Source organism: Pseudomonas sp. GW822-FHT01E03 (genome assembly GCF_058802985.1).
On sequence record NZ_JBXAOQ010000021.1, the window covers coordinates 1 to 44,361 of the forward strand.

General features: G+C 62.0%; 39 protein-coding genes. 30 read left to right on the forward strand and 9 right to left on the reverse strand.

All coding sequences use genetic code 11. The annotated features are described in order from the left end of the window. Nucleotides 1-126 precede the first annotated feature (126 nt). Nucleotides 127-966 carry an AraC family transcriptional regulator gene (locus AC1RP7_RS26800; RefSeq protein WP_090456379.1) on the reverse strand — a complete coding sequence of 280 codons (840 nt, stop codon included), beginning with the start codon at nucleotides 964-966 and terminating at the stop codon, nucleotides 127-129. Between the two features lie 97 nt (nucleotides 967-1,063). Between AC1RP7_RS26800 and AC1RP7_RS26805 the strand changes: the two genes are divergently transcribed. Then, nucleotides 1,064-1,981, forward strand: a complete 918-nt coding sequence (locus AC1RP7_RS26805; protein ID WP_218496523.1) for a LysR family transcriptional regulator — start codon at nucleotides 1,064-1,066, stop codon at nucleotides 1,979-1,981. Nucleotides 1,982-2,098: 117 nt separating this feature from the next. Here AC1RP7_RS26805 and AC1RP7_RS26810 read toward each other — a convergent pair whose 3' ends face one another. Continuing rightward, the gene (locus tag AC1RP7_RS26810; RefSeq protein ID WP_159389695.1) at nucleotides 2,099-3,013 is read right to left on the reverse strand and encodes a LysR family transcriptional regulator; all 915 of its coding nucleotides are present in this window, start codon (nucleotides 3,011-3,013) and stop codon (nucleotides 2,099-2,101) included. 71 nt (nucleotides 3,014-3,084) lie between these two features. On the opposite strand from AC1RP7_RS26810, the gene AC1RP7_RS26815 reads away from it, so the two are divergent. The 19 genes from AC1RP7_RS26815 (at nucleotide 3,085) to AC1RP7_RS26905 (ending at nucleotide 23,305) form a co-directional block, all read left to right on the forward strand. Further along, nucleotides 3,085-4,125 carry an AraC family transcriptional regulator gene (locus AC1RP7_RS26815; protein ID WP_218496411.1) on the forward strand — a complete coding sequence of 347 codons (1,041 nt, stop codon included), beginning with the start codon at nucleotides 3,085-3,087 and terminating at the stop codon, nucleotides 4,123-4,125. Nucleotides 4,126-4,594: 469 nt separating this feature from the next. Continuing rightward, nucleotides 4,595-5,947: a UDP-glucose dehydrogenase family protein gene (locus tag AC1RP7_RS26820; protein ID WP_218496409.1), complete on the forward strand. Its 1,353-nt coding sequence runs from the start codon at nucleotides 4,595-4,597 to the stop codon at nucleotides 5,945-5,947. After that, complete coding sequence (locus tag AC1RP7_RS26825) at nucleotides 5,944-6,948, forward strand: NAD-dependent epimerase (RefSeq protein ID WP_349736948.1); 1,005 nt, start codon at nucleotides 5,944-5,946, stop codon at nucleotides 6,946-6,948. Before AC1RP7_RS26820 ends, AC1RP7_RS26825 begins: the two co-directional genes overlap by 4 nt. A 44-nt stretch (nucleotides 6,949-6,992) precedes the next feature. Next, nucleotides 6,993-7,739, forward strand: a complete 747-nt coding sequence (locus AC1RP7_RS26830; protein ID WP_340313806.1) for a sugar transferase — start codon at nucleotides 6,993-6,995, stop codon at nucleotides 7,737-7,739. Then, nucleotides 7,740-8,387 (forward strand): CpsD/CapB family tyrosine-protein kinase, encoded by a 648-nt coding sequence (locus AC1RP7_RS26835; protein ID WP_090456392.1) that lies wholly within the window; start codon nucleotides 7,740-7,742, stop codon nucleotides 8,385-8,387. 31 nt (nucleotides 8,388-8,418) lie between these two features. After that, nucleotides 8,419-9,450 carry a polysaccharide biosynthesis/export family protein gene (locus AC1RP7_RS26840; protein ID WP_090456394.1) on the forward strand — a complete coding sequence of 344 codons (1,032 nt, stop codon included), beginning with the start codon at nucleotides 8,419-8,421 and terminating at the stop codon, nucleotides 9,448-9,450. 14 nt (nucleotides 9,451-9,464) lie between these two features. Then, nucleotides 9,465-11,057, forward strand: coding sequence for a GumC family protein (locus AC1RP7_RS26845; protein WP_349736949.1), 1,593 nt, complete (start codon nucleotides 9,465-9,467; stop codon nucleotides 11,055-11,057). Continuing rightward, nucleotides 11,054-12,148, forward strand: coding sequence for a glycosyltransferase family 4 protein (locus tag AC1RP7_RS26850; protein WP_493183265.1), 1,095 nt, complete (start codon nucleotides 11,054-11,056; stop codon nucleotides 12,146-12,148). Before AC1RP7_RS26845 ends, AC1RP7_RS26850 begins: the two co-directional genes overlap by 4 nt. Continuing rightward, nucleotides 12,145-13,512, forward strand: a complete 1,368-nt coding sequence (locus AC1RP7_RS26855) for an O-antigen ligase family protein (protein ID WP_493183264.1) — start codon at nucleotides 12,145-12,147, stop codon at nucleotides 13,510-13,512. The genes AC1RP7_RS26850 and AC1RP7_RS26855 overlap by 4 nt, the downstream gene beginning before the upstream one ends. After that, complete coding sequence (locus AC1RP7_RS26860) at nucleotides 13,509-14,477, forward strand: glycosyltransferase (protein ID WP_218496397.1); 969 nt, start codon at nucleotides 13,509-13,511, stop codon at nucleotides 14,475-14,477. Before AC1RP7_RS26855 ends, AC1RP7_RS26860 begins: the two co-directional genes overlap by 4 nt. Beyond that, nucleotides 14,470-15,606 carry a glycosyltransferase gene (locus AC1RP7_RS26865; protein WP_493183263.1) on the forward strand — a complete coding sequence of 379 codons (1,137 nt, stop codon included), beginning with the start codon at nucleotides 14,470-14,472 and terminating at the stop codon, nucleotides 15,604-15,606. The genes AC1RP7_RS26860 and AC1RP7_RS26865 overlap by 8 nt, the downstream gene beginning before the upstream one ends. Before the next feature lie 12 nt (nucleotides 15,607-15,618). Next, nucleotides 15,619-16,617 (forward strand): polysaccharide deacetylase family protein, encoded by a 999-nt coding sequence (locus AC1RP7_RS26870; RefSeq protein WP_493183262.1) that lies wholly within the window; start codon nucleotides 15,619-15,621, stop codon nucleotides 16,615-16,617. Continuing rightward, the gene (locus AC1RP7_RS26875) at nucleotides 16,614-17,918 is read left to right on the forward strand and encodes a lipopolysaccharide biosynthesis protein (RefSeq protein WP_090456403.1); all 1,305 of its coding nucleotides are present in this window, start codon (nucleotides 16,614-16,616) and stop codon (nucleotides 17,916-17,918) included. The genes AC1RP7_RS26870 and AC1RP7_RS26875 overlap by 4 nt, the downstream gene beginning before the upstream one ends. Further along, a complete protein-coding gene (locus tag AC1RP7_RS26880; RefSeq protein ID WP_493183259.1) occupies nucleotides 17,915-19,834 on the forward strand; it encodes a hypothetical protein in 1,920 nt (639 codons plus the stop codon). Before AC1RP7_RS26875 ends, AC1RP7_RS26880 begins: the two co-directional genes overlap by 4 nt. An 84-nt stretch (nucleotides 19,835-19,918) precedes the next feature. Next, nucleotides 19,919-20,605 (forward strand): N-acetyltransferase, encoded by a 687-nt coding sequence (locus AC1RP7_RS26885; protein ID WP_218496393.1) that lies wholly within the window; start codon nucleotides 19,919-19,921, stop codon nucleotides 20,603-20,605. Nucleotides 20,606-20,609: 4 nt separating this feature from the next. Beyond that, the gene (locus tag AC1RP7_RS26890) at nucleotides 20,610-21,809 is read left to right on the forward strand and encodes a GNAT family N-acetyltransferase (protein WP_340313827.1); all 1,200 of its coding nucleotides are present in this window, start codon (nucleotides 20,610-20,612) and stop codon (nucleotides 21,807-21,809) included. Then, a complete protein-coding gene (locus AC1RP7_RS26895; RefSeq protein WP_218496388.1) occupies nucleotides 21,781-22,575 on the forward strand; it encodes a ChbG/HpnK family deacetylase in 795 nt (264 codons plus the stop codon). Before AC1RP7_RS26890 ends, AC1RP7_RS26895 begins: the two co-directional genes overlap by 29 nt. A gap of 125 nt (nucleotides 22,576-22,700) precedes the next feature. Next, complete coding sequence (locus tag AC1RP7_RS26900; RefSeq protein WP_493183255.1) at nucleotides 22,701-22,994, forward strand: type II toxin-antitoxin system RelE/ParE family toxin; 294 nt, start codon at nucleotides 22,701-22,703, stop codon at nucleotides 22,992-22,994. Nucleotides 22,995-22,996: 2 nt separating this feature from the next. Next, nucleotides 22,997-23,305 (forward strand): addiction module antidote protein, encoded by a 309-nt coding sequence (locus AC1RP7_RS26905; protein WP_057397260.1) that lies wholly within the window; start codon nucleotides 22,997-22,999, stop codon nucleotides 23,303-23,305. Between the two features lie 13 nt (nucleotides 23,306-23,318). On the opposite strand, the gene AC1RP7_RS26910 is transcribed toward AC1RP7_RS26905, so the two are convergent. Further along, nucleotides 23,319-24,131: a class I SAM-dependent methyltransferase gene (locus AC1RP7_RS26910; protein ID WP_349736960.1), complete on the reverse strand. Its 813-nt coding sequence runs from the start codon at nucleotides 24,129-24,131 to the stop codon at nucleotides 23,319-23,321. A 171-nt stretch (nucleotides 24,132-24,302) separates the two neighbouring features. Between AC1RP7_RS26910 and AC1RP7_RS26915 the strand changes: the two genes are divergently transcribed. Beyond that, nucleotides 24,303-24,680, forward strand: coding sequence for a hypothetical protein (locus AC1RP7_RS26915; protein WP_150815249.1), 378 nt, complete (start codon nucleotides 24,303-24,305; stop codon nucleotides 24,678-24,680). A 3-nt stretch (nucleotides 24,681-24,683) separates the two neighbouring features. Here the strand turns inward: AC1RP7_RS26915 and AC1RP7_RS26920 are convergent, their stop codons facing one another. From AC1RP7_RS26920 to AC1RP7_RS26935, 4 genes are all read right to left on the reverse strand, one after another. Continuing rightward, nucleotides 24,684-26,117 carry a sigma-54-dependent transcriptional regulator gene (locus AC1RP7_RS26920; protein WP_154862332.1) on the reverse strand — a complete coding sequence of 478 codons (1,434 nt, stop codon included), beginning with the start codon at nucleotides 26,115-26,117 and terminating at the stop codon, nucleotides 24,684-24,686. Next, complete coding sequence (locus AC1RP7_RS26925) at nucleotides 26,086-27,579, reverse strand: sensor histidine kinase (protein WP_090456415.1); 1,494 nt, start codon at nucleotides 27,577-27,579, stop codon at nucleotides 26,086-26,088. The genes AC1RP7_RS26920 and AC1RP7_RS26925 overlap by 32 nt, the downstream gene beginning before the upstream one ends. Before the next feature lie 102 nt (nucleotides 27,580-27,681). Then, nucleotides 27,682-28,782 (reverse strand): SCO family protein, encoded by a 1,101-nt coding sequence (locus AC1RP7_RS26930; protein ID WP_371318472.1) that lies wholly within the window; start codon nucleotides 28,780-28,782, stop codon nucleotides 27,682-27,684. Nucleotides 28,783-28,982: 200 nt separating this feature from the next. Then, nucleotides 28,983-30,428 carry a sensor histidine kinase gene (locus tag AC1RP7_RS26935; protein WP_493183250.1) on the reverse strand — a complete coding sequence of 482 codons (1,446 nt, stop codon included), beginning with the start codon at nucleotides 30,426-30,428 and terminating at the stop codon, nucleotides 28,983-28,985. A gap of 280 nt (nucleotides 30,429-30,708) precedes the next feature. Here AC1RP7_RS26935 and AC1RP7_RS26940 point away from each other — a divergent pair, with 280 nt between their 5' ends. Further along, nucleotides 30,709-32,055 carry a hypothetical protein gene (locus AC1RP7_RS26940; RefSeq protein ID WP_489338765.1) on the forward strand — a complete coding sequence of 449 codons (1,347 nt, stop codon included), beginning with the start codon at nucleotides 30,709-30,711 and terminating at the stop codon, nucleotides 32,053-32,055. 35 nt (nucleotides 32,056-32,090) lie between these two features. Further along, nucleotides 32,091-34,340 carry an Ig-like domain-containing protein gene (locus AC1RP7_RS26945; protein WP_493183248.1) on the forward strand — a complete coding sequence of 750 codons (2,250 nt, stop codon included), beginning with the start codon at nucleotides 32,091-32,093 and terminating at the stop codon, nucleotides 34,338-34,340. A gap of 676 nt (nucleotides 34,341-35,016) precedes the next feature. Here the strand turns inward: AC1RP7_RS26945 and AC1RP7_RS26950 are convergent. After that, nucleotides 35,017-36,435, reverse strand: a complete 1,419-nt coding sequence (locus tag AC1RP7_RS26950) for an FAD/NAD(P)-binding protein (protein ID WP_493183246.1) — start codon at nucleotides 36,433-36,435, stop codon at nucleotides 35,017-35,019. Between the two features lie 15 nt (nucleotides 36,436-36,450). Continuing rightward, nucleotides 36,451-37,014, reverse strand: coding sequence for a helix-turn-helix domain-containing protein (locus tag AC1RP7_RS26955; protein WP_090456428.1), 564 nt, complete (start codon nucleotides 37,012-37,014; stop codon nucleotides 36,451-36,453). Nucleotides 37,015-37,098: 84 nt separating this feature from the next. Here AC1RP7_RS26955 and AC1RP7_RS26960 point away from each other — a divergent pair, with 84 nt between their 5' ends. From AC1RP7_RS26960 to AC1RP7_RS26990, 7 genes are all read left to right on the forward strand, one after another. Beyond that, nucleotides 37,099-38,031 (forward strand): DMT family transporter, encoded by a 933-nt coding sequence (locus AC1RP7_RS26960; protein WP_493183244.1) that lies wholly within the window; start codon nucleotides 37,099-37,101, stop codon nucleotides 38,029-38,031. Nucleotides 38,032-38,307: 276 nt separating this feature from the next. Further along, nucleotides 38,308-41,226, forward strand: a complete 2,919-nt coding sequence (locus AC1RP7_RS26965; RefSeq protein WP_349736967.1) for a monovalent cation/H+ antiporter subunit A — start codon at nucleotides 38,308-38,310, stop codon at nucleotides 41,224-41,226. After that, the gene (locus AC1RP7_RS26970) at nucleotides 41,226-41,570 is read left to right on the forward strand and encodes a Na+/H+ antiporter subunit C (RefSeq protein WP_007986256.1); all 345 of its coding nucleotides are present in this window, start codon (nucleotides 41,226-41,228) and stop codon (nucleotides 41,568-41,570) included. Before AC1RP7_RS26965 ends, AC1RP7_RS26970 begins: the two co-directional genes overlap by 1 nt. After that, nucleotides 41,567-43,252 carry a monovalent cation/H+ antiporter subunit D gene (locus AC1RP7_RS26975; protein ID WP_493183243.1) on the forward strand — a complete coding sequence of 562 codons (1,686 nt, stop codon included), beginning with the start codon at nucleotides 41,567-41,569 and terminating at the stop codon, nucleotides 43,250-43,252. The genes AC1RP7_RS26970 and AC1RP7_RS26975 overlap by 4 nt, the downstream gene beginning before the upstream one ends. Beyond that, the gene (locus AC1RP7_RS26980) at nucleotides 43,249-43,737 is read left to right on the forward strand and encodes a Na+/H+ antiporter subunit E (protein WP_150815145.1); all 489 of its coding nucleotides are present in this window, start codon (nucleotides 43,249-43,251) and stop codon (nucleotides 43,735-43,737) included. Before AC1RP7_RS26975 ends, AC1RP7_RS26980 begins: the two co-directional genes overlap by 4 nt. Continuing rightward, nucleotides 43,734-44,012, forward strand: coding sequence for a K+/H+ antiporter subunit F (locus AC1RP7_RS26985; protein WP_007986253.1), 279 nt, complete (start codon nucleotides 43,734-43,736; stop codon nucleotides 44,010-44,012). Before AC1RP7_RS26980 ends, AC1RP7_RS26985 begins: the two co-directional genes overlap by 4 nt. Further along, the coding region (locus AC1RP7_RS26990; RefSeq protein WP_493184007.1) for a Na+/H+ antiporter subunit G at nucleotides 44,009-44,361 on the forward strand (353 nt) is incomplete at its 3' end. The genes AC1RP7_RS26985 and AC1RP7_RS26990, both read left to right, overlap by 4 nt.

Sequence of the window (44,361 nt, forward strand, 5' to 3'; positions counted from 1 at the left end):
GGCCGTACGTAAGGGGCGAGACTTTTTGGTTCCTTTTGTGTCGTTTGACAAAAGGGACTCGCCGTAAGGGCGAAACCATAAGCCGCCGTTACCGCAGCAACGGATATGTACACCGACCCCATCAACCTACAAACCAAGACGAAACTGCTTAGGCGTAATCCCGAACTGCTTACGAAACGCCCGAATGAAATTGCTCGGCTGCCGATACCCCAACCGCTCGGCAATCCGCTCAATCGGCTGATCCCCCGCCGTCAACCAGTGCCGCGCCAACTCCAGGCTATCGCTACGGGTGTGTTGCGCCGCAGCGGTCTGCCAGTGCCGCAACATACTCTGATGCAAAAACCCATTGGCCCCCAGCAAAGGCTCATCGAGACTGGCCGCTGGCAGGCTCAGACACGGATGTGAACCCTCCAGCACCTCGACACCCATGCTACGCAACCACTGCCCGGCAGCCTGTTGCGGCGTCAAGTGGACCGCGACGAACACCTCGGCCGGCGCGCGCCCCAAACGTCGGGCGATGTTGCGCACCAACGTCAGGGTCGCCGCATCGAGACCAAAAAAATGCGGCGGCTGGTCAACACTGCGCAAATGCAAGCGAGCCTGCCCGTCACCCTCCTCCAGTTCCGCCACTACGTAGTTGGTCACCCGCGGCAGGAAATCAGTGAAACACGCCAGGCTCGCGCGAAGGGTCGCGGCGGAGTCCAGCAGAATGTTCAAACCCCGTAACGTGGTAGTCGCCATGCCATTGACCAGTTCGCAGCCAAACGACACCCCGGCGCCCGCACGTTCGCATTCATTCCACAGGCGTTCGACCAGGTGCGCGGGCACGTGCAGGTCCTGCCCTTCGAGCAACGACTGGCAGATGCCGGCTCGTTGCAGCAGTTGGTCCTGGCACAGTCCGGACTGCCGGGCATGGCTGAGAATGGTACGGGTGAAGGCGCTGGAAATGAACGGTTGGCTGGTCATGGCAGGTTACGGCGAGAAGACAGGCGTGTACTTATGCCAGCCCCTGTGATATCGATCCAATGCATTAAAAGTATCCGACAAATGCAGGAGACGCATGATGGACCTACGACAACTCCGCCACCTTGTCGCCCTGGCCGATTACCGCAACTTCGGCCGTGCCGCCGAGGCGATCAACCTCAGCCAACCCGCCTTCAGTCGCAGCATCCAGACCCTGGAGCGCGACCTCGACTGCGCGCTGGTAGAACGCAGCAGCCGCGAATTCCGTCTGACTGGCCAGGGTGAACTGGTACTGCAACATGCCCGGCGCCTGCTCGCCGGCAGCCAGGCCCTGCAAAACGAACTGACGCAATACAACGGCCTGACCGGTGGCGAGTTGCACTTCGGCTGCGGCCCGTACCCGGCCCAGGTACTGGTGCCCGAGGCGCTGGCGGAATTCATCCAGGCTCACCCGGCGATCCGCATCAGCTTCCACCAGGGCGACTGGGAGCAACTGGCGGTCTGGCTTCGCGAACAGCAGATCGAATTCCTCGTGGCCGACGCGCGGTACTTCACTGGCGACCCGCAATACCAGGTTCAGCTGTTGCGCCCTCGACGTGGGCGGTTCTTTTGCCGTGTCGGACATCCCTTGGTGCAGCAGCAGAACCTGTCCCTGCGCGCCCTGCTCGACTACGCGGTGGTCGGCACGCGAATACCGCCGATGATCCGCAAGATCCTCGCCGACGTGCAGGGCGAGGCGGACTTCAACCCGAGCGTGGAGTGCGCGCAATTCGATGCGATCCGCCGCGTGGTGATGCGCTCCGATGCGGTGGGTATAGCCACCATGGAGGCCTTGGCCGAACTGGTGGACCAGGGCCTGATCCGGCTGCTGGAGTTTACCGACGTGCCCAAGGAGGATCCCGGCCTGCAATTGCATTACGGCATCGTCAGCCGTGCCGGGCATTCCCTGACACCGGCCGCGCTGGCGATGGTCGATGCTGTGCTGACGGTCGACCAACGTTTGCTGGCGTCGAACTAGGCGCATCTGAAACACACACAAATCCCTGTAGGAGCGAGCTTGCTTGCGATGGTGTATCAGTCGACACAGCGGTGAATGACACTCCATCGCGAGCAAGCTCGCTCCTACAGGGGTAGATCACGCACGCCGCGCCAGCGACTGCAAGGCCCGGGGCTCACCGAGGGCGCGCAGCAGGCAGTGCATCGCCTCCTCGCGGCTGCGCTCGAAGCGATAGCGCGACTCGATGTACAGCGCCAGTTTCAATTCCACGGGTTCGTCCAGGGGCAGCGGCACGTGTTGCAGGCCCAGCACGTTGGCGACCCGGCTTGGCAGGCTGATGCCGAACGGCTGGCGATCGGCGATCAGCTTCGCGGCCAGGGTGCTTTGGGTGCTCATCGCCACATTCCGGCGCAGGCCTTTCAAGCCAAGCTGCAAGTCCACCGGGCTGAGCCCGTCGCGGCGGCTCGACACCTGGATCTGCGGCTGCTCCAGATACTCCTGCAGGGTGCGCGGCGGCTCCTTGAGCGCGGCGCCATAGGCGAACACGTAATGGTCAGCGGGCAGTGCCTGTTTGTGCAGGCCGGCAAGCCCGGCCAGAGGCTGGTCGAGGTCGATCAGGATATCCAGCTTGCCGCTGGCCAGGTCCTGCAAGGCGTCGCGGCGCCGGGGCTGGAAATAACGCACCTGCCAATCGGCGTGGGGCGACTCGAGCAAGGCATCGAGCAACACCGGTTGCAGGCAATCCAGACAACTGACGCGCAGCAGTGGATTGTTCTGCCGCGCGGCGGGAATCATGCGCAAGCCATCGCGCAATGACTCCAGCGCTGCACGCACGTAGTCGGCCAGACGATGGGCGACCAGTGTCGGCGTCACCCCCAGGCGACTCTTGATGAACAGCGGGTCGCCGCACAACTCGCGCAGGCGACGCAACGCATTGCTCATGGCCGGTTGCGACAGGCACATCACCTCGGCCGCACGGGTGACGCTGCGCTGCTGATAAATCGCATCGAAGGCAAGCAACAGGTTCAAATCGAGCTGGCGTAAATCAAGCATGGTCTTGCTCCGGCAAATCGCTTAACGTCGGGCAGCCTAACCAGTGTTGCGGAACAAGCTGTGAGCCCTACATGACAAAAAGCGATCAGCCACTGCGCGATCAATCGATACCCAATGCGTTCTATGCGCCGACTCTGCTGCCGGCCATCGAAGAGTTGCTGGCCCGTGGCGTGGACCGGGACAGTATCGAAGGCCTGTTTCGTCGCAGCCTGTTCGAGTTGCGCACGCCGTTCATGCGCATTCCGCTGTTCATGTCGCGGCGCTTCTGGGCGTTTGCCCTGGAGCAGACCGGCGACCCGCTGATCGGCCTGGCGGCTGGCCGGCGTTTCGTTTCCACCGCTACCAATGGCCTGACGTACCTGTTCGACGTGGCTGACTCACTGGACAGCGCCTGCCAGTATTTCGTGCGTTTCTTTCCGTTTTTCAACGGGCACTTCCAGGCGCGGATCGTGCGCGGCGACGACAGCGTCCAATTGCACCTGCTCGATTGCGGCAGTGTGAAAACCAGCGCGGCCACCGCCGATTACATTCTCATCAGCCTGTGCAGCATGTTGCGGCGCAAATTCCTCGCCAGCGGCCTGGAGCGTGATCCGGTTCTGGGCGTCGGGCTGGTCGGCGCTTGCACGACCAATGCGCAGGAACATCAACAAGCCTTTCGCGCACCGGTGCAATGGGGGCAGGCGCAGCACTCGATCCGCCTCGATCCACAGCTGTTCGTCATCCCGTTGACGCCGGGCAATCATGAACTGGAACACACGCTGATCGAGCTGTTGGAGCAGACCCGACGCAACAGCGAACCGACCTTGCTGGAGCAAGTCTGCGACCATTTGATCGGCAACCTCGCCGAAGCCAACTGGCAGCAATTCTGTACCACCCAGCACGTGCTCGAGCGCACCGCCGCCCGACGCTTGAAGGCGTTGGGCTGGAGTTTTTCAGAGTTGCTCGACGAATACCGTCGCTACCGGGCCGAAGACTTTTTGCAGGGAACGGACCTGGAGCTGGTGGAGATTTCCGACCGCCTGGGCTACAGCGATGTGCAAAGCTTCAATCGTGCCTGCCTGCGGTGGCTGGGGTGCGCGCCGGGTGCCTGGCGAACCCGGCAAGGTCGATAAAAAACCACACGCGTGCGAACCCTAGGCGGCCCATTGAATGAACGCCCGTAGCCGCTCACAGGCGGCTGGCTGACAAAGACAGCATCATTGAATTTGCTATGACTCGACAGGCACTTGATCAATAGATTGTTGGACATTTTTTAACATTCGCATTGCGCCATCTGTGCGTAAGAACTGTCAGACGCTGTGAACAGTCGTCATTAAACCGGCGGCTCAAACCTGACACCCACAAGCAGCTACAACCCTTGTATTTCAAGGCTTGCGGCAGGTTGTTGCTTTCTTGGGATTTTCGCCAAACAGTCAAAATCGGGAGTGGTGAAACCCAATAGTGATGGCAATAGCCCCACATTTGGGGGCGTCTTGCCCCTTTAACCTACCGGTTTGCCGACACGGTTTGCCGAGGCTGGTCTATACCCCCTTTTGACAGTTTTGTTTTGCAACTCTCCACCGTTTTACGAGGCACGCTGATATGGACGTGAGCGTATTTGGTACGGGCTATGTTGGCCTGATACAAGCAGCTGCATTGGCCGATGTCGGACATCGCGTCCTGTGTGTCGACATCGATCCGAACAAGATCCGACAACTGCAACAGGCCGTGCCACCGATCAGTGAGCCGGGGCTTTGCGGCACCCTTGAAGAAAACATCAAGGCCGGTCGCCTGCTCTTCACCACCCAGGCCAGCGATGCGGTAGAGCACGCCGAGCTGATCTTCATCGCCGTTGGTACGCCCGCCGACGAAGACGGTTCGGCCGACCTCAGCCATGTGCTGAACGTGGCCCGGCAGATTGCCAGTTTCATGAAGGCCGACCGCACCCTGATCATCAAATCCACGGTGCCGGTAGGCACGGCGGACCAGGTCAGTGCCACTGCCATTGAAGAGTTGCAGCGCAGCGGCAAAGGCTCGCTGAAGATACGGGTGGTGTCCAACCCGGAGTTTCTCAAGGAAGGCAGTGCCCTGGCCGATTGCATGCGCCCGGACCGGATCATCGTCGGCACCGCTGACGATGAAGCCCGCAGCCAGATGAGCGAGCTCTACGCGCCGTTCTGCCGCAACCACGACAAATTGATGTTCATGGACAACCGCAGCGCCGAGTTGACCAAGTACGCAGCGAACGCGATGCTGGCCACGCGCATCAGTTTCATGAACGAACTGGCCAACCTCACCGAGTTACTGGGAGCAGATATCGAAGCCGTGCGCAAAGGCATCGGTTCGGACCCGCGCATCGGTTACCACTTCATCTACCCCGGTTGCGGCTTCGGCGGTTCCTGCTTCCCCAAGGACCTGCGCGCTCTGCTGCACACCGCCGAACGCGCCGGAATGTCCCTGAAGTTGCTGCGTAGCGTGACCGACGTCAACGACCACCAGCGGCATATCCTGTTCAGCAAACTCAAGGCGCAATTTCCCGGTGGACTGGCCGGCAAGTCCATCGCCGTGTGGGGCCTGGCGTTCAAACCCAACACCGATGACATGCGCGAAGCACCGAGCCGCAATCTGATGGAGGCGCTCTGGGCCGAAGGTGCGAGCGTGCAAGCCTACGACCCGGAAGCCATGTCCGAATGCCGGCGTATTTACGGCTACCGCGACGACCTGCATCTGTGCGCCACCCGCGATGACACACTCGAAGACGCCGATGCCCTGGTGATCTGCACCGAGTGGAAGAACTTCCGCGTGGTCGACTTCGACAGGCTGGCGAGCAAACTGCGAAAACGGGTGATCGTGGACGGACGCAACCTGTACAGCCCGGAACAGGTGGCGGCCGCCGGCCTGCATTACAGTGGCATCGGCTTGCGCCGCATCACGCCCGAGGCCGTCCGTCCATGAAGATTCTCGTCACCGGAGCAGCCGGCTTCATTGGTGCCCATTGCGTGCTGCGACTGTTGCGCGATGGACACCAGGTATTCGGCCTCGACAACTTCAACAGCTACTACGATCCGCAACTCAAGCACGATCGCGTGCGTTGGGTGCAGGAGCAGGCACGCCCTTTCCCGCTCTCAATGGTTGACCTGGCCGATACACCGGCCATCGAGGCACTGTTTGCCAGGGAAAAACCGGAGATCGTGATCCACCTCGCGGCCCAGGCCGGGGTGCGTTATTCCCTGGAAAATCCCCGGGCCTACCTGGACAGCAACTTGAGCGGGTTCCTGAACATCCTCGAAAGCTGCCGCAACCACCCGGTCAAACACTTGATCTACGCTTCGTCCAGTTCGGTGTATGGCGCCAACCAGCACACACCGTACTCGGTGCACGATGGTGTGGATCATCCGCTGTCGCTGTACGCCGCGACCAAGAAGTCCAACGAATTGATGGCCCACAGCTACAGCCACCTGTTCGGTATTCCCTGCACCGGGCTGCGCTTCTTCACGGTGTACGGCCCCTGGGGACGGCCTGACATGTCGCCGATCCAGTTCGCCCGGGCCATCGCCGAAGAACGGCCACTGAAGCTGTTCAACTACGGCAAGCACCAGCGGGACTTCACCTACATCGACGACATTATCGAGAGCATCACACGCCTGATCGACCGCCCACCGCAAGCCAACGCTCAATGGGACCGCGAACAGCCAGACCCGGCCACGAGCATGGCACCCTGGCGGATTTTCAACATCGGCGGCCAGCACCCGGTAGAGCTCAAGGACTATCTGGCATTGCTGGAAAAACACATGGGGCAAAAAGTCCGGATCGAACTGCTGCCCCTGCAACCCGGCGATGTCCTCAACACCTGCGCCGATGCCAGTGAGCTGGCCCGCGCTACCGATTTCCAACCGCGTATCGAACTGGACGAGGGACTGAGGCGCTTCGTTGCCTGGTTCCGCTCTTACTACTGACTGCGTCCCCCATACCGCACACGGCTGAACTCTGCGGAGAATTTATGTCTGAACACGAAAAAAGTGTGCCACTTGGCAATTTGCGTAGAGAAAAGCGCCTGGACCCCGAACAGCGCATGCGCATGGATGCCGCGATCCACATGCAGGGTTGTGGCTGGATAACCGGTCGCGAAGGTGGCCGGCCATGGACCCTGTCGCGCACCAACCGCGTCCTGGCCTGCTTCGGCGCGCTGCTGATCCTGGTGCTGATTTCCCCGGTGCTGCTGGGGCTGGCGCTGGCCATCAAACTCACCAGCCCGGGGCCGGTGATGTTCGTGCAAAAACGCACCGGTTACCGCGGCCGCATGTTCGGCATGTACAAATTCCGCACCATGGTCACCAACGCCGAGGAACTCAAGGAGTCCCTGCGGCACTTGAACAAGCACGGCACCGACGCCATCGATTTCAAGATCGACAAGGACCCGCGCATCACCGGTATCGGCGGCTTCCTGCGGCGCACCAGTCTCGATGAGCTGCCGAACCTGTTCAACGTGGTGACCGGCGACATGCGCCTGGTAGGTCCCAGGCCGACTTCGTTCAATGCCTACCGCTACAAGAACAAACACCTTGTGCGCCTGAGCATCTACCCCGGCATGACCGGCCTGTGGCAAATCTCCGGGCGCAGCAATATCGATTTCGACCAGCGCGTTGAGTTGGATCTCACCTACATCTCCCAGCAGAGCCCGCTGCTTGATTTGAGGATTCTGTTGAAAACCCCTTTAAAAGTTTTCAGCGGACAGGGAGCGAGTTAAATGGACGGCTCAACGGCTAAAAGCCTCAGCATTGCCAGCCCGAGCGAGTCCAATCTGACATCGACCGTGCTCGACCAGAACCTGCGGATCCTTTTTTTGACCGCCGCCAACCCCGGCGCAGGCACCACCACCAGTGCCCTGGCGCTGGCCAGTCAACTGGCGAAGATGAGCAGCGGCCTGGTGCTGCTGGTGGATGCCAGCCAGTCGGCGACCAACCTCACGCAACAGTTGGGGCTGAGCAAGGAACGGGGGTTTCGCGACTTGTTGTTCAACACCCAGAGCCCGCCCTTGTTGCAGGACTGCGTGGTGGACGTCTCCAGCCTGCCCTTTCACGTTCTGCCATTCGGCCGCTACTCCCGTGGCAACGAACACCTGACACCCGAGCGCCTGAGCCCGCTGCTCGATCAACTCGGCATCCGGTACCGCTTCGTGGTGATCGACGGCGACGCGGTGTATTCGGCCTCCGACACCCTGGTCATCAGCACCCAGGTGGACGGCGTGGTCCTGGTCGTGCGCTCGGAAGACACCCGCTGGGAGGTGGCCCAGGCCGCGGCCCAGCGCTTGAGCCAGGCGGGAGCGAAGCTGGTCGGCAGCGTGTTCAACCGACGCAAGTACTACATGCCCGAATGGCTGTACAGAAACCTGTGAGCAGTCAGACAAGGATGACGCCATGAACGCCATGAACGCCAAGATGCTTGTCCTGCTTTTGCTGCCCCTTGCAGGTTGCTCCAGCACTTCCTCCGACGAATCCCAAGGCATGCCGGTGCAAATCCTCACGGCCCCACCGGCGAACGCCCAGGCCACTGACGTGCCCAAGGTCGAGCAGACCCTGCGCCCACAGGATGTGCTGGACGTGATCTTCCACATCAGCACCAGTGGCTCGGCCGCCTATCGCGTGCAGTCCGGGGACACGATCGCGCTGAACTTCACCGCCGCCAGCCAGTTCAACGGCAACCAGTTGGTGCTGCCCGATGGCACCATCGAACTGCCGGGGGCTCACACCACGGTGAAAATCGAGGGCCTGACCCGCGATGAAGCACGGGACGCGATTCAGCGCGCCTACGATCGCAAACAGCTGTTCCAGCCCAACCGCAATCAGCTGTCAGTGATGGTAGTGAGCCCGCTGGCCAATGAGTGGAACCTCAAGTCCGTGCTCAACCACCCCGGCACCGGCATGAGTCGGGAAATCACCGTGGGTACCGACGGCTACGCCAGCTTCCCGGAAATCGGTGCCGTACCGCTGCAAGGCATGACCATCAACCAGCTGGAGGCCTACCTCAATAAACGCTACGCCACCCTGCCGGGGCGCATGACCGTGGACGTGCTGCTCAAGTCCACCGCCGGCAACGAAATCTATGTACTGGGTGAAGTCGGCCAGCCGGGCTCCTACCCGATCCGCCGCCCGGTGTCGGTGCTCGAAGCCCTGACCTTGGCCCGCGGTTCCAACGTCAAGGCACGCCTGGACTCGGTGATGATCATGCGGCGCAACGGCAACCAGGTGGTCGCGCATCGTTACGACGTGGAAAAAGCCTTGTCCGGCGACGCCACCCAGATCGCCTACCTGCAAGCGGACGACATGCTGTACGTGCCCAAGACCAAACTGGCCAGCGCCGGTGAGCTCGCGCGGCAACTGGCGGACGTCGTGTTGTTCCAGGGCATGGGCCTCAGCTTCAGCTACCGCGTCGACAACAAAGACGACAACAGCAACTAACTCTCAGGTGGCCAATGAATCCAAAGGAAAACTACCTGCATGAGTTCTTCAGGATCTTCTTCGCCAACAAGCAGCTGGTGAAGCGAGTTTTCCTGGTCTTTGCCGTGATCGCCGTGGTCTTGCCGCTGTTGCTCAAGCAGAGTTTCGATATAACTGCCCAGGTGATCGTGCAGTCCAAGAAAATCTCCCAGGGAGATGCCACCAGCACCCTCAATCAGGAAAACGCTTCCTTCATTCCACCGTCGCTGGCGGACATGGAGACCGAGAGCAACATCCTGCGTTCGCCGGCCTTGATCCGCCAGACCATCAGCGAGTTGCGCGAAAAGGGTGAGTACACGCTACCCGTGAGCGCCTTCAACAAACTGCTGGTGCAGCCGTTCAAACGGTTTGTCACCAATCCCGTTCGCGAACACGTGACCAACCCGGTTCGCAACCTGCTCGGACTGCAGACCGATCCGGTACGCGACACCGTGCTCGATGCCCTCACGCAGCAAGCGTCCTCTGCCCTGAAGGTGGAAACCTTGCCGGGCTCCAACGTGATCTCGATCGTCTACCGCTTCCCTGACCCGGCCCAGGGCACCCGGTTCGTCACCGCCCTGCTGCAGAACTACCTGGTCAGCCGCCAGGAAATGCAATCGATCGACTTGCCGCAGAGCTTCTACGAAACCAAGAAGTTGCAGTACCAGGTGCGTCTCGATGGCCTGGAAGCCAATCGCCTGGCCTTGCTCGAAAGCATCGGTTCGTCCGACCCCAAGGAAGAAATCACGTTCCGCCTCAACGCGATCAACACCGAGGAGCAGGCGCTCAACCTGTATCAGGACCGACTGCTGCAAAGCCAGCGCTGGCTCGATTACCTGAAAACCAGCCTGGCGACCGCCAACAACGCCAGATTCACCGACTACACCTTCCCCTACACCTTCACCACCACGGTCGACAGCGTCGCTTTCGAAGACCGCGAGATCAAGCAACTGGGTGAGCAACTGACGACCCTGGTCAGCCGCTATATGGACGACCTGGCGGTCTTTCAGCCCGGCAGTGAGCCGATGCAAATGACCCGCGAGCAAATCATCCGGGCCCGTGGGCAATTCCTGAAGATTGTCAGCAACCGGATTCAGGAGCGCACCAGCGACCTGGCGACGATCAGCTCGGTCATCGAGCAGAAAACCGCGCGCATTGCCGAGTTCAAGAATCGTATCCACCAGTTGCAGGAAACCCGGAGCAAGCTGCGGCAGATGGACACCGAAATCAACGCGCTGCACAAAGCGTTCGCCACCTATGCCCAGCGCTTCGCCGAAAGCAGCACCGCGCGCGCACTGGACAACGACCTGTCCAACGCACGGGTACTCAGCCCGCCGTTCGAACCGACCGAAGCGGCGTTCCCCAAGCCGATGCTGATCATTCCGTTCGGAGTGTTCACCGGTTTGCTGCTGGCGATTGCCCTGGTCTATGTGCGTGAGTTCTTCGACCACCGCTTCAAGCACCCTGCGCAAATCACCCATGAACTGGGCTTGCCGGTGCTGCTGGTGATCAATGATCAAAGCACCCTGCCAAACAATCCGCACAAGAGCTGGAGCGTACCGGCCCTCGTACATTGGGTGCGCAATTGAACGCGCCGCTCGGCACCACCCACGACCTGCCGATCATTCATTTGCTCGGCAGCGGCGGCTTCTATGGGGCCGAGCGGATGCTGCTGGATCATTGCCTGGCGACACCGGGGCAGCACCAGGTGCTGTTTCTCGATGCGCCGCCAGAACTGATCGCGCGATTTCGCGAGGCCGGTGTCGATTGCCTCGGCTGTGCAGGCCTGGTCGCGTTGCTGGGGCATTTGCGCCAGCGACGGAACCAGCGGCCACTGATCAATACGCACAACTTCAAGGGTCTGTTGTTCGGCTGGATCGGCGCTACGCTGTTGCGCCTGCCACTGGTGATCACCCAGCACGGCTTCACCCCGCGCAGTCGCAAGCAGAAGTTCTACACCTGGCTGAGCCTGCAACTGTGCCGCACGGCCTCGGTGAACCGGGTGGTGTGTGTCGCCGAAAGCATTGCCGCGCTGCACCGTCAGGCCAATGTGCGCACGGACAAACTGCAGGTGATCCCCAATGGCCTGCCGGCGACCCACGACTTGCTGCCGCACAGTGGCGAGCGTCAACGCTGGCTGGCTGGTTACGTCGGGCGCCTGAGTAGCGAAAAAGGCCCTGACCTGTTTCTCGATGCGCTGATCCCGTTGTGTCAGCAGTACCCGCAACTGGACGCGGTGATGCTCGGCGAAGGGCCGGAGCGCGAAAGCCTGCAGACGCGGATCGACGAGGCAGGCTTGCAGGCGCGCATCACACTGGCGGGCTACCAGACCGACATGGGCGCCTGGTGGCGGCAACTCGATGCGTTGGTGATCAGCTCGCGCACCGAAGGCACGCCCATGATTCTGCTCGAAGCGATGCAGGCCGGAGTGCCGGTGGTGGCCTTCGGCGTCGGCGGGATTCCCGATGTCTTGCAGGACCGCCACAACGGCCTGCTGGCCGCGCCCACCGACAGTACCGCCCTCGCCCGCCAGATCGGCACGCTACTGGGTGACCCGGCCCTGGCCGGGGAGTTGATCGACAACGCAAAACGTACGCAACGGGATCGCTACGACCTCAAGGTCCTGGCCGAACGCTGGTCGCAGCTTTACATCCGGACTGCACGAGAGGCACACCCGTGATTGTTCCGCTCTCGATCGTCAGTTTGCTCGGCCTGGTCTGCCTCGGTTTGCTGGCCAGCCCTTATCCGTATCTGGCGCCGGGAGCGGTACTGGGCCTGGTGGGTGTCGCGGTGCTGTACCGCAAGCCGGCCTGGGGCCTGTTGGGCATTGTCGCCATCCTGCCTTTCGAAGGTCTGTTCAAGGACAGCTCACTGTCGGGCTCCAAATTCCTCGGGGCTTCGCTGGCGCTGATCCTGATGCTGCAACTGGCGACTCACCAACTGCCGAGCGAGCGCCTGCGCAGCAATATCTGGCATTTCCTGGTCGGGTTCATGGTGCTGTACCTGCTGAGCCTGTTGAACACCGACGACATGGGCTTCTCCCTGGGCCACCTGCGCGAATTGAGCGTCGGCCTGATTCTGTTTGTCATCACCCTGCTGGTCGGGCGTGAGTTGAACCTCGACATGTTCGCCAAACTGGTTGCCATCAGTGTCTCGGCGACCTGCGCCATGGCGATGTTCTCTGCCAAATACCAGGACGACGGCCGTGCGTCCGGGATGCTCAATGACCCGAACGACTTTGCCCTGATGATCGCCTTCGCCGTACCCATGGCGCTGTTGCTGGTGGTCCGCAGCCCGAACCGGTTGCACCGGTTGTTCTGGGGGGGCTGTACCCTCTTGCTGCTGGGCGGCATGACCAAGACCGAATCCCGTTCGGGGCTGGTGGTGTTGCTCCTCAGCCTGTTGATCGGCGCGTGGCACTACCGCGCGCAGCTGCCACATATTCGTCCACGCCACCTGGGCTTTGCCATGCTCGGCCTGGCGATTGTGATTGCGCTGGGGCTCTATGCGATGCCGGCCGGTTACGTGGAGCGCATCCAGTCGCTGAGCATCCTCAGCTCCGGGGCCAAGAGTCAGGACCCGTCACTGGGCCGTCGTGCCTCCTACATTGTGGTCGGCAGCGCCATGATCGCCGAGAACCCCTTGCTTGGCACCGGCCCCGGCACGTTCCCGCTGCACTACGCTACCACCGGTTATGCCAAGACCTTTGCCATGACCGGCAAGACCGATGACCTGTACCGTCGCGCCCACAACACCTACCTGGAGATCTTCAGTGAACTGGGGATTCCCGCCGGCCTGATGTTCGTCGGCATGCTCGCCCTGGGTTTGTACAACCTGATCCGCGCCCGCCGCGCCTGGCTATTGCGAGGAACTGGGCATCAGGCTGATCTGATGACCCACCTGAGTATGAGCCTTCTGTCGTTGACGTTGTTCCTGATGTTCCTCAGCGCACCGAATCACAAGTACCTGTGGATCATGCTCGCGTTGACCAGCGTGCTGCGCACTAAAGCCGAAGAACCCCCGCCGACGGAGGTCAGGGCATGAACCGCATCAGCATCATCATCCCGATGTACAACGAGGCCCGGCACATCGCCCGGACCCTGCAAGCGGCACGACATGCCGCCGAGGCGGCCAACGTCGAATGCGAGTTGATCGTGGTCGACAACGGCTCCGATGACCAGGGCCCGGACATTGCCCGACAGTTCGGCGCCCAGGTGCTGGTCCTGCCCGGCCTGCTCATCGGTGCATTGCGCAATCGCGGAGCGGCGATCACCAGCGGCGAATGGCTGGCCTTTATCGATGCCGACGTCGAGATGCCCGAGAACTGGCTCAAGCTGTTGTTCGACCTCGAGTCCGGCGGCCAGGCCGATGTCATCGGCCTTGACCTGCACACCCCGGCCGAAGCGCCGTGGTACGCCGACGCCTGGCAGCGCCGCACCTTGCGTCCCGATACGCAGCCACTGCATGTCGCGCAATGGCTGCCCACTTGCAACCTGCTGATGCGCCGTCGCTGGTTCGACAAGGTCGGTGGTTTCAATGAACAACTGCGCACCGGCGAGGACAAGGAACTGACCATGCGCCTGGTCGACGCGGGCGCGAAACTAGTCGCGGTCAACCAAAGCGTGGCGCTGCATTGGGGTTACGAAAGCAGTTGGCGGGAATGGATGGGCAAGGAATTGTGGCGTCAGGGCAGTCATCTGCAACTTCTGCGCACCCATGGCCCGAGCCTGCGCTTGCTGCGCTTTCCGTTGCTGTCGATTGCCGCCTGGTTGATCGATTTCATGGCCATTTCCGCCCTGTTCGACGGGTTCCCCCATCATTCGCTGCTGATGCTGCTGCTGACCGTCCTGCCCGCCCTGGCACTGAGCCTGCGTCAGAGCGCCAGGCACCGCGACACGCTCCTGACCCTGCAACTCTGGGGCCTGCACTGGGTACGCCTGCACCTGGCGGGCGCCGGGCTCATCCTCAGCCTTTGTCATTGGAATGCCAGGAGGCCCGCCCGTGGCTGAATTCATTTTCTGGTTGTGCCTGTTGCTACCGGTTTACGCCTACCTCGGTTATCCCCTGTTATTGACGTTGCTGGCACCGTTTTACCCCGCACCGCACCAAGGACCGGCACAACCGATGGACGTGAGCATCGTGATTGCCGCGCACAACGAAGCGCGGCATATCGAAGAAAAACTGCGCACCGTGCTGGCCCAGGATTATCAGGCCCGCTCACTGCAAATCATCCTCGCCAGTGACGGCTCGACCGATGACACCGTGGCCTGCGCGCACCGGGTCGAGGACCCGCGCATCACCGTGCTCGATCTGCCCCGCCAGGGCAAGGCGGCGACGCTCAATGCCGGGGTCGCGATCAGCAGCGGCGCGATCCTGGTGTTCACCGACGCCGATAACCAGTGGTCCACCGACACCCTCGGCCATTTGCTTGCGCCGCTCAACGACCCGCAGGTCGGTGGCTGCGCCGGGCACATGGTGATCCCGGTGCCAGGAAAGGGGTTGAGCGTTGGCGACAGCCTGTATCGGCACTATGAAGGTTGGCTGCGCTACGTGGAAAATCGCACCGGCTGCATGGTCTCCGCCGACGGCGCATTGCTCGCCTTGCGCCGCGAGTTGTTCCAGAACGTGCCGGCGGAGGTCAACGACGATTTTTTTATCAGCACCTGCGCGCCGGTCGCGTTCAAGCGGATTGTCTACGTGCCCCAGGCCCGGGTAATCGACCAGGGTGTGGACGAAGCCGACAAGCAATTCCGTCGCCGTCAGCGGGTCACGGTGGGTGGCCTGCAAAGCCTGGCCCAGCGCCGGGAGTTGCTGAACCCGCTGACCCACGGCCTGTATGCGATTGCCTTGATCAGCCACAAGCTGATCCGGCGGCTGGCGCCGATCCTGTTGTTGCCGTTGCTGCTGAGCAATTTCTGGCTGTGGGAGGATCACGGCTTTTATCGCCTGAGCCTGATCGCACAACTGCTCGGTTACACGATGGCCATTGCCGGCCTGCTGGATTCGCAACACCGCTTGCCCAAACCCTTTCGCCTGGCCGCGTTCCTCCTGGTGACCCTTGCCGGGATGAGCATCGGCCTGTGGCAGTTCCTGCGCGGTCAGCGTTACGCCCAATGGAACCCCGAGCAAAATCGATGAGAGGCGCGTGCCGTGGCGATCAAACAACTGTTGAAACGCACCAGTGGCTGGCTGTACCTCAACTCCCCGGTGGGGCGCAAGCAACTGCACGGCGCCGGTGTGATCCTGATGTTGCACCGGGTGCTGGCCAGCGACCAGGCCGCCGAACTGCCCCACCGCAATGAACTGTGCGTCGGGCCAAAAGCGTTTGAACATTTGCTGGTGTGGTTGAAAAAACACTTCGACTGCGTGCCGCTGATGGACATTCTGCAACCGGGTGCGCGCTCGGAGCGACCGAAAGTGGCGCTGACCTTCGACGACGGCTGGCGCGACAACGCGCTGAATGCCTTCCCGCTGCTGCAAAAACACCAGGTGCCGGCGAGCATCTTTCTGTCCACCGACTTCATCGGTAGCCGCCAGCGGTTCTGGTGGGAAAGCATCGGCGAAACCCTGTGGAACAGTCATGGCGAACAGGCACGGCAGAAACTGATCGAACGCTTGCAGAACCTGGGGCGCCCGTTGCCGACACGGTGCGATGACCCGGATCGGCAACGCCGCAGCCTGGCGTTGCTGAACTTTTTGCAGAGCCTGAAAACCCTGTCGCCGCTGGACCTCAATCGCCTGACCGACGACTGCCCGCACGAGTCGTTGCCCCAGGCGCTGGACTGGCAGCAAGTGCGCCACCTGGAAGCATCCGGCCTGGTACGCTTCGGCCCCCACGGTGCCAGCCATGCCATCCTCACCGGTCTCGACGATCAACGCCTGGATGAAGAGCTGAGCCGCAGTCGCCAGGCGCTGCTCCACGGCTGCAACCAGCCATTGCCGGTTTACTGCTACCCCAATGGTGACAACGATGCGCGGGTGCGCCAACAGGTGGCCAGGCATGACTTCCCGTTTGCCCTGGGTACCGGGACCGGCATTTATCGAGGGGCCGAAGATCCACTGGCCCTGCCACGCTTCGGCGTCAGCCAGCGTACCGCACGCAATCCCGGGTTGCTGTCCTGGCGCATCTACCGTGGTGCACGCCCATGAGCGGCAACAACTACCTCAAGCACCTGGCCCTGAGCATGGGCACCAAACTGGCGATGATCGCCCTGCGCTTGCTGCGCAACGTGTTGCTGGCGCGAATTCTCGGCCCCAGCGAACGGGGGTTGTTTGCCTTGCTCAGCGCCCTGCCCGACCTGATCAGCGCGGCCACCAGCGGTGGCTTGAATTCAGCGGTAGGCTATCAGGCGGCCAAGCAACGACCGATGGGCTTGCTGCTCAGCCAGGTGCTGCTGTTCGGTTGTCTGCTGGCGGCGTTGCTGACCTTGGCGGTGGTGGCGCTGACCCGCGAGTTCGGCAGTGAACTGGAGATCACTACGCAATTGGGCCTGCTCGCCTGGCTGTTGCTGCTGGCGGTGCCGCTGACCGTGCTCAAAAGCGGTTTGCTGACCCTGCACAACGCCTCGGGCGGCGTGGTCGCCTTCAATGCCTTGCGCCTGATCGAGTCGCTGGCGCCGCTGCTGATGTTCCTTGCCCTGTTCTGGATGTGGAAAAGCGCGGCCCTGGAAGCGGCGTTGATCAGTTGGCTGACGGGGATCAGCCTGGTGGTGCTGGCCGGTTGGGTCTGGCTCAAGCGTGAGCATCCGTTGAGCCTGCAATGGGACCGCGCCAGTCAAAACGAATTGCTGCGCTACAGCGCCCGCAGCCATCCGGACCTGCTGTTCCAGCAAATGATCCTGCGCTCCGACTTCCTGATCATCGGCGCCCTGCTCGGCACCACGGCACTGGGTCACTACGCCATGGCCAGCGCCGCCGCCGAGTTGCTGCTGATCGTTCCGGAAGCAGTGACCACGCCGCTGATGAAGCGCCTGCTGCAACAGGAAGAAGGCATCGAAAAAGTCACGCCACTGGCCTTGCGCTTGACCGCTACGGTGATGATCGGCGCTTGCCTGAGCATGGCTGTGGTGGGTGAATGGTTGATCGTGACGCTGTTTGGCGAGGCCTACCAGCCTGCATACCCGGCGTTGCTGGCGCTGCTGCCAGGCCTGTTGGGCCTGTGCTATGCGAGCATTCTGCGCCTGGACCTGCTGGGCAAAAACCGGCCCGGCACGATTTCGTTGTTGATGGGCCTCAGCGCCCTGCTCAACCTGGCGCTCAATGTGCTGCTGATCCCGACCTACGGCATCGTCGGCGCAGCAGCGGCGTCCTCTATCGCGTACCTGGCCGTGACCCTGGCGCTGTTGGTGGTGTATTGCCGGTTGAGCCACGTGCCGGTCTGGCAAACGCTCATCGTCCTGCCCGGCGACATCGCGCCGATGCTGCTGATGCTGCAACGGAAATCGGCATGAAACATCTGTTATTGCTGGTGAGTCTTGGACTCGGGCTGAGCGCCGAAGCTGCGCCCATGCGTTGGGCCGATATCCGCGACGGCAGCCTGTACCTGCAAACGGACCGCCCCGACACCCTGACCGTGCTCTGGACCCCGGTGTGGCAGGCTGAAGCCAACGAAGAACACCTCTACTTGCTCGACGGACAGGGCAAACTCCAGGGCGAACGACTGATTGCCGCCAATGAGCCCCGCGGTAGTCAACGCTGGAACCTGGCGCCGGACGCCGCCAGTTATCGACTGGAAATTCCTGGCTACAGCTTCCGCCGTTATACGGTTGAGCACGACGACCACACCGTCGCACTGTTCGCCCCGGCCAAGGTGCATTTCAGCGCCGAGCCCCGGGACGGTGACGAGTTGTATTTCAAGGTCGCGGCTGGTGAGCACGCGGTGCTGGCCGGTAAATTCCACGGCGGCGTCGGCGCGTTGCAAGCGCAGCGCGTGAGTGACGGCCAACAACTTTCACTTTCTCTAAAGCCGTACCCCGTCTATTGGCAGTTCGACAAAGTCGAGTTGCCCGTTGCAACTACCGATCAAGTCTGGCGCCTGCACCTGCGCGGTAGTGGCAAGGTCGCATTCTGGCTCGATGGCACGGCCAACCTGTTCGCCCAGAACCCGCAACAGCTCAAGCCCTTGCGCGAAGACGAAGGCCAGACCCGGCTGACGCTGCACAACGACGTGCTCGGCAAGACCCCGAACCTGGGTATCGCCCTGCCCTATGCGCAACTGCCGGATTCCGGTTTCGCCGTGCTCGATGCCCTGCAACCACAGGCCGGAACCTATTACAGCCTGGTCGACATCATGGCGACGCGGCCGCATTACGAAGACGTGTTCCGCCGGCTGTATCAGGATCGCTTGGGCATCACTCAGGACATCACCCTGCTGGCCGGCAGACAGCGCCTTGCCTACCTGCGCGCCGACACCACCAGCAACGCCGGCCTCGACGCCTGGCTCGCCGCCACACGCGCACTCGGCGGCAAGGGCACACACTACATCGGTTTTGCCGACGAACCGAACCTCAACTACCCGGACTACGCCAGCTACAAGCGCATCTTCAACAGCATGGCCTGGCAAGTGCGCAGCAACCCGGACAACGCCAAAGCCGGCGTACGCATCGCCATGCCGGCCAGCTCCCGGTTCGTCAATGGCCCGTTCGTCGACAATGCCGCCGACAAGCGCGGCATCGACTGGGCCCGACGCCTGCTGGCCGAGTCCGGCGACAAGATCGATGCGCTGGCCTGGCACGAATGGATGGTCCGCGACCTGCTGGCGACCCGTGTCTACCGCGATAGCGTACGCAAAGCGGCAGAGCTGGTGGGGTTCGACGACCAGGGACGACCGCGCAAAGCCTTGTTGCTGGACCAGACAAACATGTCCAGCGGGGCCAGCCTCAGCCCTTACGATCAGGAAACCCACTACGCCTCGTTATGGTGGGCCTCGGTCATCATCAATGCTTCCCAGGACGGCTTGCTCGACATGCTCGGCTGGTTCCAGGCTGCCGACGAACCTGAGTATCCCAAGGGTATGTTGCGCGTGCTCGGCAAGGATGAGTTCGAGCTCAAGCCCGTGGGCCTGGCGCAGCAATTTATCCGCCAGCATTGGCTACGCGATGTCATGCGCCTGGAGAACGACGCCTTCGAGGTTGACGTGCTGGCCATGTCTGCCGGGCACCAACGCAACCTGCTGGGCGTCAATAAAGGCTCACGCTTGCAGCGTGTGAGCCTGGCTGGCGCGCAATGTCCATTGCCCCATGGATCATTGCGCTATTTCGGCGCCGACAACCGCAGTCGCGACGCATCCTTCAAATGTCTGGACGGTCGCATCAGCTTCGATTTACCAGGAGAAACCCTGTTTTCCCTCAGCTGGAGCACCTCATGAACGCCATTGATTTTTTACCGCGTGGACGATTCGTCGCGCATTGAGTCACGCCACTCACGGCCAACACCGTCGAGAGTCAAAAACATGAATGCTCTGAAAAAGCTCAGCGATCACATCAAGCAAAAAGGCCTGCGCGCCACCGTCGGCAAGTTGTGGAAACACTACGTGTTTTTCCACGAAGAACTGTTGTGGATGGAACGCGACCTGGTGAGCCCGGTACCGCCACACAAGCTTCGGCCCTATTCACCGCTGCGACTGGAAACCATCACCCCACAAAACGCCGTAGCGTTCGCCAGGCACTTCGGTGATCGCGTGGGCACCATGGCCGAGTTGGCGTCCGAAGGGTACACCGGGCACATGTACCTGGATGAAAACGGCGATACCGTGGCTTTTATCTGGGGCAGCACACGCGATTATCTCGACCGTCATTACTACGGCTGCATGTTTCCGGTGAAGCCAGGCGAGTTCTTCGAGTTCGCTCTCGAGCAGATTCCTGCCTACCGGGGCACCACGCTGTCGGTCGATTTCCAGCTGAACCTGTGGAAAGCCATGGCTGATCAGGGCTGCAACAAAGTGGTGGATATCTGCGAGTCCCACAACATTCCCGCGCTCAAGCTGCACATCCGCATGGGGTATCGCGAGCAGGGACGGATCATGAACATCTACCACCTGTTCGGCTGGCGCTTCTTTCGCGAAACCCGCTACAGCGGTTCACGCCTGAATGCCTTGCGCAAACCGGCACCCTCTCCTGTTCCAGCCGAGGCGAGCTGATCTTATGTCTGCACGATTCGAATGGCGCACTTCGCTGTGCACACACGACTTTCCGGTAGAGGCTTACGAAGCGTTGCGCCAGCGCGTAACGGACCACACGCCGTTCAACACCCTGGCCTGGCTATACGCCTCGGAACTGGCACTCAAGCCCGGCGAGCAGTTGCACGTGCTGCTCGGCTGGCAGGGTGACGAACTGGCGCTGTGCCTGCCGCTGGTGGCGTCCATGGAGCGCTTTGCGCGTTTGCCGTTTCGGGTCCTGCATCATTTGGGCTATCCCCTCGCCGACCGCCTCGCACTGCTGACGAGGCTGGACGATGACAATTTACGCAAGGCGCTGACGCTGATCCGTCAACGCCTGCCCCATGCCGTGCTGCAACTCAACGAACTGGCCGGTTCCACGGCCCAGGTACAGGCTCTGGCACCGTGGCAGGCGCTGAGTTCGACCGCCGAACATCGCCTGAGCTGTCGAGTACCGGTGCACCTGATCAGCGAGGCCGACCATCAGGAGGTCTCCGGCGACCCGCGCTACAAACTGCGCCGCGCACGCAAACGCATCGCCGCGTGCGGTGCCCAGGTGCGGCGGATTACTCCCGACGCCCTGACCATGGGGCCGCTGTTACAGGAAATCAGTGAGGTCGAAGCGGTGAGCTGGAAAGGCGATGAAGGCGTCGGGATCTTTTCCGATGCGCGCCATCGCCAGTGGATGGACCGCGCCTTCACCGCCCTGGCGGCCCGAGGCCTGGTGCGCGTGGTGGTGCTGGAGCTGGAGGGGCGCTGCATCAGCTATCGCCTTGGCTTGCTGGAACAGGGTCGACTGTACGACTACAATCTGGCGTTCCTGCCGCAATATGCCGACCTGGGCAGCGGCCGGGTGCTGCTCGAAGAGTGGATTCGCTGGGGCCTGGAAGACAACTGGTGCTGGATCGATGCGTCGCGGGTCAGCCTGGAAAACTCCAGCCATCAACTGCACGAACGCATGACCGGGCAACTGGAACACTGGCGCTGGAGTTTTTACTCCTGGCGTCCAGGCGGTCTGGTGCTGGGGTTGGCCTTGCGGGTCTGGCAACGCTTCAAACCCCGATTGCAGCAATGGCGCACCCGACGCGCGGCGGCCGCAGTCGCAACACCCGCGGTCCACACGCCTGCGCCTACGGAAAAACTCAAGGAGGGTGCACATGCCTCGGCAAGTGATAGTCAACGCTGACGATTTCGGCCTCAGTGCCTGCGAAAACGCGGTGATCCTTGGCGCGTTCCAGGCCGGGCTCATCAGCTCCGCCACCGCCATGGCCAACATGCCGGCGTTCGAAGCGGCCTGCGTCCTGGCCCGGCATCCATTGCTCGAAGGCCGAATCGGCCTGCACTTCAACCTGACCTACGGCCGTCCGTTGAGCCAGAGCATTGCGCAGCGCCCGACGTTTTGCGACGGGGCCGGCGTGTTCGACCTCAACCTGCCCCGCACCCACCTCTGGCTCGGGCGCCGGGATCGCAACGCCGTACTGGAAGAACTCGAAGCCCAGTGGCAGCGCTGCCTGGACAACGGCCTGCGCCCCACCCACCTGGACTCCCATCAACACGTGCACAATATCTGGCCGATCGGCGAGATCGTCGCGCGCTTCGCCGCCCGCCAGGGGGTGCCGGTGCGTCTGGCGCGCAATCTGGGGCAAAACCTCAGCCTGCCCAAGCGCGTGTTCAAGGACCTGCTCAACCGTCGCCTGAGCAATCTGGCCGGTGCCACCGCCGACTACGTGTGCACCCCGGTGGATCTGCGCAACGCCGAGCCGCCACCCGATGGATTGCTGGAAATCGTCGCCCACCCGAACCAGCTCGGCGCCGACTTCGGCGATGCCTACCTGGAACCGGGAGAGTCATTGAGCGCGTTGCTGGAACAGCGTTTGCCGGGTGTGCCGCGGGTGGCCTATACCGCTGCGGGAGACGCCGCACCTCGCCGTGCGCAGGCCGTTCTGGAATAGCTCACCCCGCACTTGTTGGAGAGAGCCTGCTCGCGATGGGGTTGCCTACATCTTCCTCGGAAAAAACCCTCTGATCGCGGAAATGTCTAACTGCTCATCCGTATCCATTTGGATACATTCGAGCAATGAATTATCTTGTCCAGCAAACCGCTACTTTCGCAGCATGGCACGCCTCGGTTCGCGACTTGCGAGCCAGGCTAGCTATCGCTCGTCGCATTGACCGCGCATCTGCGGGTAATCTTGGCGACTACAAGCCTGTCGGTGATGGCGTTTCTGAAATGCGCGTGGACGTAGGTGCCGGATACCGGATTTACTTTACGATGCGAGGCGGTGCCGTCATTGTCCTGCTGGCCGGAGGTGACAAGTCATCTCAAACCGCCGATATCAAACGCGCAAAAAAAATGGCAAAGGAGGTTTAACCATGAGCCAGACTTTGACGACTTTCGACATGGCGGCGCTGCTCGACAGTGATGAAGCCATTAGCGAGTATCTCTCTCAGGTACTGGCAGACGGTGACAATGAGGAGTTTCTGCGCGCTATCGGCTATGTGGTGAAAGCCCGTGGCATGACACAGATAGCCAAAGACTCTGGAATGGGTCGCGAAAGCCTCTACAAGGCCTTCGCGCCGGGAGCAAAACCTCGTTTCGATACGGTCCTGAAGGTCATTCATGCCCTGGGCATAGATCTCTGCGCGCAACCAGGACACACCGTCAATCACTCAAATCTATAACTGATTTTCCGCGTCATGTGGCTGGTTTCACCACCACCCACGTAAAACACAACGGCAACTGCGCTGCCTGCTGCTGATAGCGGTCATAGAGCTCTTCGCGGTTGGAGTGTGGGTATTCCCTGAAGTGACGGATCTGCAGCCCTGCCGCAATGGCGGCGCTGAAGAGGTCGCCCAGGGTGTGGACGAACCAGTAGGACGGCGCGGCCGGCTGTTCGATCCTGCCTTCGTAGACGATCGGTTCGTGCTGCACGAACGGTTCGCGGCGGAAGTATGAGCTGGCCGGGCGAAAAGGATCGGCTGCCTCGGGGTCGAACATTTCCAGGAACGGATGGGTTTCGTACACCACCAGCGCCCCACCCGGCTTCAGCGTGCGCGCCACATGGCGGAAGAATTCGCCGATGTCCGGCATCCAGTTCAAGACCCCGATGGTGATCAGCGCCAGGTCAAAGCGCTCCTGCAGTCCGGCCGGCAAGTGGTGAATGTCCGCTTCGATGAATTGCGGCGCGTGGGGCGATCGGGACGCCAGTTCCCGTGCCTGCCCGAGAAAGGCTTCAGACTGGTCGACGCCCACCACGCTGTGCGCGCCCATGGCGAACAGCGACAGGCTTTCACGACCGTTGTTGCAGCCTAGTTGCACCACGTCCTTGCCGTCGATACCTGTCTGGGTCAGCAAAGCGGTCAGGGTGTCGTCCAGGCAGGAAAAATCCGCGTGTTCCACGCCCTTCAACAAGGCTTGCCATTCGCTGGAGTCCTTGTGGTGACGGGCGGAGTCATTCCATGCCTCGCGGTTACTGGCGATGGCTTGTTCGTTTGTCGGCAGTTCCATTGCACGCTCCAGGGTCCGGGTCGTCGATTTGACCGGCGAAGTCTAGATCAACCCCATCCTGGCAGGTGTTGCGAACTTGTAATCCGCGCGGCACCGACGGCTGTCCACGGCGCCAGCTATAGTTAAAGACCTTGGGGGAAGTGTGGTTAAACCGATTTAGCAGGTGTTGACATGAAAAAGACCGACCTGACGCTTTTGCTCGCCGTCTGCCTGGGCGCAACCGCTGTCGTCCACGCGGACGACATGCCGACCACCAACTACAGCAGCGAATTCAACTATTACGGTGCTGACCAACCCTTCGCGCACCCCGTACCGCCGTCGATGAACATTGTGCCGCCGGGTTCGTATATCCCGACCGCACCCAGGGAATTCATTCCGGTTTCAAGTGAGCACGTGTTTTCCGATTCGCGCCTGCCGACAGTGGCCGACGCCACGGTTCGGGTGTTTATCCGCTCCTACGATCCGGAGCGTGGTGTGTACGTGAACCAGGAAGTCGAGAACCCCAGCTGCATGCTGTCCTGTCTGAGGCAGGGCCCGGTGTTGCAGTGAGCCTTACCACTGGCGCTTGTCCGGACGGGCGAGGCCGAGTTTTTCGATCCGGTAGCGCAACATGTCACGGCTCAGACCCAGCAGGCGTGCCGATTTGGTGACGTTCCAGTCGGTCTTGTCGAGCATCTTGCGCACCATGTCGCGCTCCACTTCCGGCAGGTTCATGGAGTCGCTGCCGCTGAAGGACGGACGCGGTTCGCTGAAGTGTGACGGCTCGTGATGAAACATCGGTGGCTCATCCATCAGGCTCAAGCAGACGTTCAACTGATGGGCGGCGATAGTGTCGCTTTGCGCCAGCAACACGGTTTGCTCCAGCATGTTGCGCAATTCGCGCACGTTGCCCGGCCAGCTGTAGCTGAGCAGCAAATCTTCGGCCTGGTTGCTGAAATGCAGGTTCGGCTTGCCGTAGCGTTTGCCATGTAGCCCCAGGAAGTGCCGGGCCAGCAGCAGGATATCGGCGCCACGGGTATACAGTCGCGGCACCTTGATGGAAATGATGCGCAGGCGGAAGAACAGGTCACGACGGAATTTGCCTTGCTGGACCATCTGTTCGAGATTGCAGTTGGTGGCGCTGATCACCCGCAGGTCGACCTTGCGCTCCTTCACTGAACCGACCCGGCGAATGGTCCGGTCTTCCAGTAGTTTCAGCAGCTTGGCTTGCAGCAGCAGGTCCATTTCACCGATTTCATCGAGGAACAGCGTGCCGCCATCGGCCGCTTCCACCAGCCCCATGCGACGATCCTTGGCGTCGGTGAAGGCGCCCTTCTCGTGGCCGAACAGTTCCGACTCCACCAGATTGGACGGGATCGAAGCACAGTTGAATTCAATGAATGGGCCTTTGGCGCGCGGGCCATCGAAGTGCAAGGCCCGGGCCACCAGTTCCTTGCCGGTGCCCGTCTCGCCTTCCACCAGCACCGGCGGCAGATCGCTGTTGGCCATGCGCCGTTCGGCGTCGAGCAACTGGGTGATGGTGCCCTTGAGGTACGCCATCGGTGCCGACTCGCCAATCAGTGCCTGCACTCCCGACTTCTGGGCCTCGCGCTCCTGGTAAAACGACAGCGTACGCTCCATGCGGTCGGTGGCCAGGGCCTTGTCCAGCAGCAACTTGAGCTCTGGCAGGGCCACCGGTTTGGTGACGTAGTGAAAGGCGCCCTCTTTCATCGCCACCACGGCGTCTTCGACATTGCCGTAGCCGGTCATCATGATCACTTTCAGATCCGGCGCGCTGATGCGCAGCTTCTGGATCAGGTCGTGACCACTCATGCCCGGCAACGAGTTGTCGGTCAGTACCACGTCAGGCGCGAATGAACCCAATTGCTCCAGTGCATCTTCAGCCGAGTGGCAGACGGTCACCTCGAAGTCCTTGCGCTCCAGGTAAGTCTGAATATTCTCGGCGAGGATTTCGTCATCCTCGACCAGCAGAATGCTGTGCTCCATATACCCCTCCCGTTGCCACTTTGAAATTGAGACAAACACGGGTTCCTTCCTGCTCCCGGCTGGTCAGTTCGACCGAGCCGTCAAAGCGCTCCATTATTCTTTTGACCAGGGCCAGGCCCACACCCAACCCACCTTGCTTGGTGGTAAAAAACGGCTTGAAAACCATTTGCTGCTGTTGTTTGGACATGCCCTTGCCGGTGTCGGTCAATGTCATTCTCACGTCGCCGGACACCGAGGAATCGATCTCGATCGTCAGCACGCCACCCTTGGGCATGGCTTCCAGTGCATTAGCAAACAGGCTATTGAGTATTTGCGTGAGCAGCACCTGCTGGCTGACGACCGGTGGCACGCTGACAGGGGAGAAACGCACTTCGACGTCCGAACGCTTGATCAGGGACTCAAAGGCACTCAGGGTGTCTTCGAGGGCCAGCACCAGGTCGACCGTTTCACAGTCGTCATTCATCGGCCGCAACGACACCAGCAATTCACGGACCCAGCGCGACATGCGGTCGACCTGACTGATGATGTCGCCGATGTTTTTCTGTGCGGTCTGGCTGGCGATGTCCTGGGCCAGTTCGGCGCTGGAACGGATATTGGCCAGCGGGTTGCGCAAGCTGTGGGCGACCGCCGAGGACATCTCGCCAAGGGCGACAAAGGTCTCGTTGGCGATCAGTTGTTTCTGCTGGCTCTGCAACAGCGTCGCCGCGCGTCGCACGATCCAGAACAGCCCCAGATAAATGGCTGCCCCGCCGATCAGCGTGGCCAGCCAGATTGCCTTGAAGCCACGCTGGATGCGCGCCACCAGATCCACCGGCTCCTTGTAGATTTCCACCATGGCAATCACTTTGCTTCTGTCGGCGTTGAACATCGGAATGTAGTTCTCGACGAACAGGTACTCCGGTTCGCGCAGCAAGCGCTGCTCGGGACGCTCCTCATCGATTTCGTGGTAACTGGTGGACACCGGCGATTTCATTTCGAAGGATTCGTCCAGCTCAAAGTCGCCTTCGATACGCACGCCGATCAACTCGGGGTTGGTCGACCAGACCACGGTGCGGTCCAGGGAGTACACCGTCGCCAGCAGGATGTCCGGCAGATGCTTCACATGGTCAAGAAACTCAACGCGCGCGGCGGCCCGGGATACGGGGTTGACGTCGGGGTAGGCATCGTCCATGCGCGGGTCGAGCATTTCACCCATGGTTCGCCCCGGGGCAATGCCGGCATGCCGGATTTCGGCCTCGCCAATGGACTGGATGAACTGCGCGGTCAGCATCGAATCACGCTCGATACTTTCATCGACAACAAAGCGGGTGGAGATGTAACCCAGCCCCAGCGCCACCACAGCGATGATCAGAAAGCTCGCCAGGGAGAACCAGCGCAGCAAATTGAACTGCGGTCGCCACCCCTTGCGTTGTGCTGCCGGATTCTGCGGCGCAGCTACTTTTTGTTGTTCGAGTATCTGCATGGCTGTGTCCTGGGTGCTTGAAATCGAGCCTGTTCAGCCGCTTTCAGGATCAGTGTAGGTGGCATTGATAGCCACCGACTGGCCCGCGTAATTTTTTTGACACTATTGCACCCGGGGTGTCTCGGGGTGCGCGACCGAATGATGTTGTTCAGGCTCTTCGTTACCACTGGCCAATGGCGCCGCTGGCGGATGTTGACGGTCGGTTTCTTCTTTCAGGAAATCAATGAGGGACTGGGCGGAACGCGCATCCAGCCGCAAGTTGGGCATCGAGATCCTGTTGTAGCGCTCGAACAGTTCCATCGCGATCGGGTCCTTTTCCGCGAGCATGCGGTCAGGTTCGCGGATCCAGCGGTTGAGCCAGGCCGGATCGCGCTGATAGGTCACGCCGATCAGGTCCGGGCCGATGCTGCGCAGGCCGATGCCCTGCCCGTCCAGCGGACCGAGGCTGTGGCAAGACGCGCAGCGGGTGCGAAACAGCTCTTCGCCATTGCTCGGCGGACGGATTTCGGGGGCCTCGACGTAGCTTTCCTCCACACTGGGCTGTTTCCAGTTATGCAGGGTATTGGCCAGTTGGTCGGCCAGAATCCACGGGTTTTCGAACGGCGAGGCTTTCATCCAGCGGCCCGTTGCCTGGTTGCCGACGATCAGGCTCAGGTTGTGGTCCTTGTTGCGCCCGTTATCGACGCCTTCGATGAACAGCCCCAGTTTTTTGCGCAGGTCAGTGACGTCGGCGAATTCCCCGGTGAGGAATTTCCACCCGGGCCCGACCTGGAAGCGTTGCGCATAGGCCTTGAGCACCTCGGGGGTATCACTCAAGGGGTCAATGCTGATGGAGTAGAAGAAGATGTCCTTGCCGACCCGATCCCCCAGCAGTTTCTGCACCTGGCGCATGCGCGCGGTTTCCAGGGGGCAGGAGTCACTGCACGAGGTGAAGATGAAGTTGATCACCACCACCTTGTCTTTGATCAAATCATCGAAAAAACGCAGCTGCTGTCCGTCCTGGTCGGTCAGCAGGGTGTTGGGGAAATAGTCGGCACCCCACGGGGTGACGGCTTCAACGACAGCGGGTTCGGCAGTGGATGCCGGAGCAGGTGCAGGCGTCGACGTCGGCTGGCTGGCGACCAGCAACTGGCTGGCCAGCAAACCGGTCACCAGCATCAGCACCAGGTGCATGCCCAGGGCTCGCGAGCGTGGTGAATGCATCTCTTTTTTTTCCATCACCAGCCGCCTCGATGTGGTGAAGGGGGGTTATGGTGGTTTTGCAAGGACCTCGCCAATCATGTGTTTTTTTATAAAAACGTACTAACACTCGACAAAACAGTGATTTATCAAAATCACTGTGCAACGACCGGGCAAATGACCGGGGATTAATACCCGTTATTGGGGGTAGATCATCCCCGTTTTCAGGGGGCCAGAACAAAGGACAGGCGCACAGTGGTGCCCTCGCCTTCACTGCTGTCGAGGGTCACCGCACCGCCAAATCGCTCCATGATCCGCTCGACCAGCACCAGCCCGACTCCCAGCCCGCCCTGTTTGGTGGTGAAGAACGGCCGGAAGGCCATAGTGCGCTCTTCTTCGCTCATGCCTTTGCCGGTATCGCTCACCCTCACACTGACGTGCTGGGCATCGCGCGGTTCGATCTGGATGGTCAGGGTGCCGCCGCCGTCCATGGCTTCCACCGCATTGGACAGCAGGCTGCTGAGGAGCTGGGTCAGTTGTACGTGCTGGCTCAGCACCATGGGCGTCTGGTCCGGCTCGAACACCACGTTGACCTTGGCCTTGTTGATCTGATGCTCGTAAGCCATCAGGCTGTCATGCAGGGCCGCCACCAGGTTCACAGGTTCGGCCTCGTCATTGAGCGGTCGCAGGGACTGGAGCAACTCCCGTACCCATTTCGACATGCGATCGACCTGACCAATGATGTCGTTGATGTTCCCGTGTGCCGGACCGCTGTCGAACTCTATCGCCAGCTCGGCGCTTGAACGGATGTTCGCCAACGGATTGCGCAGACTGTGGGCAACCGCCGAGGACACCTCCCCCAGAGCCACAAAGGTTTCGTTGGTGATCAATTGTTTCTGCTGCGTCGCCAGCAGGATCGCCGCCCGCCGCACGATCCAGTACAGCCCCAGGTAAATGAGACCGCCGCCCAGGGCGGTTGCCAGCCAGATCAGCACCAGGCCGCGCTCCATGCGGTTGATCAGGTCCTGGGGTTCCTTGTAGATCTCGACCATCGCCGTGACGGTGCTGCCATCGGCGTCGAACAAGGGAATGTAGTTTTCGATGAAGGCGTATTTGGGTGGTTCCAGGAACTTCTGCTCCATGCGGGATCTATCCACACCGTGGTAAGCGGTCGACACGGAAATTTTCGAGTTGAATGCCCGATCGAGGTCTTCATTGCCATGGATCGCAATGCCCATCAAGGCCGGGTTGGTCGACCAGATCACCATGCGGTCGGGGGCGTAGATGTTGACCAGAATCACGTCCGGCAAGTTTGCGATATGGTCGAGGAATTCACCACGGGCACTGACACGGGACAGAGGGTCGACGTCAGGAAAGTCCATGTCTTTTCGTGGGTCGAGCAACTCGCCCATGGTCCTGACGTTGGGAATCGACACATGGTGCACTTCGGCCGAGGCAATCGCCTGAATGAATTGTGAGGTCAATAGCGCATCGCGTTGCACGCTTTCGGTAATCACGAAGCGCGTGGATACCGCCCCCAGCGCCACCGCCACCGTGCCGATCACCAGCATGCTGACCAGTGAAAACCAGCGCAGCAGATTGAAGGGCTCCTTGCGCGTGTTCAAGCGAACTTCGCTGTCGGTCGCAAGTACTTTGGCGATTGTGGTCATGGACACGGTTCCCGGAAACCCCCTATAGGTTTATAGCCCAGCCATGGCCGTTTGGCCGAGCCTGGGGACTGCGATACCCCACCCGCCCCGCGGCCCCGTCACCCCCAAAGTCGGGGATAGCTGCCCGTGCCATAACTTCCCGGCCTGCCGCCTGCGACCGCGCCAACACCTTTACTGCGGGCGTCTCACGGGCGTTTTCGCCGATTGGTATGGAAGTTGCCGAACTCCCTGCCAACTGCCCCATCCCCAAGGGGCAGGTACTTCGACAGAGGGAACACTCATGCACCCGTTACTGTGCAAAACCGCGTCCGCCCTGGTTGTGACTGCTCTAGCCCAAGGTATTGCCCAGGCCGCGCTGTTTGCCGTAGACCCCGGCCCCTACCTGCCAGCCAATGGCAATTTCGCCGCCTGGTATCAAGACAGCCACGGCCGAACCCTTGACCTGTGTTTATCAAAGGCTGTCAGTTCCAGGGTTGCCAGCGCGCCGGGAGCCCCGACTTACATGTGCTCGCTGATCCCTAATCCCGGCATTTTCGATGACACGCAACCGTTGGTCTTCCCGACCAATTTCCCCGACGAAGCGTTCTGGGCAACAGGCGAAACAACTATCGTCGATGCCGCCCGAGGCATCGACCTGACCTATGTCTCGGCGCTCGAAGCAGCCTTCAGTGGTGGGGATCCACTGGAGGGCGACCAGATCAGCTTCGCCCGGATCCGTGTTCGCATCGACGTGCCCACCGCCGGCACTTATGTCATCACCCACCCTTACGGCGTCGAAGTGTTCAACGTCGAGACTCCCGGCCGTCGGGCGATCAACATGACTCGGGACATTGGCATCGGCGCGCCAAAAACCTACAACGGCGCGCTCAAGGGCGACGTCGGGCCGTTCCTGCGCAGCGTCAATGGCCCCTACACCGAGACCAACCCGAGCACGGGCCAGGCCGAACAATTCGTCGGCGATCCGAACCTCACCGAAGCCGTCACCGGCAGCCCGTTCAACACCAACTACGTGCGCATCGAGGGCCCCAATGGCCTGGACTTGCGCACCAACCTCTTCGCTGTTTCCGGCAAGTTGTCGAAGGTGGTCCGTCCGACCCCGGTGATCGCCGAGCGCAGCACCTACTCGCGACAGGCCGGCACCAGCGCCCCGGTGGCCCAGCAGGACGTGTTCGTGATGGCCCCGCCGCCACCCGCCACCGTGACCCTGGACAGCAACAATCCGCTGCTGAACTTCACCGAAGCCAATACCACCGGCCACTGGTATGCACAGTCGCCGAACAATCCGACGTTGCCGAGCACCTTGCAGGTGACCGCCGACAACCACCTGGCCATCGCCAGCAGCGCGCCGACCATATTGCCCATGCCGTTGACCGACCTGGTGACGATCTCACGCGCCGAGTACAGCCTGAGCACCGGGCAAATCACCATCGTGGCTTCGACCAGCGATGAAACGTCGCCACCGGTGCTCACCGCCACCTCCGGCACCGGTATCGCCATCGGCGCCCTGAGTGGTGACGGCGCCGTGAAAAGCCTGGCCACCGGCATCTCGCCGATTCCGCCAGCCCAGGTTCGTGTGTCGTCCGCCAATGGCGGCAGCGATACCGAAGAAGTGGTCATCGTGCAATGAACGCCCACATGCCCGGATCCTCATCAGGAGGCATCATGAACAAATGGCCACGCCTGGCGCTCAACGCCCTGGGACTGACTCTATCGCTGACCGGCAGTGCTTTCGCGCAACTCGCCGCCGTCGATCCCGGTCCTTACACCTTTGCCACCGGGAAATTCCCGATCTGGTATCAGGACAACAATCAACTGTCGATGGAGCTGTGCCAGTCCCGCGCCGCCAGTTCGCGGGTGGCAGCCAGCGTGCCACCGGCCTACATGTGCACCCTGCTGCCGACACCGGGCATTTTCGACGACACCCTGCCAATGGTGTTCCCGGATAACTGGCCAGACGAAGCCTTCTGGTTCCTTGCCGAGACCAGCATCCCCAACAACACCGCCGGCTATGGCATGGACGTCTATGTCGCCGGGATCGAGGCTGCATTTGCCGGTGGCAACCCGCTCGATGGCGACCAGATCAGCTTCGCGCGGATTCGTCTGCGGGTGAACATTCCCGTTGCCGGGACCTACACCATTACCCACCCCTATGGCGTGGAAACGGTCAACGTCACCACCACCGGGCGCCGGGCGATCAACATCACCAGGGACGTCGGCATCGGTGCGCCGGGGGTTTTCAGCGGTGCGGTCAACGGTGCGATCGGGCCGTTCCTGCGCAGCGTCAACGGTCCCTACACCGAGGTGAACCCGGACACCGGCGCCATCGAAACCTTCGTCGGCGACCCCAACCTCACCGAAGCCGTGACCGGCAGCCCCAACAACACCAACTTCGTGCGCATCCAGGGTCCGGCCGGGACCATCCAGACCAACCTCTTCACCCTGTCCGGCAAGGTGCTCGACAACCGCGCGCAGACCGCGGTGGACATGACCCGTGCCACTTACCGCCGCATAGCCGGCACGGGCGGCAGCACCACCCGGGTCGAAGTGTTTGCCAAAGCCGCCAACGGTTCGACCCTGTGCTTTCGCGAAAGCATCGCCCTGGTCCCCGGCCCGCCTGTGTCACCTTGCCAGACCAGCATGGTGAGCGATAACAATGGCGTGTACTTCGCCCAGAATCTGCTGGCCAACGCAACGGTGCCGCCGGTCGTGGTGGTCACCGCCACCAACCCCGCCGGGACCACCCGCCCGACTGCGGTGTCGAGCAAGCTCTCGGACGTGGTGAAAATCCAGACCGCCCGTTACAGCTGGAGCAACCACAGCCTGCTGATCGAGGCCACTTCCACAGACGAAGTGGTGGTACCGGACATGGTCGCCCAGGGTTACGGGCGGCTATCGAAAACCGGAATCCTGCAACGCCTGACGGTGGCTGACTTGACCCAACCCCCTGCAACCGTGACGGTCAAATCCGCTGCCGGCGGCAGTGACATCGAGCCGGTCGTAGTCGTCGGCACTGCATCGGACACCGGCGCGAACCAGGCACCGATCTCCGTCGCCGATACCGGCAGCACCAGCTTCGGCGTGCCGATCACCCTCAACCTGCTGGCCAACGACAGGGACCCGGACGGCAATACGCCGCTGAGCATTACCGCGCTGACCCAACCGGCCGCCAGCCAGGGCACGGTGGCATTGAGCGGCACTACGGCGGTGGTCTACACCCCTCCTGCTGTCGTCAACGCGCCGTTGACCACGACCTTCACTTACAAGGCCCAGGACGTCAAAGGCCTGGCCTCGACGACAGCGGCAACCGTGAGCATGACCGTGGCACCTAACCGGCCTCCGGTGGCCGTCGCCGATGCCGTCACGACACTGGGTGTGGCGATTCCAATCAACGTGCTGGCCAACGACACCGATCCAGAAGGCAATGTGCCGCTAGCCGTCGCCGACTTCACTCAACCGCTGGCAGGTCGCGGCACCGTCAGCAGAAACGGCACGGTGCTCACCTACACCCCACCGGCCACCGTCACCACGGCCTTCACCACGACCTTCACCTACTTTGCCCGGGACAGTTTCGGCGCCCAATCGACGTCGCCAGCCACGGTCACGGTGCAGGTCGCGCCACGGCCTGCTGCGGAAACCTTCGCCGTGACCACCGCAACGGTGAGAGCCCGCTCCAACAACCGCTTCACCTGGGACTTTGCCGGCACCTCATCGGTGACCACCGGCAACACCATCACCATCAAGGTCACCACTCCGACCGGGCTGGTCACCCTGGGCACCACCGCCGTACCGGCGAATGGACGCTGGCGGTTGACCGTGAACAACACCACCACGGTCGTTCCGTCGACGAACCCGACCGCCACGATCACCTCGTCCCAAGGCTCCGTGCGCACGGTGCCGGTGATCGCCAACTGAGCCCGCGCCCCATTAGCCACGCAGGTTGATGGAGCCGGTTTCAACCCTATGGAAAACCGCGGCCTCGGGTGGGGGCCACGGTTTTTTGCCGGGTGCATTGATGGAAGCAATCCAGCGGTGGTCTGGCTGCCATCACTGGAGCGGTGCCCGGACCAGGCTCACTCCCACAGGTATTCAGTACATCTGAAAGATCTCGATCGGCTGGCAGGCCGTCTTCGCGAGCAAGCTCGCTCCCACAGGGGATTGGGTGCATCTTTGAGAATTTGGTCAGCTGGCAGGCCGCCATCGCGAGCAAGCTCGCTCCCACAGAAGAGCAGAGCAAAAGCAGGGCCGCGTACCCCCACGCTCTTCACCACTCATCAGGCCGAGCGTTAGCTCGCCTGTAGCTCTTGATCTTGATCCACCCGCCCCCTCGGAAGGCTGAGCGGAGGTGTTCATCCGGGGATTGGCGCGCAGCGCCGTTCGACGCAGTCGAACACATCGCATGTAGGTGCCAGCGAAGCCAACCGGAGGGCGATGCCCCCGGATGAATGCCGGAGCGAAGGAACCCCGAGCCTCAGCGAGGGGCCGTACGTAAGGGGCGAGACTTTTTGGTTCCTTTTGTGTCGTTTGACAAAAGGGACTCGCCGTAAGGGCGAAACCATAAGCCGCCGTTACCGCAGCAACGGATATGTACTCAGACCCCCAACCTGATCGACAGCCGCTCGGCCAACGCCTTTGCCTGGCTCGCAACATCGGTGACGGCGGTACTTTCCCACCACATACCGCGCAACGGCGGACCCATGGCAAACAACCGGCTGGCGGGCTGACCCTCGGCGTTCAGAACCGCACCATCGACCTCTGCCGCGATGCCCAAGGCCAGCGGCCCGGGCCGGACCAGGCCTCGGGCGAGCAGTTGCCGGGGCAGCGGTCGCGCGACCCGGCGCCAGTCGTATTCGATACCGCTGGAGTTGATCAGGGCGACACCGCTGACCACACAGGTCTGCGCCTCACCCCGCCGTCGAAGGCGGATACTCACCTCGCCATTCAGCGACGGCTCGAGGCCCTGGTAAGAGGCTGCGTGAATACGTAACCGCCCTTCTTTATACAAGCGCTCAACCAGTTCGGCACTCAAGGGTGGCGAGCGGTGATGATGGCTTTCCCACCACGGCCGCACATGCCGCACGAACTGCCGACGCTGCACGTCGGTCGCCTGATGCCACAAGCGGCCGATGTGTGCCCGCACCGTGTCCAGCGGCGCCTGCCAGTCGATGCCTTGGGCGATGGCGTCCCGGCAGTGCCGACGCAGTTCGCGCATCAACTGGCGAGGTGTGCGGATGCTCTGATCCTGCGCGAGAAAATCCACCCAGGCCGGTGGCTGGCGACGCACATGAGGCAGCAGCCCATGGCGGGAAAACACTTCGATCGGCCCACGATGCCCGGCCTGTTCCAGGGACACCACGGCATCGACCATGGTCAGACCCGAGCCGATGATCATGACCGTCGATTGCGGATCGAGTTGCCGCATGGCCGCCACGTCCCACGGATCGAGAGCGGCCGCATTCAAGCCGCTGGACCGGGTTTGCGGGGTGCGCGCGGCGGGAAACATCCCGGTGGCCAGCACCGCAAAAGCGCTCTGCAAGCATCGGCCGTCGCTCAAGGTCAAGCGCACGGCGTCTGCATCGATTTGCAAATCGACCACTTCGGCCTGCACATGCTCGACCGTCGAACCGACCAAGGCGCCCACCGCCTGCGCTTCTGCCAGGCGCTGCCGGGCGTACAGGCCGAAAACGCCCCGAGGCGGAAACAACTCGCTGATCGGCACATGCTGCTGATCCGATTCCGGCCAGCCGCCCGCCTTGATGTACTCGGTCAGCCATTGGGTCAGGTCGTCGGCGTTGTCCGGGTCAACACTCATCCGCGCCGCATTGCCGTTGAGCGTATGACCCAGTTCCACCGCGCTATAGGCTTCACCCCGCCCCAACCCGGCCCGGGGCTCGATCACCAGCACCCGGCGCCGGCCCGGCAAACGCATCAACTGCGCCGCCAACATCGCGCCACTGAGGCCGCCACCGACAATCAGGATGTCGGCGTCATTGTTCAAGGTCTGGCCCATCCATGCACTCCCTGTTCAGATCACCACATTACGTACAAACTTCGCCGCTACCACCCCGTCGTTGCGATAACAGTGTGGCTGGTTGCTGGCAAACATAAAGAATTCACCCGCCGCGATATGCTGTGGCTGGTCGCCGAGCATAACGGTCAGGCACCCTTCGAAGACATAAATCTGCTCGCTCCAGCCATCGGCGTCCGGCTCCGACGGATACACCTCGCCCGGTTGCAGGCACCATTCCCACTGCTCGACTTCACGACTGGCCTGGGCCTTGGAAAGCAACACCGCCCTGCTGCCAGGGATCGTGCCGGTCCAGGCCAGCTCATTGATACGGCTGGGATCGCGGGCGTCGGGGGCCTGGATCAAATCACTGAAGGCAACGTCCAGGGCTTCGGCCACCCGGTCGAGGGTGGTCAGGCTGACGTTCTTTTCCCCTGCCTCGATCGCCACCAGCATTCGACGGCTGACTCCGGACTTTTCGGCCAGCGCGGTCTGGCTCAGGTCGGCGGCATGACGTAAACGACGGACGTTTTGACTGACGTGCTGGAGGACCGAAGCCCGCTGGGTAGAATCTTTGTGCACTATATTGCTCACTGAGTGGGGTTGGGCAGTATACTGCGCAACATTCGACGCATTGTGCGTCCCCCTCCAGTAGCGTGCAAGGTCATGACGTCGGTGAATTCCCCAAAGGCTTCCTCCCGTTTTACAAGGTTCAGCAAGGCCGAATGCGTGCTGGTACTGATCACGATGGTCTGGGGCGGTACCTTCCTGCTGGTACAGCATGCGATGACCGTCAGCGGCCCGATGTTTTTCGTCGGCCTGCGCTTTGCCGCCGCCGCGAGCATCGTCGCCCTGTTTTCCTGGCGTCACCTGCGCGACCTGACCCTGTTCGAACTCAAGGCCGGGTCGTTTATCGGCGTGGCGATCATGCTCGGCTACGGCTTGCAGACGGTCGGGCTGCAGAGCATTCCCAGCAGCCAATCGGCATTCATTACCGCGCTGTACGTCCCGTTTGTGCCGTTGCTGCAATGGCTGGTGCTGGGGCGGCGCCCGGGTTTGATGCCGAGCATCGGCATCATGCTGGCCTTTACCGGGTTGATGCTGCTGTCCGGGCCGTCAGGTGCGTCGTTCAATTTCAGCCCCGGTGAAATCGCCACCTTGATCAGCGCCGTGGCCATTGCGGCCGAGATCATCCTGATCAGCACCTATGCCGGCCAGGTCGATGTGCGCCGGGTGACGGTGGTGCAACTGGCGGTCACTTCGGTGCTGTCGTTCCTGATGGTGGTGCCGACCAACGAAGCGATTCCGGACTTCTCCTGGTTGCTGTTGTGCAGCGCGCTGGGGCTCGGGGCGGCGAGCGCGGCGATTCAGGTGGCGATGAACTGGGCACAGAAAAGCGTGTCACCGACACGCGCCACGCTGATCTATGCCGGTGAGCCGGTATGGGCCGGGATAGTCGGGCGCATTGCCGGGGAGCGCTTGCCGGCGATTGCCCTGGTCGGGGCCGGGTTGATTGTGGTGGCGGTGATTGTCAGTGAGTTGAAGACCAAGGGTAAGGCTGCGCCGGCTGAGGAAGAGCTGGAGCGGGAAGCACAGTGATAAGTCGCAAACTTTGCATTGCCGGATAGGCCGCCATCGCGAGCAAGCTCGCTCCCACAGTGTCTTGGGTTGAACACAAGATTGTGTGTACACCTTCATACCCTGTGGGAGCGAGCTTGCTCGCGAGAGGCCGGAACTGGCTCCCCGACCTCTCTCTGAAACAATGTGAATCAGGGCATTTCCGTCTACCGTGTAGGATTCTGCGACAGCTTGGCGTTTGGTGATCCGGGAGCTGGCACGTATGATGCTTCACAAACTTCCGCAGATTAGAAGCCTATGTCCCTGATAGTTCTACTGCTTCTGCCTTTCATAGGCAGCTGTTTGGCGGCCGTGTTGCCGCACAATGCCCGTAACGCCGAATCCCTGCTGGCTGGCCTGATCGCCCTGATCGGCACCGTTCAGGTCGCCTTCCTGTACCCGCAGATCGCCGATGGCGGCGTCATTCGCGAAGAGTTTTCATGGCTGCCCAGCCTGGGCCTGAACTTCGTCCTGCGCATGGACGGTTTCGCCTGGCTGTTCTCCATGCTGGTGCTGGGCATCGGCACCCTGGTTTCGCTGTACGCGCGCTACTACATGTCGCCGAACGATCCGGTGCCGCGATTCTTCGCGTTTTTCCTGGCCTTCATGGGCGCCATGCTCGGGCTGGTGATCTCCGGCAACCTGATCCAGATCGTGTTTTTCTGGGAGCTGACCAGCCTCTTCTCGTTCCTGTTGATTGGCTACTGGCACCATCGCGCCGATGCCCGGCGCGGCGCCTACATGGCGCTGATGGTGACCGGTGCGGGCGGCTTGTGCCTGCTGGCGGGGGTCATGCTGCTCGGCCATGTGGTCGGCAGCTATGACCTGGACAAGGTCCTGGCCGCCGGCGACCTGATTCGCGCCCATGCCCTCTACCCGATTCTATTACCCCTGATCCTGATCGGCGCCTTGAGCAAAAGCGCCCAGTTCCCCTTCCATTTCTGGCTGCCCCACGCCATGGCCGCGCCGACGCCCGTATCGGCGTACCTGCACTCGGCGACCATGGTCAAGGCCGGGGTTTTCCTGCTCGCACGGCTATGGCCCTCGCTTTCGGGCAGTGAAGAATGGTTCTACATCGTCAGTGGCGCCGGCGCCTGCACCCTGCTGCTCGGGGCGTATTGCGCGATGTTCCAGAACGACCTCAAGGGATTGCTGGCCTACTCGACCATCAGCCACCTGGGCCTGATCACCCTGTTGCTTGGCTTGAACAGCCCGCTGGCCGCCGTCGCCGCGGTGTTCCACATCCTCAACCATGCGACGTTCAAGGCCTCGCTGTTCATGGCCGCCGGGATCATCGACCACGAAAGTGGCACCCGCGATATCCGCAAACTCAGCGGCCTGTACAAGCTGATGCCGTTTACCGCCACCCTGGCCATGGTCGCCAGCGCCTCGATGGCCGGCGTGCCGTTGCTCAATGGCTTCCTGTCCAAGGAAATGTTCTTCGCCGAAACGGTGTTCATCAATGCCACGCGCTGGATCGAACTGAGCTTGCCGATCGTGGCAACCATTGCCGGTACCTTCAGCGTGGCTTACTCCCTGCGTTTCACCGTGGACGTGTTTTTCGGCCCGCCCGCGACCGACCTGCCACACACACCCCACGAGCCACCACGCTGGATGCGCGCGCCGGTCGAGTTGCTGGTGTTCGCCTGCCTGCTGGTGGGAATTTTCCCGGCCCAGATAGTCGGCCCGCTGCTCGCGGCGGCGGCGCAACCGGTGGTCGGCGGCACGCTGCCCGAGTACAGCCTGGCCATCTGGCACGGCCTGAACGCACCGATGATCATGAGCCTGATCGCCTTGTCCTGCGGCACCGTGCTCTATCTGCTGCTGCGCAATCAATTCAAGCGCGGAAACTTCAACCGTCCGCCCGTCATCGGTCGCCTGGACGGCAAGCGCCTGTTCGAATACGGACTGGTCGCCATCATGCGCTTGGCCCGTCGCCTGGAGCCCCGGATTGGTACCCGGCGCCTGCAGATGCAGTTGTTCCTGGTAGTGCTTGCTGCCGTGCTGGCCGGGTTGATTCCCATGCTGCACAGCAGCCTTCACTGGGGTGACCGGCCGAAAATCCCGGGGTCGATCGTCTTCGTCACCTTGTGGTTGCTGGCCATCGCCTGCGCCCTTGGCGCGGCCTATCAGGCCAAGTACCACCGTCTCGCGGCCCTGACCATGGTCAGCGTCTGCGGCCTGATGACCTGCGTTACCTTCGTCTGGTTTTCCGCGCCGGACCTGGCCCTGACCCAACTGGCGGTCGAAGTGGTGACCACGGTGCTGATCCTGCTGGGCCTGCGCTGGCTGCCACGACGGATCGAGGAGGTCTCGCCGTTGCCGGGCAGCCTGCGCCGGGCGCGGGTGCGGCGTATCCGCGACTTGCTGCTGTCGACCTCGGTCGGTGTCGGCATGGCGTTGCTGGCCTACGCCATGCTGACGCGCCAGACCCCCAACGATATTTCCTCGTTCTATCTCAGTCGCGCCTTGCCCGAAGGCGGCGGCAGCAACGTGGTCAACGTGATGCTGGTGGACTTCCGTGGTTTCGACACCCTCGGTGAAATCACCGTGCTGGTGGCCGTGGCCCTGACCGTGTTCGCCCTGCTGCGCCGCTTCCGCCCGCCCAAAGAAAGCCTGCAACTGCCGGCCCAGCAACGCTTGCTCGCGCCGGATGTGGTTACCGACCTGGTCAACCCGCGTCACGCCAGCGACACCGCGCTCGGTTTCATGATGGTGCCGGCGGTGCTGGTGCGCCTGCTGTTGCCGGTGGCGCTGGTGGTCTCGTTCTACCTGTTCATGCGCGGGCACAATCAACCGGGCGGCGGTTTTGTCGCCGGGCTGGTGATGTCGGTGGCGTTCATCCTGCAATACATGGTTGCCGGCACGCAGTGGGTCGAGGCGCAAATGAGCCTGCGGCCACTGCGCTGGATGGGCACGGGACTGATGATTGCCACGGCCACGGGCCTGGGCGCGATGGTCGTCGGCTATCCGTTCCTGACCACCCACACCTGGCATTTCTCGTTGCCGCTGCTGGGTGACATTCACCTGGCCAGCGCGCTGTTCTTCGACATCGGTGTGTACGGCGTGGTGGTCGGCTCGACCCTGTTGATCCTCACCGCCCTCGCCCACCAATCGGTGCGCGGCCACAAAACCGCCGCCCAGCCCAGATCCGTTGCCGCCAAAGGAGCCGTCTGATGGAAGAAGTCATCGCAATCGCCATCGGCGTACTGGCCGCGTCCGGCGTCTGGCTGATCCTGCGCCCACGGACGTTCCAGGTGGTCATGGGCCTGTGCCTGCTGTCCTACGGGGTCAATCTGTTCATCTTCAGCATGGGCAGCCTGTTCATCGGCAAGGAACCGATCATCAAGGACGGCGTGCCGCAGGACCTGTTGCACTACACCGACCCGCTGCCGCAGGCACTGGTGTTGACGGCGATCGTCATCAGCTTTGCCATGACCGCGCTGTTCCTGGTGGTGCTGTTGGCTTCCCGGGGCCTGACCGGCACCGACCATGTGGATGGCCGGGAGCCCAAAGAATGATGGCGATGACTCACCTGATCGTCGCACCCATTCTGCTGCCGCTGCTGACCGCCGCGATCATGCTGATGCTCGGCGAGAAGCACCGGCCGCTCAAGGCCAGGATCAATCTGTTCTCCAGCCTGCTCGGGCTGGGCATTGCCGTGGCGTTGTTGCAATGGACACAGACCACCGGCGTGCCCGGCTCCATCGGTGTGTACCTGCCGAGCAACTGGCAAGTGCCGTTCGGCCTGGTGTTGGTGGTCGACCGCCTGTCGGCGCTGATGCTGGTGCTGACCGGCATCATCGGCGTCAGTGCCCTGCTGTTCGCCATGGCCCGCTGGGACAGCGCCGGTTCGAGTTTTCACGCGCTGTTCCAGATCCAGTTGATGGGTCTTTACGGCGCATTCCTCACCGCGGACCTGTTCAACCTGTTCGTGTTCTTCGAGGTGCTGCTGGCCGCGTCCTACGGCTTGATGCTCCACGGTTCGGGCCGGGCGCGGGTGTCGTCGGGGCTGCATTACATCTCGATCAACCTGCTGGCCTCGTCGCTGTTCCTGATTGGCGCGGCGCTGATCTATGGGGTCACCGGCACGCTGAACATGGCCGACCTGGCGGTGAAAATCCCGCTGGTGTCCGAAGCTGATCGCGGTTTGCTGCACGCTGGCGCGGGGATCCTGGCCATCGCGTTCCTGGCCAAGGCCGGCATGTGGCCGCTGAACTTCTGGCTGGTGCCGGCCTACTCCTCGGCCAGCGCGCCGGTGGCGGCGATGTTCGCGATCATGACCAAGGTCGGCGTGTACACCTTGCTGCGCCTGTGGACGCTGCTGTTCTCCGCCCAGGCCGGGGCATCGGCGTTCTTTGGCGGCGACTGGCTGATCTACGGCGGGATGGCGACCATCGTCTGCGCTGCCATTGCGATCCTCGCCGCGCAACGCCTGGAGCGCATGGCCAGCCTGAGCATCCTGGTGTCGGCGGGCATTCTGTTGTCGACCATCGGTTTCGCCCAGCCGAACCTGGTCGGCGCTGCGCTGTTCTATCTGTTCAGCTCGACCCTGGCGTTGAGCGCCCTGTTCCTGCTGGCCGAGCTGATCGAGCGCTCGCGCTCGGCCAACGAAGTCCTGCTCGAAGATGAAGCCGAACTGCTGCCGCGGCCACTGGAATCCCTGCATCCGCCCAAAGGCACCAACCTCGACGACGACCAGAAAGCCGTGGTCGGCCAGGTGATTCCCTGGACCATGGCGTTTCTCGGCCTGAGCTTCATCGCCTGCGCCTTGCTGATCATCGGCATGCCGCCGCTCTCTGGCTTTATCGGCAAACTCGGGTTGATCGGCGCCCTGCTCAATCCGCTAGGCCTGGGCAACAGCGGCGACACACCGGTTTCCAACGCCGCGTGGGGCCTGTTGGTGTTGTTGATCGTGTCTGGGCTGGCATCGCTGATCGCGTTCTCGCGCCTGGGCATCCAGCGTTTCTGGACGCCTGCGGAACGACCATCGCCCCTGTTGCGACGCCTTGAATGCATACCGATCTTCGCCCTGCTGGGCCTGAGCATTGCGCTGACCTTCAAGGCCGATCCGCTGCTGCGCTACACCCAGGCCGCCGCCGATGCCCTGTACAACCCGCAGCAATACGTGATGGCGGTGCTCGACACACGCGTCGTACCGAACCCGTCGGCCGTAGCGGCCCCGCAGGAGGTGCAACCATGAAGCGCCTGTTTCCGGCACCGCTGCTATCGCTGGCCCTGTGGCTGCTGTGGCTGTTGCTGAACCTGTCGATCAGCCCCGGCAACCTGCTGCTGGGTGCCGCGCTGGGATTCTGTGCGCCATTGATGATGCGCAGGCTGCGTCCGCTGCCGGTGCGCATCCGTCGTCCCTGGGTAATCCTGCGCCTAATCCTGCTGGTCGGGCGCGATGTGCTGGTGTCCAACCTCGCCGTGGCCTGGAGCGTGCTCAATGCCGGTCGCCGCCCGCCTCGCTCGCAATTCATCAAGGTGCCGCTGGACTTGCGTGACGCCAACGGCCTGGCCGCGCTGTCGATGATCACCACGGTGGTGCCCGGTACGGTCTGGTCGGAGCTGGCGCTGGACCGCAGCATTCTGCTGTTGCACGTCTTCGACCTGGACGATGAGGCGCTGTTCATCCAGCACTTCAAGGCGACCTACGAACGTCCGCTGATGGAGATCTTCGAATGAGCCCCTTGCTGTCGAACGCGATCCTGCTGAGCCTGTTCTTCTTTTCCCTGGCGATGATCCTGACCCTGATCCGCCTGTTCAAGGGGCCGTCGGCCCAGGATCGGGTTCTGGCGCTGGACTACCTGTACATCGTCGCGATGCTGATGATGCTGGCGCTGGGTATACGTTATGCCAGTGACACCTACTTCGAGGCGGCGTTGCTGATCGCACTGTTCGGTTTCGTCGGCTCGTTCGCCCTGGCGAAATTCCTGCTGCGTGGCGAGGTGATCGAATGAATACGCCATTGTCGTTGTGGGTGGAGATCCCGGTGGCGATCCTGCTGGTGCTCGGCAGTCTGTTTGCCTTGATCGGCGCCACGGGCCTGCTGCGCATGAAGGACTACTTCCAGCGCATGCACCCACCGGCCCTGGCCTCGACGCTCGGGACCTGGTGCGTGGCGCTGGCTTCGATCATCTATTTTTCGGCGCTCAAGTCCGCGCCGGTATTGCACGCCTGGCTGATTCCGATCCTGCTGGCGATTACCGTGCCGGTGACCACCTTGCTGTTGGCCCGGGCCATTGGCGATTCGGATCTGGTGGGCTTTTTCAAAGAGGTCAAAGGCTCGAAATTTGCCCGGCTCGACAC

What these genes read in the sequence shown, in the direction of transcription:
- AC1RP7_RS26885 (WP_218496393.1), top strand. Translation starts at nt 19,919, where the DNA reads ATGAATGCTCTGAAAAAGCTCAGCGATCACATCAAGCAAAAAGGCCTG.
- AC1RP7_RS26900 (WP_493183255.1), top strand. Translation starts at nt 22,701, where the DNA reads ATGAATTATCTTGTCCAGCAAACCGCTACTTTCGCAGCATGGCACGCC.
- AC1RP7_RS26930 (WP_371318472.1), bottom strand. Translation starts at nt 28,782, where the DNA reads ATGCATTCACCACGCTCGCGAGCCCTGGGCATGCACCTGGTGCTGATG.
- AC1RP7_RS26965 (WP_349736967.1), top strand. Translation starts at nt 38,308, where the DNA reads ATGTCCCTGATAGTTCTACTGCTTCTGCCTTTCATAGGCAGCTGTTTG.
- AC1RP7_RS26880 (WP_493183259.1), top strand. Translation starts at nt 17,915, where the DNA reads ATGAAACATCTGTTATTGCTGGTGAGTCTTGGACTCGGGCTGAGCGCC.
- AC1RP7_RS26970 (WP_007986256.1), top strand. Translation starts at nt 41,226, where the DNA reads ATGGAAGAAGTCATCGCAATCGCCATCGGCGTACTGGCCGCGTCCGGC.
- AC1RP7_RS26915 (WP_150815249.1), top strand. Translation starts at nt 24,303, where the DNA reads ATGAAAAAGACCGACCTGACGCTTTTGCTCGCCGTCTGCCTGGGCGCA.
- AC1RP7_RS26940 (WP_489338765.1), top strand. Translation starts at nt 30,709, where the DNA reads ATGCACCCGTTACTGTGCAAAACCGCGTCCGCCCTGGTTGTGACTGCT.
- AC1RP7_RS26945 (WP_493183248.1), top strand. Translation starts at nt 32,091, where the DNA reads ATGAACAAATGGCCACGCCTGGCGCTCAACGCCCTGGGACTGACTCTA.
- AC1RP7_RS26800 (WP_090456379.1), bottom strand. Translation starts at nt 966, where the DNA reads ATGACCAGCCAACCGTTCATTTCCAGCGCCTTCACCCGTACCATTCTC.
- AC1RP7_RS26815 (WP_218496411.1), top strand. Translation starts at nt 3,085, where the DNA reads ATGACAAAAAGCGATCAGCCACTGCGCGATCAATCGATACCCAATGCG.
- AC1RP7_RS26875 (WP_090456403.1), top strand. Translation starts at nt 16,614, where the DNA reads ATGAGCGGCAACAACTACCTCAAGCACCTGGCCCTGAGCATGGGCACC.
- AC1RP7_RS26920 (WP_154862332.1), bottom strand. Translation starts at nt 26,117, where the DNA reads ATGGAGCACAGCATTCTGCTGGTCGAGGATGACGAAATCCTCGCCGAG.
- AC1RP7_RS26985 (WP_007986253.1), top strand. Translation starts at nt 43,734, where the DNA reads ATGAGCCCCTTGCTGTCGAACGCGATCCTGCTGAGCCTGTTCTTCTTT.
- AC1RP7_RS26890 (WP_340313827.1), top strand. Translation starts at nt 20,610, where the DNA reads ATGTCTGCACGATTCGAATGGCGCACTTCGCTGTGCACACACGACTTT.
- AC1RP7_RS26895 (WP_218496388.1), top strand. Translation starts at nt 21,781, where the DNA reads ATGCCTCGGCAAGTGATAGTCAACGCTGACGATTTCGGCCTCAGTGCC.
- AC1RP7_RS26950 (WP_493183246.1), bottom strand. Translation starts at nt 36,435, where the DNA reads ATGGGCCAGACCTTGAACAATGACGCCGACATCCTGATTGTCGGTGGC.
- AC1RP7_RS26825 (WP_349736948.1), top strand. Translation starts at nt 5,944, where the DNA reads ATGAAGATTCTCGTCACCGGAGCAGCCGGCTTCATTGGTGCCCATTGC.
- AC1RP7_RS26925 (WP_090456415.1), bottom strand. Translation starts at nt 27,579, where the DNA reads ATGCAGATACTCGAACAACAAAAAGTAGCTGCGCCGCAGAATCCGGCA.
- AC1RP7_RS26975 (WP_493183243.1), top strand. Translation starts at nt 41,567, where the DNA reads ATGATGGCGATGACTCACCTGATCGTCGCACCCATTCTGCTGCCGCTG.
- AC1RP7_RS26835 (WP_090456392.1), top strand. Translation starts at nt 7,740, where the DNA reads ATGGACGGCTCAACGGCTAAAAGCCTCAGCATTGCCAGCCCGAGCGAG.
- AC1RP7_RS26960 (WP_493183244.1), top strand. Translation starts at nt 37,099, where the DNA reads ATGACGTCGGTGAATTCCCCAAAGGCTTCCTCCCGTTTTACAAGGTTC.
- AC1RP7_RS26830 (WP_340313806.1), top strand. Translation starts at nt 6,993, where the DNA reads ATGTCTGAACACGAAAAAAGTGTGCCACTTGGCAATTTGCGTAGAGAA.
- AC1RP7_RS26910 (WP_349736960.1), bottom strand. Translation starts at nt 24,131, where the DNA reads ATGGAACTGCCGACAAACGAACAAGCCATCGCCAGTAACCGCGAGGCA.
- AC1RP7_RS26935 (WP_493183250.1), bottom strand. Translation starts at nt 30,428, where the DNA reads ATGACCACAATCGCCAAAGTACTTGCGACCGACAGCGAAGTTCGCTTG.
- AC1RP7_RS26845 (WP_349736949.1), top strand. Translation starts at nt 9,465, where the DNA reads ATGAATCCAAAGGAAAACTACCTGCATGAGTTCTTCAGGATCTTCTTC.
- AC1RP7_RS26840 (WP_090456394.1), top strand. Translation starts at nt 8,419, where the DNA reads ATGAACGCCAAGATGCTTGTCCTGCTTTTGCTGCCCCTTGCAGGTTGC.
- AC1RP7_RS26810 (WP_159389695.1), bottom strand. Translation starts at nt 3,013, where the DNA reads ATGCTTGATTTACGCCAGCTCGATTTGAACCTGTTGCTTGCCTTCGAT.
- AC1RP7_RS26805 (WP_218496523.1), top strand. Translation starts at nt 1,064, where the DNA reads ATGGACCTACGACAACTCCGCCACCTTGTCGCCCTGGCCGATTACCGC.
- AC1RP7_RS26860 (WP_218496397.1), top strand. Translation starts at nt 13,509, where the DNA reads ATGAACCGCATCAGCATCATCATCCCGATGTACAACGAGGCCCGGCAC.
- AC1RP7_RS26980 (WP_150815145.1), top strand. Translation starts at nt 43,249, where the DNA reads ATGAAGCGCCTGTTTCCGGCACCGCTGCTATCGCTGGCCCTGTGGCTG.
- AC1RP7_RS26905 (WP_057397260.1), top strand. Translation starts at nt 22,997, where the DNA reads ATGAGCCAGACTTTGACGACTTTCGACATGGCGGCGCTGCTCGACAGT.
- AC1RP7_RS26820 (WP_218496409.1), top strand. Translation starts at nt 4,595, where the DNA reads ATGGACGTGAGCGTATTTGGTACGGGCTATGTTGGCCTGATACAAGCA.